This window comes from Pantoea sp. EKM101V (assembly GCF_011800325.1).
GTDB classification, from domain to species: Bacteria; Pseudomonadota; Gammaproteobacteria; order Enterobacterales; family Enterobacteriaceae; genus Pantoea; species Pantoea anthophila.
The window spans coordinates 114,035-169,034 of record NZ_JAALFP010000002.1; the positions used below are offsets into that span (position 1 = coordinate 114,035).

Consider the following 55,000-nt stretch of genomic DNA (forward strand, 5'->3'; position numbering starts at 1 on the left):
GGTAGCGTTAGCCGGAATGGTAATACCGGGCTGCACCGGGAAACCGGAGTTGGTCACCAGCTGGCCGTTCTGATCCACCTGAAACGCGCCGTCACGGGTATAAGCAGAGGTGCCATCCGGCATCTGAATCTGAAAATAGCCCTGGCCATTAATGGCGATATCTTTTGAATTGCTGGTCTGTGACAGGTTGCCCTGGGTGTGCAGACGCTCGGTGGTGACCGGACGGACACCGGTGCCGATCTGCAGACCGGAGGGCAGCGTCGTCTGTTCGGACGACTGCGTGCCCGGCTGGCGCATGGTCTGGTACATCAGATCTTCGAACACGGCACGCGAACGCTTAAAGCCATTGGTGCTGACGTTAGCCAGGTTGTTGGCAATCACGTCCATGTTCATCTGCTGCGCATCAAGACCGGTCTTAGCGATCCATAAAGAACGAATCATGTTGTTATCCTCGCGCCTTAGCTCATGTTCAGGAGCTGATTGGCTTTTTGTTCATTTTCGTCGACGTTAGTGATGACTTTCATCTGCATCTCAAAACGTCGGGCGTTGGCGATCATATCGACCATGGTTTCCACCGGTTTGACGTTGCTGCCTTCCAGCACGCCAGGCATCACCTGCATGGTGGCGTCAGCCTGCAGCGCCGCACCGCGGGTTGCCTGTGTCGCAGCCGTGGGACGGAACATCCCGTCATCACTGCGCTGCAGCTCCTGGCCGGTGGCCCTGACCAGCTTCAGCTTACCCAGCTGAACCGTGGCGTTAGGCGAGTCACCGGCATTCAGGCCGGTAATGGAGCCGTCAGCCGCAATGGTGATTTCGGTGCCCTGCGGGATCACAATCGGACCGCCGTCGCCCATCACAGGATTGCCCTGAACCGTCAGTGTGCCGTTCGGGCTGATCTGCATATTGCCGTTGCGGGTATAAGCTTCGCTGCCGTCAGCGGTACGCACCGCCAGCCAGCCATCCTGCTGCACCGCCACATCAAGTGGACGCTCGGTGTAATCCATCGCGCCCTGGCTCATGTCGGCGCCGGGTGTAGAGGCGGCGACCAGCGTACGGGTTGGCAGTGACCAGCCATTCACCGGCACCGCGCGCAGCGCATTGAGCTGCGCACGAAAGCCAGGTGTTGAGGCGTTGGCGAGGTTGCTGGCGGTGACCGCCTGCTGATCCAGCGTCTGGCTGGCCGCGCCCATCGCGGTATATATCGCGTGATCCATATGGCAATCCTGTTAGCGAATTAACGTAAGTTAACCAGCGTGTTGAGAATCTGGTCCTGAGTTTTGATGGTCTGCGCATTCGCCTGATAGTTACGCTGCGCCACGATCATGTTCACCAGCTCTTTACTCATATCGACGTTTGAGGACTCCAGGGCGCCCGCCGTCAGAGAACCAAAGGTTCCGGTATTAGCCAGACCGACAGCTGCCTGACCGGATGCGCTGGATGCCGCCCAGACGTTGTCGCCCTGTGACTGCAGACCTTCCGGGTTAGAGAAGCTCGCCAGCACAATCTGACCCAGCAGCTGGGTTTTCTTGTTGGAGTAGGTGCCAGTGATGGTGCCGTCATCATTGATGGCGTAGCTGGTCAGATCGCCAGGTGCATAACCATCCTGCGTCGGGCTGCCAAAGGTGGTGGCGCCGGTGTTCTGCTGCAGACTGCCCAGCATGCTCAGGGTGATCGGCTGGTTCGCGACCGCGCCATTGGCGCCGCCCACGTTCAGCGTCAGGCCAACGGTACCGTCGTTGGTGGTGCTCACTACCGCACCGTTTGCATCCAGCTTAGAGACGCCTGTCAGCTTACCGCTGGTATCAAACGTCATGCGGAAGTCGCCCGCCGAGCTGCCGGTGTTACCGTCGATGGTATGAACGGTCCAGCTGTTGCTGGTGGTGTCTTTCACGAAGTACATGTCGAGCGCATGGTCATTACCCTGCGAGTCGAACACGGTTGCCGTGGTTTTCTTGTTGTAGCTGTCTGCGTTCGCCGTCGAGAAGGTGGTCACAGATGGCGTGGTGTCCGTTGAGTTCAGGTTGGCAATCAGTCCGGCCGTGGTGGTGGCGCGGGCTGGCATCTGCTCGGTCGGAATACGGATCGCCACCGGGTTTGCACCCGACTGGATGGTGGCCGGTGAACCGCTGGCCGGATAGCCGGTCACGTTCAGGCCCTGGGTGTTAACCAGGTTACGGTTGGCATCAAGGGTGAACTGACCATTACGTGAGTAGAACACGCCGCCGCTGTTGTCGGTCATGCGGAAGAAACCGTTACCGCTCAGCGCCACATCCAGGCCACGGCTGGTGGTGGTAGTCGCACCGTCGTTGAAGTTCTGGATCACGGCCGCCACTTTCGTGCCGAGGCCGACGTTAGAACCGGCAAACATATCGGCAAACGCGATGGTGCTGGATTTAAAGCCCGCGGTGGCGGAGTTGGCGATGTTGTTACCGATGACATCAAGGTTACTAGAGGCAGCGCCAAGGCCGCTGACCGCTTGGGAAAATGACATGTGTGTGTCTCCTGTCTACAGGTTAATCAGAGAATCTGACGTACGTCGTCAAGGGTGGCGGAGCCCATGGTGCCGAGATCCAGTTTGGTGGTGTCGTTCGCGGTACTCACCCCATTGACGTAGGCGTAGTTCAGCGGTTGTGCCACCAGTTGTGTGTTGCCATTGCTTGCAGCAATCGCAACGCTGTATTTACCATCCGGGGCCACTGAACCATCCGTCAGCTTGCCGTCCCACGAGAAGGTGTGCACGCCAGCGCTCAGCGCGCCCAGATCGACGGTGTCGATCACCGCGCCACTGGCATCTTTAATGGTGGCAGTGGCGCCGGTCGAGGCGGAGCCGAGCTCAACACCAAAAGGCGTTGTGGTGCCGTTGCCGACCAGAATCTGGCTGCCGTTGACCATCACGCCATGCCCGATCAGCGTGGAGCTCTGCAGCGACTGGCTGGTGCTGATCTGGCCGGAGATCGATCCCAGCGTGGTGTTCAGTTTTTCAATCCCGCTCAGGGTATTGATCTGTGCCAGCTGCGTGGTGAGCTGGCTGTTATCCATCGGATTGGTGGGATCCTGGTTCTGTAACTGGGTGACCAGCATGGTCAGGAACTGATTCTGCAGATCCTGCGCATTGTTGCCGGTGCCGGTGCTGGAGGAGCTGAGAACCGACGGATCCAGTTTTTCATTAACGCCTACCGCGATAGCCATGGTTTTTCTCCGTTATTGCCCAATCGTCAGGGTTTTCATCATCATCGACTTCACGGTGTTCAGCACTTCCACGTTGGCCTGGTAGCTGCGTGACGCCGACATGGTGTTGACGCTTTCGGAGACCACATCCACGTTCGGCATCTTCACGTAGCCTTTGGCATCGGCCATCGGGTTGCCCGGGTCGTAAACCAGTTTCGCTGGCGTCGGATCCTCGACAACCCGGGCGACTTTCACCCCGCCGGTCGCTGAGCCCGGCGCAGCATCGGTCTGGAAGACCACCTGCTTTGCCACGTAAGGCTTGCCATCGGGACCGGTGACGCTGTCGGCGTTCGCCAGGTTACTGGCACTGACGTTTAATCGCTGTGATTGCGCGGTCATCGCTGAACCGGCAATGTCAAAAATATTCAGCAAGGCCATAATTATTGCCCTTGTAACACGCTCATCATGCCTTTGATCTGGCTGCTGATGAGGGTGAGGTCGGTTTGATATTTCAGGCTGTTATCCGCGAACTGCGTACGCTCACGGTCCATATCTACGGTGTTGCCGTCGGCAGAAGGCTGATCGGGAATGCGATAAAGCATGTCCATCGAGGGTACGCCGTTTGTCTGTGCTTCAATGTGGCGAGCTGAAGTGACCTTCAACGCCATGCTGCTGCCTTCCGCACGGCCATTGGACATCACCCGACTCAGCTCGCTGGCAAAGTCGATATCCCGGGCCTGATAACCAGGGGTATCGGCGTTGGCAATATTTGACGCCAGGATCTCCTGACGTTGAGCACGCAGGTTGAGGGCCTCCGTACCAAATTTCAGCGCCGCATCCAGTTTGTCGAGCATGTTTCCTCCGCGAATGAGAATTTCGAGCTCGCAGCTTAATTTGAAAAAGCAAGGGGTCATCGTCTGAATAAGGCCTCAAATGACCGCTATTTTGACAATTGAGGATTTTTCTTAACGGTTACACTCGTTGCCATCATCAGTGAGGAATTGCACCATGCGTCGATATCTGACCCTGCTGACCAGCCTGCTGGTCGCGATCGCCCTGCCGGCTTCTGCGGGAGATCTCAATGCACAACTGAACCAGTTTTTTAAAGCGCGTGACGCCCAGCATGCTCAGGGCATGACGGTGGTGATTCGCACGCCGCAGGCGCAGTGGCCCACCTGTGAGGCGCCCCAGTTCACCCTGCCCGGCAACAGCCGGTTGTGGGGCAACATGAGCGTGGCGGCCAACTGCGGTGAAAACCGCCGTTATCTCCAGGTCCAGGTCCAGGTGACCGGGACCTATCTGGTGGCGAACCGGCTGCTGAGCCGGGGCAGCAGCGTCAGCGAAAGCGACTTCACGCTGCAGACGGGGCGTCTGGATACCCTGCCCGCACGCGCCCTGCTGAACAGCGACTCGGTGGCCGATGCGGTCGTCCTGCGTGATATCCCACCGGGACAGCCGATCAACCCCGCCATGCTGCGTCAGCCGTGGCGGGTTAAGGCGGGTCAGAGTGTGATGGTGATAGCCAGCGGCGACGGCTTTGACGCCAGTGGTGAGGGCAAGGCGCTGAACAACGCCACCCGTTCACAGTGGGTTCGCGTCAGGATGGGGAATGGTCAGATTGTCAGCGGTAAGGTGCGCGAGGATGGGAATATTCTTATAACGCTGTAAAGTGTTAAAGAAGCCCATCATGCTGCCGATAGAAGAATCAACAAAGCGATAACGCTATTATGATTCAGGTGGCAGACTTCCCCTGACCGTACAGGAGCCCGAATATGAGCATTGACAGAACGCAACCTCTGAAACCCGCCAGCACCGTACAGAGCCGCGATACCAGCGAGCCAGGCAGCAGCAAAGTGCGTCAGAGTGCCAGCCCGGCGGCAGCGCCGGCGGCGGCCGCTCAGGTCAATCTGAGCAGCGCGCAGTCTCAGCTGATGCAGCCGAGCAGCAAAGACATCAACGTCGAGCGCGTTGAACAACTGAAAACCGCCATTCGTAATGGCGAACTGAAGATGGATACCGGCAAAATCGCCGATGCGCTGATTGCCGATACTAAGGCGTATTTAGAGGGTAATTAGTTACCATGAGTAATTTGCAGACCACATTAGATAAGATGCAGGACGTGCTGGCATCGCTTTCTGCGGTGCTGGAAGAAGAGCAGCAGCAGCTGGCAAGCGGCAACATTAACAGCAACCTGCTGCAGCGCATCACTGAAGATAAAAGCGCGCTGCTCAGCACGCTGAACTATCTGGATGAGATGCGACGCACCGCTGAAAAGAGTCAGTCCGTGTCGGCACCTTATCGTGGTCAGAACGACATGGCACGCCGCTGGGACGTCATCCAGCAGCATAGCCGTCGTCTGCAGGATGCCAATGTGCATAACGGCATGCTGCTGCAGCATCAGATTCGCTACACCCAGGATGCCCTGGAGGTGCTGAAGCCGCATCAGACCCAGGCGTTCTATGGACCGGATGGGATGGGTAAAGGCCAGGCCACGCTAAGCCGTAAAGCCTGAGCAGAAAAGTAGCAAAAAAAATCCCGCCTGATGCGGGATTTTTTTATGGCAGAAGAGGAACCGCGTCAGGCAGCGGTGCGGCGCGCATAGTCGCGCAGCCGGAATCCCAGCAGCGCCAGCGCCAGGAAGTAACTTCCCCCCCCCACTGCACAGACCAGCGCCAGACGCAGCAGTCGCCACAGCATCGAGCCCTGCTCCCAGGCGGGCATCCATTGCAGCATGGCAAACAGCGCCCCGGCCATCACCGCCACGGCGATCAGCAGACGCACCAGAAAGCTGCTCCAGCCCGGCTGAGGCATAAAGATCTGCTTCTTGCGCAGCTGCCAGTAGAGCAGCGAGGCATTCAGACAGGCCGCCAGCCCAATCGACAGAGAGAGACCGGCATGTTTCAGCGGGCCGATGAAGGCCAGGTTCATCACCTGCGTCATGATCAGCGTGATAATCGCGATTTTAACCGGGGTTTTGATGTCCTGCCGTGAATAGAAGCCGGGTGCCAGCACCTTGACCACAATCAGGCCCATCAGGCCTACAGAGTAGGCGATCAGCGCACGCTGCGTCATCAGCGCATCGAAGGCCGTGAATTTGCCGTACTGGAACAGCGCCACGGTGAGCGGGCCGGAGAGCATCCCCAGCGCCACAGCGCAGGGCAGCGCCAGCAGGAAGCAGAGGCGCAGTCCCCAGTCCATCAGCCGGGAATACTCATCGTGATTGCCGCTGGAAAAACTTTTGGCCAGCGACGGCAGCAGAATGGTACCCAGCGCCACGCCCAGTACGCCGGAGGGGAACTCCATCAGGCGATCGGCGTAGTACATCCAGGAGACGGAACCCGACACCAGGAACGAGGCGAAGATGGTATTGATGATCAGCGAGATCTGACTGACCGAAACGCCAAGAATTGCCGGACCCATCTGACGCATCACGCGCCAGACGCCTGCGTCACGCAGATTGATGCGTGGCAGCACCAGCATTCCCAGCTTCTTCAGGTGTGGCAGCTGATAGCCGAGCTGCAGCACCCCGCCCACAACGACCGCCCAGGCGAGCGCCATCACCGGCGGATGGAAATGCGGCGCGGCGAACAGGGCGAAGCTGATCATGCTGACGTTCAGCAGGGTCGGCGCAAAAGCTGGCACCGAGAAGCGGTTCCAGGTGTTCAGCACCGCACCCGCCAGCGACGCCAGCGAGATCAGCATAATGTAGGGAAAGGTCACCCGCAGCAGGGAACTGGTCAGGGCAAATTTATCCGCATGGTCGCTGAAGCCCGGTGCGGTAATCATGATCACCCAGGGCGCAGCGAGCATCCCCGCGAAGGTCACCAGCGCCAGCGCCAGTGTCAGCAGGCCTGAGACATAGGAGAGGAACAGACGTGTCGCCTCCTCACCCTGCTTGCTTTTATATTCCGCGAGAATGGGTACAAATGCCTGGGAAAACGCGCCTTCGGCAAAAATACGCCTCAGCAGATTCGGCAGTTTAAACGCAACAAAAAACGCATCGGTCGCCATTCCGGCGCCAAACACCCGCGCCACGATGGCATCACGGGCAAAGCCCAGAACGCGGGAAAACAGGGTCATGGAACTGACCGCTGCCAGCGATTTCAAAAGATTCATAATTGACGGCGCATCCTGAAAAAATCAGTAAAAAGGAGAAGTCGCGCGGGCACCTGAAAGATGCCCGGCGACAGTCTACTGCCACGGAGGGAAATGACCAGCACGGAGTGTTACAAGGCGTTATTCCAGAATGGCACTACGCCAGAGGTTTTCCACCACACGCTGCGCCATCAGCGCCTGTTCACCGCTGGTTTCAGGCGTCGTATGATTCTGCACGCAGTCGATAAAATGGCGTGCGGCCCCGCTGAACCCGCGCTGGGTCAGATGGCTCTGCCAGGCGGCAGGCGGAGCGATCAGCACGCCGTCGTGCCGCTCTTCCTGCCAGTCGCGCATCTCACTGATGTCGATACATTTACCGTCGCCTGTCGCACTGACCCGCTCACGCTGACTGCCTGCGCGCCGATGCATGCTGGTGGTGATCGACAGGCCCTCCAGGGCGAAGTGGTGCTCAGCGTAGAGCATCTGTCCCTGTTCGTTGGTGTCGATGCGCCCCTGAACATGCTGAACAGGCTTGCCGCCGAGCCAGAGTGCGGTGTCGACGACGTGCAGGTAGTCATCAAGCAGGGTAAAGCGGAGATCCTGAGGCCCGACGCTGTCACTGCGGTGCTTTTCAATCCGCAGGGAAGCGACGTGTCCCATCTCCGCCCGCAGCTGCTGATAGCGCGGGGCGAAGCGGCGATTAAAGGCGACCATCAGCTTACGCTGCTGTTTCTCCGCCAGCGCCACCAGCGCCTCAGCCTGATCCAGGGTTTCCGCCAGCGGCTTATCGACGCAGACATCTTTTCCGGCCAGCAGCAGCGCCTTCACCACCTCATAGTGCGTGGCGGTGCTGCTGTGGACAAAAACGGCATCGCAGGCCGCGGCCAGCGCATTCAGGGAACTGAAACAGTTCATACGGTAACTGTCGCAGAGTGGCCGGGCTTTGGCCTGATTCGGCGAAAATGCCCCCACCAGCGTCCAGTCCGTCGCCGCCGACAACACCGGCAGCCAGGCTTTCTGTGCGATACCGCCGAGTCCCACCACACCAATACGTAAAGTCATCTTAATGCTCCGGCTGCAGCAGTTGAGTGAGCTGCGCCTGAAGCCGGGCGACCTGCTGTTCCAGGGTGGCCACACGCCTCGCCAGATCGCCCTGCTCTTCCGGCTCTTCGGCGGCCAGTGGCGTGTCGCTCTCCCCGGCCAGCAGATGCATAAAGCGGCTTTCGCGCTTGCCCGGCTCGCGCGCCAGGCGGATCACCCGGGCGCTGTCGTCACGCTGCATCAGGCCTTCCAGCGTCTGTTCTGTTTCGCTGACGTCACTGAACTCATGAAGACGGCCGCTGCGGGTGCGCAGTTCGCCTGGCGTCTGCGGACCGCGCAGCATCAGTAACGTCAGCACGGCAACTTCGGCGCTGTTCAGCTTCAGCGTGCCAAAGGCGGAGTTACAGAAACGCTGCTCATATTTCACGACCCGCTGACCGGACGCGCTGCTGGCGGTAACCAGATGCCGCTTCACCAGCTGATCGAGTTCATCCTGCACCGCACTTTCACTCAGCTCCATCACCGGCTCGCGGTTTGATTTCTGGTTACAGGCCACCACGACCCCATTCAGTGACAGCGGATACTGTTCCGGCGTGGTAACCTGCTTCTCCAGCAGGCAGCCCAGCACGCGCAGCGCCTGCGCCGATAAAGCCATCTTCATGCTTGCGTCCTCATTATTGTCCACGCCGGTCAGGCGTCCATTCCCGCTGGGTTAATGCTGTCAGCACGTGATCCTGCCAGCGTCCGTCAATCAGCAGATAGTCTTTCGCATATCCCTCTTTTTCAAAACCGAGGCGCGCCAGCAGGTCGCCGCTGCGCTGGTTGTGCGGCATGTAGTTCGCCATGATGCGGTGAATATGCTGCTGACGCTGCATGTAGCGGATAGCAGACTGTAACGCTTCAAACATCAGCCCCTGTCCCTGCCACTTTTCGCCCAGCGAATAGCCGAGATAACAGGCGTGAAAGGAACCGCGCAGTACGTTGCTGAAGTTGGCTACGCCGCGCACTTCGGTTTCTTCGCTGTCCATCAGAATAAAATAGAAGGCCGAGCCCTGCTTATGCATGTCGGCGATCAGCCCCAGCCGCGCCTGCCAGCCGGAGGGATAGCAGTGACTGTCATCGCGCACCGGCTCCCACGGTTTTAAAAACAGGCGGTTTTCCGCGTAGTAATCTGCCATTCGCCAGGCATCACGTTCGTGAACCAGACGGACCACCAGCCGATCGGTGGTTAAGCGCACCCTGGGCGCGGCAGAACGATAGCCAAACATCCTGACTCCTGAAATCAATGGCTGAGAGTGAAAGCCGTCATTATCTGGCTTTCACTATAACCGCCGCCTGGGCTGCGGTAAAACATTACGGATTTTTTGCCGTAAAGAGGTTGATTTTGTTCCATTATCACCGCGCAGACGCCCCTGCTCAGGCGTCATCAACGCTCGTTCAGCCCGGCCCATCTGTCGGGCTGGTTTGCCGTGAGGGGGAATCTCTTCCATACTTTTCAGGCGCCCGAAACAGGATGAAATGATTCACTCTGTTAAACATTAACCTGTAAACGAGGGAGATCAGGATGAAGCTCTATATCTACGACCACTGCCCCTTCTGTGTGAAAGCGCGCATGATTTTTGGTCTGAAGAATTTGCCGGTTGAGCTGGTGGTCATGCTCAATGACGATGAAGAGACGCCTCAGCGACTGATTGGCCAGAAAATGGCGCCTGTCCTGCAGAAAAAGGATGGCAGCGCGATGCCGGAAAGCATGGAGATTGTGCATTATGTCGACCAGCAGGATGGCAAACCGCTGATTACCGGTGCGCTCAATCCGGCCATTGGCGACTGGCTGCGTCACATGAACAGCTACGTGAATAAGCTGCTGCTGCCGCGCATTGCCGAGGCCCCTTTTGCGGAGTTTGCCACCCCGGCGGCACGTGACTATTTCCGCGCGAAAAAGCAGGCCAGCATCGGTGATTTTGAGGAGCTGAAAACGCACTCGGCCGGACTGATTAAAAAAGTCAGCGGCGATCTGCGCAAACTGGACGGCCTGATCGTCCAGCCTAATGCGGTTAACGGCGAGCTGTCGGAAGATGATTTCAGCCTCTTCCCGCTGCTGCGCTCCCTGACGCTGGTTCCGGGCATCGACTGGCCAGCACGGGTCGCTGACTATCGTGACAATATGGCCAAACAGACCCAGGTCAATCTGCTCTCTTCTATTGCGCAGTAATCCCGCCCGGATGAGAGACGCCGCGGCGTTTCTCATCCCTTTTCTGATGACACCTCTCACGCATTCAGGCAGGCTATATCCTGTTAACTGACTTTGTTATCCAGGATATAGAACGATGAAAAAGGTATTTTTCGGGCTGACTGCCCTGATGTTTGTGCTGCTGGTGAGCGGCTGCAATAAACTGACCCAGTACACTATCAGCGAACAGGAAGTGAATCAGGCGCTGCAAAAGCATAACAACTACGAGAAAGACATTGGCGTGTCCGGTCTGGTCAATGCGCATATTGTCCTGAATAATCTCACCAGCCAGATCGGCCGCGCAGAACCTGGCAAAGTGTCGCTCTCCGGCAATGCAAAAATTAACGTCACCTCTCTGTTCGGCCCGCAGCAGGCTGACATGCAGCTGACGATGCGCGCACAGCCCGTCTATGACCCACAGCAGGGGGCGATCTTTCTGCGCGATCTGGAGATAACCGACGCACAGGTGGCGCCGGAGAAAATGGCTGCCATCATGAAAACCCTGACGCCTTATCTGAATCAGTCGCTGAAGAGCTATTTCGATCAAAACCCGGCTTACCGTCTCAGCGCTGACCGCAGTAAAGGTGAGTCACTGGCGAAAAAATTTGCCAAAGGACTGGAAGTCAGACCGGGCGAACTGGTTATCCCCTTCACGCAGTAATCCCGATTGCCGCGCCATCCGGCGCGGATTTTTGCTGTCAGCAGAAAAAGCAGGTGCAAACGGTTGCCTGAATCCTTATGCTTAGACCCCGGCCAAAACATGCCTTCTGTTTCCTTTCTGCCGGAGCTTCACTGATGACAGCACAACCTCAGCAACTTACCCTGCGTCGCCCTGACGACTGGCACATTCATCTGCGTGACGATGAGATGCTTAAAACGGTCCTGCCCTACACCAGCGCGGTTAATGGTCGTGCCATCGTGATGCCTAACCTGGTGCCACCGGTGACCAGCGTGGCGGCAGGAGAAGCGTACCGCGACCGCATCCTGGCCGCGCTGCCCGCCGATCACGCCTTTACGCCGCTGATGACCTGTTATCTCACTGACTCACTGGATCCGGATGAGCTTGAGCGTGGCTTCACATCCGGTCTGTTTACCGCCGCCAAGCTCTATCCGGCTCATGCCACCACCAACTCCAGCCACGGCGTCACCAATATCGCCTCCATCGCCCGCGTGCTGGAGCGGATGCAGCAACTGGGTATGCCGCTGCTGGTTCATGGCGAAGTCACCGATGCCCATATCGACATTTTTGATCGCGAAGCCCGCTTCATTGACACCGTGATGGTGCCGCTGCGCAGTCAGTTTCCGGGGCTGAAAGTGGTGATGGAGCACATCACCACCCAGGATGCCGCGGATTATGTCGCTGCTGCCGATGAGACACTGGGCGCGACCATTACGCCGCAGCACCTGATGTTTAACCGCAACCACATGCTGGTGGGCGGGATTCGCCCGCATCTTTACTGCCTGCCGATTCTTAAGCGCAATGTGCATCAGGACGCGCTGCGCAGGGTCGTGGCCAGTGGTCATCCGCGTTTCTTCCTCGGCACCGACACCGCTCCGCATCTGCAGCATCTTAAAGAGTCTGCCTGTGGCTGCGCGGGCGTATTTAATGCGCCGACCTCGCTGGCGGCCTACGCGACCGTGTTTGAAGAGCTGAATGCGCTGGAGCATTTCGAAGCGTTCTGTTCTGAAAACGGCCCGCGTTTCTATGGCCTGCCGCTGAATGAAGGCACAATTACCCTGGTGCGTGAGCCCTGGCAGGTGCCGGCGTCCATCTCGCTGGGCAGTGACGCTCTGATTCCTTTCCTCGCGGGTGAAACGCTCAACTGGCGCGTTGCATAATTTTGCTTGCCTCCGGCGGATGGATACTGTAAATATATACAGTATCTTATCCGGAGGCTGCTATGCGTGTTGAAATTACCGTATCAAATACCCGACCTCTTCCTGCTGGCGCGATAGAGGCGTTAAGCGATGAACTGTCGCGCCGCATTGACGAACAGTTCCCTGACTCGACCAATCACGTCAAGGTACGTTATGCCAGTGCCAACAATCTCAGCGTGCTGGGCGGTGGAAAAGAGACGCGCGACCAGATCAGCGAAATCCTGCAACAGACGTGGGAGAGTGCTGACGACTGGTTCATTACTGATTAACCGCCACTGTGCTTTTTTTCCGGGTGTCGCCACCCGGTTTTTTTATCTTTTCTCCCCTCTCGCACTTCCCTCTTCCTGCATCTAGACTCTTACTGATCAATGCCCTATCCTTGCGCTCGTCACGCATAACAGGAGGTGCGACACCATGACTACTGATAAACCGGAAGAGGCGATGACCTTTGGTGAGTTGTTAGCACTGATTGGTGATCAGCAGCGTCGTTTAACGGTGCTGGAAAATGCCTTTTCCAGTCTGATTTTCTGTCTTGACGATCGTGCCAGCCAGCTGCTGGTGCACAATCTGTCACTGGAAGCCCAGAATCAAAACCATGATGAACAGCTTCAGCAACATTTTGCCCGTCTGGCAGAATCCCTGCAGAAACGCGTCGGCGGCATCGTGCCAGACAGCCCGGCGCTCTGAACCGGCGGCCTGTCCCGCTTTTCGCCTGCCCACTGAATCGTAAAAAAATGCCTGCCTGCCAGGCATTTTATTTTTTGACTCCTGCCTGTTAAAAGCGAATATTCTGTGAGAAGCTGACTCACGGCATTTTTTAAACAGTGACACCCGGGTTTACTGTTATAATTGTTTCGCTATCGGAATAAAAAAGCCGCATTGAACCTCATCATGCACTTCGTTTAACGAGTAATAAGGAGGTTATAATGGACAGAAGAAAAGACGTTATTCAGACTCACCCGCTGGTGGGCTGGGATATCAGTACCGTTGATAGCTATGACGCCATGATGATCCGCCTGCACTCGCTGTCGTCGCAGGATCAAAAAGAAGAAGAAGCGGATGTTGGCCCCACCTACTGGCTGACAACGGATGTGGCAAGGCAGTTCATCTCGATCCTCGAAGCAGGCATCGCCAAGATTGAATCCGCCGAGCAGATGGAACGACTCCTCAGTAAGCATTAGTTTCTGCCACATCAAAGGGGCACCCTCAGGGGTGCCTTTTTCGTTTCTGTTTCGGTATGCTGTTGATTATCTGACTCTTAGAGCGTAGTTACCATGATTTATGATCTTATCGTCGTTGGCAGCGGCTCAGTAGGTGCGGCGGCTGGCTACTATGCCACCCAGGCAGGCCTCTCGGTATTAATGATCGACAGTGCCCACCCTCCTCACAATCAGGGCACGCATCATGGCGAGAGCCGTCTGATTCGTCACGCCTACGGCGAAGGTGAACGTTATGTGCCGCTGGTGCTGCGGGCGCAGACGCTGTGGGATGAACTGGAACAGCGAGCCGGTGAGCGCATTATGCATCGCAGCGGCGTACTTAACCTCGCCCCTCACGACTCCCCTTTTATCCGCAACGTTATCGACAGCGCAAGCCGCTGGGAGCTTAACATTGAGGTGATGCAGCCCGGGGAAGTGCGTCAGCGCTGGCCACAGATTAACGTACCGGAGGGCTATCTGGGCGTATTTGAGCCGCAGTCGGGCTTCCTGAAATGTGAACAGGCGGTGCGCAGCTGGGTTCAGCTGGCGGAACAGGCAGGCTGTGCCCAGCTGTTCAACTGCCCGGTCTCAGAACTGGGACGGGATGGCGACCTTCAGCAGGTTACAACGCTGGATGGTGTCTATCGCGGCCGTAAAATGGTGGTCAGCGCCGGTACCTGGGTCGGAAAACTCATCCCGAATCTGCCGGTTGCCCCTACCCGTAAGGTGTTTGCCTGGTATCAGGCTGATGGTCGCTACAGCGAGAACAACAGGTTCCCGGGCTTTACCGTCGAGATGCGTGATGGCAGCCAGTTCTATGGCTTCCCGGCCGACAATAACGCTCTGAAAGTGGGTCGTCACGATGGCGGACAGCTGATGCAGCAGCCTGAAGATCGTAAACCCTTCGGTGCCGTGGCGGCAGATGGCAGTGAAGCTTTTGGCTTCCTGCGCCAGTTCTTACCGGGCGTCGGTGTCTGTCTGCATGGTGAAGCGTGCAGCTACGACTTCAGCCCGGATGAAGATTTTATTATTGATACGCTGCCGGGCGAACCCAATCGCCTGCTGATAACCGGACTCAGCGGACACGGCTTTAAATTTGCCAGCGTGCTGGGCGAACTGGCCGCGGAATTTGCGCAGCAGAAACCTTTTTCCTTTGATCTCTCTCCGTTCCGCCTTTCGCGTTTCTGACTCTGCAAACGGATGGCATCACAGGGTGCCATCCTGCTGACAAAGATTGACGCAACCTGAATTTCCCTGACAAAAGTTCGCCCTTATTTCGCCCCGATTGTTCATTTGCGCGGAATGAGGTTGACCGTTTTCCCCTCATCAAAATTATTATTCAGTAATATTGCCCATTTCCCTGCCTTTTTATTCAACCTTTTCCGATGATTTTTTTGAATTTATAGAAGCGTAAGGGTGATTGCTTTTATATTTCATAATGTGGATGCTTATTTCATATTATTTCTACGTGACGCTCAGATTATGTTATTACGTAATACACCGCATCAGTTTGGCCGGATTGCTGTGCTACTGCACTGGTCGATGGCGCTGGCCATTTATGGCATGTTTGCGCTGGGATTATGGATGGTCGGTCTGGGCTATTACGACAGCTGGTATCACGACGCCCCGGAAATTCATAAAAGTATTGGCGTGCTGCTGTTACTGACGCTGATTATCCGCCTGGTGTGGCGCGTTATTTCGCCGCCGCCCAGGCCGCTGAGCAGCCATTCCCCTCTGGTGCGCATCAGTTCTGTCGTGGCACACCTGTTACTTTATACCCTGCTGCTGGCCATTCTGATCAGCGGCTATCTCATCTCCACCGCCGACGGTAAACCCATCGCCGTGTTCAGCTGGTTTACGCTGCCTGCCCTGTTCAGCGGTGCAGGCGAGCAGGCCGACCTCGCAGGCGATATTCACCTCTGGCTGGCCTGGAGTGTGGTGATCCTGTCGATCCTGCACGGTCTGGCTGCGATAAAACACCATGTTATCGATCGCGATAACACCTTAAAACGAATGTCAGGTTTACGCCTCCCCTTACCCTCTGAAAAGGACAGATAATATGTTGAAGAAAAGTCTGCTGACGATGACCGCGGCCAGCCTGCTGCTCGGTTCCCTGAGTGCCAGTGCCGCTGACTACAAAATTGATAAAGAGGGGCAGCACGCCTTTATTCAGTTTCGCATCCAGCATCTGGGTTACAGCTGGCTCTACGGAACCTTTAAGGATTTCGATGGCCGCTTCACCTTTGATGAGAAGAACCCTGCCGCCGATAAAGTCGAGGTGACGATTAATACCAGCAGCGTGGATACCAACCATGCTGAACGTGACAAACATCTGCGCAGCGCGGATTTCCTGAACAGCAGTAAAAATCCGCAGGCGACTTTTAAATCCACGTCGGTGAAGAAAGAGGGCGATGAATTAGAGATTACCGGCGATCTGACGCTGAACGGCGTCACAAAGCCGGTGACGCTGGAGGCGAAGAAGCTGGGTGAAGGCAAAGATCCGTGGGGCGGTTATCGTGCAGGCTTTGAAGCGGAAGGTGAAATTGCGCTGAAAGATTTCAATATAACGAAAGATCTTGGGCCAGCCTCGCAGAAGGTTCAGCTGATGATCTCGGTGGAAGGTGTGCGTCAGTAAAGCCGCAGGCCGCCTGAATCAGCGTTCAGGCGGCCACGTTTACCGCTTTATGACTTCTTCGGCGCGGGAATGGTCATGTTTAACAGGCCACGCGACTTGTTAAAGATTTTATTGCCATTCTCTCGTCCGGCACGACGGGCGCGCTGCTCTTCCGGAGAGAGCTTCGCCTCTTCCTGACAGATCGGACTGCAGCAGTTCTCAAACTTCTCTGCGCAGCTCTTGCACTGAATAAACAGCAGATGACAGCCGTCATTCACGCAGTTGACGTGGGTATCGCAGGGCTCACCACACTGATGGCAGTTTGCCAGCACATCGTCAGAAATCCGCTCCCCCATCCGCTCATCAAAGACAAAGTTTTTGCCTTTGAATCTGACCGGCAAGCCCTGTTCACGGGCGCGGCGGGCGTACTCGATGATGCCACCTTCGATATGGTAGACATCTTCAAAACCGTTATGCCGCATCCAGGCACTGGCCTTTTCGCAGCGGATGCCGCCGGTGCAGTACATGACGATCTTTTTATCTTTCTGCTCCCTGAGCATATCCACGGCCATCGGCAGCTGGTCACGGAAGGTGTCTGCCGGCACTTCCAGCGCGTTGTCAAAACGGCCCACTTCATATTCGTAGTGGTTTCGCATATCGACAAACAGCGCGTCCGGATCGTCCAGCATGGCGTTGACTTCCGCCGCTTTCAGGTAGTGACCGACATTGCTTGCGTCGAAGCTGCTGTCCTCAATACCGTCCGCCACGATGCGATCGCGCACTTTCAGGCGCAGTACCCAGAACGACTTTCCATCATCATCCAGTGCGACGTTCATACGCAGGTTGTTCAGCGCCGGATCGAACGCATACAGCCAGGCCTTCATCTTTTCATACTGGCTGGCAGGCACGCTGATCTGCGCGTTGATGCCTTCGTGGGCAACATAGACGCGACCAAACACCTTGAGGGCGGTCAGGCCAACATAGAGCGCATCACGGAAGGCTTTAGGATCGGCAATCTGAAAATACTTATAAAAAGAGACAGTGGTGCGCGGCTCAGTTTCAGCCAGCATGCGCGCCTTCAGCTCTTTATTGGAAACGAGGTTATGTAACACTGGCATGGTGTTCTTTCCTGTTATCAATAGGAGAAAATTAGCGGGCACATGATACCTGATTTCAGGTGTATGCAAAGCGTTGCGTCAGGACCCATCATCAGTTGCTGTTTTTTCCGGCACTCGCGGCGGCTTTCTCCCCGCTCATTGAGGCGTGGTTCCATCAGCGATATTTAAGCGAACGTTAAAAACTGGCACAATAGTGTAAATCAATGAGATATCAGCACCGCAGGGTGCATGACGCAGGAAAATTAACCTTCACATGACTCAGTTGCCTCAGTTTTCACGAGAACTGCTTCACCCGCGCTATTGGCTGACCTGGCTGGGTATCGCTTTTCTTTATCTTTTGGTGCTCCTTCCTTATCCCCTGCTCTATGTGCTCGGCTGCAATATTGGCCGTATCGCCATGCGCTTTATGAATCGTCGCGTCAGCATCGCCCGGCGTAATCTGGAATTAAGTTTTCCGGAGATGCCGGTCAATGAGCGCGAGGCGATGGTGAAACATAATTTCGAATCCGTCGGCATGGGCCTGATTGAAACCGGCATGGCGTGGTTCTGGCCCGACTGGCGTATTAACAAATGGCACAAGCCCTCCGGGCTGGAGCATATTCAGGCCGCGCGCGACAACCAGCGCGGTGTGCTGCTCATCGGCATGCACTTTCTGACGCTGGAGATCGGCGCGCGCATGTTTGGCATCCACAATCCTGGCATTGGCGTCTATCGCCCCAATGACAACAAGCTGATTGACTGGCTGCAGGTCAAAGGTCGCATGCGGTCAAACAAAAGCATGCTCGACCGTAAGGATCTTAAAGGAATGATCCGCGCCCTGAAGCAGGGGGACATTATCTGGTATGCCCCCGATCACGACTATGGCCCGCGCAGCAGCGTCTTTGTGCCCTTCTTTGGCGTGGAAAAGGCGGCAACGACGGTGGGGACCCATCTGCTGATCCGCGCCGGCAACCCCGCTGTCATCCCGTTTGTGCCGCGTCGTCTGCCTGGTGGCCGGGGCTATGAACTGATGATTCTGCCCGACATCCGCAGCGAATTTACGCTGGAAAACGATGAAGTCACCGCGGCCAGGATGAACAAAGTGGTTGAGGAGGGTGTACTGCTGGCACCTGAGCAATATATGTGGCTGCATCGCCGCTTTAAAACCCGTCCGCAAGGCGAACCCTCCCGCTATTAATCTGCCACGCTAAACGGTCTCGCGGCCGTTTAGCGCCTTTCCTGCTACAATGCTCTGTCCCGATAAATCAATCGCGCGGCTGACCGATATTGCGGCTTCCCGGTTTAACGATCCAGTTATTATCAGATACGCTCGCAGGAGACGCTGATTTCCACCGCATTCAATCAGCCCGGCTTATTTATTACAACTACAGTAAGCCGCCTGCTGCATATTCTGACAGACATTCATCAGATTTTAATTTTTCTGCTTTAATTTCCGCTGGCGCTAATTATTTTTATCACCAGGCCTATTCCTATTTAGCCAGGCTTAATGATTTCTGGTCGCTTATCAATCCACTAAAATTAACTTAATTAACAAGGGATTGTCATTCAAGCCGCCGACATATTCATTTTTACAAAAATTTAACAGCCCGATATGCCGTTATTGCATTTGAACCTGTTCCGACTTAACGGTAATTTCAGCAGTGACATTCAGGCTTTTAACGACTTCAGCTCAATTATAAAAAAACGATCACACACAGCGAACCTCAGGGGATCCCTAATATGAGTAAAGGTCTCTACTATTACGTCACAATTACGACCGATCAGGAAAACTACCACTTTCTTCATCGTCAGGGATGCAGGCGGATGCCCGGCAAGGAGCAGATGATTTTTATCGGCACCCTGTATAATCTCAGCCAGGCCTTATCCATCGCCAGAATCAATTTTAAGAAAGTTAAACCCTGCATCAAATGCTGTATTCGCTACGCGGCACCGGTTATTCATGAGTCGGTACAGCCGGTTCTGCACTTCCCGCAAAAAATGCGTTAATCCCGCTGCTGGCGGGAAATGGTTTATTTCCCGCCAGTTACACGCCTCCGCCCTTTCCCTCCGGCAAATTTCGTCTATTCTTCACTGAAATCAAGTGAACCCGGTAAGGAGAAGATCGATGAGCATGTACAGTACCTTAGAGGAAGCGATTGATGCTGCACGTGAGGAGTTTCTCGCAAACAACCCTGAAGTGGATGAAGAAGAGGCGTCGGTCAGCCAGTTCGGCCTGCAAAAGTATGTGATGCAGGATGGCGATATCATGTGGCAGGCTGAGTTCCTGGTCGACGAAGGTGACGCAGGCGAATGCCTTCCTTACCGCACCGGTGAAGCTGCTCAGGCTATTTTTGACGCTGATTTTGACGAAGTGGAACTGCGTCAGGAGTGGTTAGCGGAAAACACCCTGCACGAGTGGGACGATGGCGAGTTCCAGCTGGAGCCGCCGCTCGACACCGAAGAGGGTGAAGCCGCGGCTCAGGAGTGGGAAGATGATAACAGCGACTCCGATCGCGGTTATTCGTAAGGACCATGGCTGGCATCCACTGGCAACAGCAGGGTGTCCAGCACCAGCGACAGGGGCAGATCAAGGATGGTCAGCACCCGCCATCCGCTGTCGCGTACATCCCACTGTACGCCCGGATAGTACTGATTACCGTGTCCCTGTCCGGGCACGGTTCGGCTGATAATACTGCCGCATCCGCTTAAGCAGAGCACCGCGAGAGCGATAACACCTGCCTTTAAAACTCGTTTCACCACAAAACCCGCCTTTACCTGCCCCAGAGAGTGTCACGCGCGGCATGCGGTGACGGCCTGCGAGTAAATTATCATCCCCGCCCTGTTTTAATCCCATAAAAAAAGCGGCATCGCTGCCGCTTTTTCAGATTACGCGTTTTTTGCCAGCGCGTTAGGGTTGAGCGTCAGTTTCTGATAACTCTCTACCCACTGGTGATACTTCTCCGCATTTTCCCACAGTCGGGTATGGACGCGGGCCAGCACCACCGGATCGCTGATCAGCTGCAGACGCTGGTCGCGGCTGAGTTTTTCCGGTGCATCGCTCAGCGCCTGATCGACACGACGGTCGCGGGCATAGTCGAGTAACTGGCTCTGCCGGTGACGTGAAGTCGCCAGCGCTGTCGCCAGCGCGTTAAACGCCGGATGGAACAGCGCGTGCATAAAGCCGTTCTCCAGTACACGCTCGCGGTTGAGCTGCAGATAGCGGTCGGTGTCCACCAGCTCCTGCGGCGGTGAAGACTCTTCCGGGATCAGGAACAGCTTCGCGCGCTTGCTCTTCAGGCCCAGCGTTGCACGGCTCGACATCACCGACACAAACGGTGACAGGATCAGGGAGAAGACGATCGGTGCCAGCCACCACAGGAAGTTGAGATCCAGCAGTCCCATACCAATCGCCCACACCAGACCCAGTGCCATCTGTGAACCGTGACGTTTGAACGCCTCGCCCCATGGCGTCGCATCGTCATCACGCTGCGGGGAGTTCCAGACGACTTCCCAGCCAAGGAAGGCGCTAACCACAAACACGGTGTGGAACAGCATGCGCACCGGGGCCAGCAGCACCGAGAACAGCGTTTCCAGCACCAGTGACAACAGCACGCGCAGTGCGCCACCGTAAGGCTTCGCCCCCTTAAACCAGATTAGCACCACGCTCAGCAGCTTCGGCAGGAACAGAAGCACCATCGTGGTCGAGAAAAGCGCTATCGCCAGCTCCGGACGCCACTGCGGCCAGACCGGGAAGAGCTGTCGCGGCTGCAGGAAGTAGGTCGGCTCCATAAGCGTATGCACGACCTGCAGGGCCGTGGAAAGCGCCAGGAACAGGAACCACAGCGGAGCTGACAGGTAGGACATCACGCCGGTCAGGAACACCGCGCGGTGAACCGGGTGCATCCCTTTTACCAGGAACAGACGGAAGTTCATCAGGTTACCGTGGCACCAGCGGCGGTCGCGCTTCAGCTCATCCAGCAGGTTCGGCGGCAGTTCTTCATAAGAGCCCGGCAGGTCATAGGCGATCCAGACGCCCCAGCCGGCACGACGCATCAGTGCCGCCTCGACGAAGTCATGCGACATGATCGAGCCCGCAAACGACCCCTCGCCCGGTAATGGCGCCAGCGCACAGTGCTCGATGAATGGTTTCACGCGGATAATGGCGTTATGACCCCAGTAGTGCGACTCGCCCAGCTGCCAGAAGTGCAGACCGGCGGTAAACAGCGGACCATAGACGCGGGTCGCAAACTGCTGACAGCGCGCATAGAGCGTATCCATTCCTGAGGCTTTCGGCGACGACTGGATGATCCCGGCGTTCGGGTTAGCCTCCATCATACGCACCAGGCCGGTCAGGCACTCGCCACTCATGACGCTATCGGCATCCAGCACCACCATGTAGCTGTAGTTGCTGCCCCAGCGGCGACAGAAGTCATCGATGTTGCCGCTTTTGCGCTTCACACGACGACGGCGACGGCGATAGAAGATCTTGCCTGCCCCGCCGACGTCACGAACCAGTTCCATCCAGGCTTTCTGTTCGGCAACGGCGATATCCGCATCGTAGCTGTCACTGAGGATGTAGACGTCAAAGTGCTCTGCGTTACCGGTGCGAACCACAGACTCCCAGGTCGCACGCAGACCGGCGTAAACACGCTCAACGTCTTCATTACAGATCGGCATAATCAGCGCGGTGCGATGCGCCGGATTCAGCGGCTCATCCCCGACCGTGGAGTAGGAGATGCTGTATTTATCGCGCCCAATCAGCAGCTGCAGGAAGCCCATCAGTGCGGTCCAGAAACCGGCTGACACCCAGCAGAACAGAATGGCAAACAGGAACAGGATGCCGGTCTGCAGCACATACGGCAGAATCTGCATCACTGACTGCTGCCAGTTCTGGTTGATCATCTCCATCGGGTCCAGCAGCGTCCAGCCCTGATAGGGCAGAATGCTCTTCATGTACCAGGTGGCGACCACGGTCTGGAAAATCGTCAGGATCAGCAGAATGTAGCGACGAATCGAACCGACATGACGCCACTTCTCTTCGGCCCGCTGCTCTTCCGCACTGGCGTAGCGCGGCACAGATTTGCGTCCACGCAGAGAGTCCCAGGCGCGGGCAACCGGGTTGGTGCGCCACGCTTCCGGGAACATCAGTGAACGTTTGACTTTGGGCATCGCCTTCAGCGTGGTGCGGTCGAGGTAATCTTTACCTAGCTGCTGACCGCCCGCCAGTGCATCGGGCCAGGCCATTTCCACCCGCGATGAGACCGATTTTAACGGCGCATCGTCGGGACGGTCACTGGCTGCGACATCCCTGCCCAGCACATCATGAATGAAGTGGAACGCACTGGCATTCTGCAATGAGACGCTCAGGCGAGACTTCCCTGCCGCATCCAGCGGCAGAGATTCCACATAACGTTGAGGTGTAAAAGTCGATTTATTCATTGGCAGGTAACTGATAGCTCCAGGTTTCCGTCAATGTCTTGTCGCCGCTAACCAGCGCCGCACGCATTTCGGTGGACTGCTTGGCATCTTTCACACGCAGACGCAACACCAGACGCCAGCCTTTAGTGACCGGGTTATAACGTACGCTCTGCTCAACCACTTCAGCGTTTTTACCGACGCTGACCTGCGGGGTCACCTGACTGTTTTCAGCCATCTTGCTCATGTCTTTCCCCACGAAGTCGATGGTGAAAGCCACGGTGCCATCCGGCTGACGCACCAGGTTCGACTGCTTCACGTCACCCGCTGAGCGCAGGGTGTTTTTGACCCAGGCAATGTCATCCGAGTGCAGCTGCTTCTCGTCGCGTGAGAAGTGCAGGCGATATTTGAAGTTCATCTCTTTGCCGGGCTCTGGCAGCGTCTCCGGCGTCCAGAACGCAACGATGTTATCGTTGGTTTCATCGGCCGTCGGGATCTCAACCAGTTCAACCCGGCCTTTACCCCAGTCGCCTAATGGCTCCACCCAGCCGCTTGGGCGCAGGTCATAGCGGTCATCCAGATCCTGATAGTTGCTGAAGTCACGCCCGCGCTGCAGCAGACCAAAGCCTTTCGGATTCTCGATGGTGTAGGTGCTCACCGCCAGATGGCGCGGGTTGTTCAGCGGACGCCAGATCCACTCTCCGTTGCCATTGTGGATAGAGAGGCCGTCAGAGTCATGCAGCGCCGGACGGAAGTTATTCACTGTCGATGGCTGGTTCTGGCCAAACAGGAACATACTGGTCAGCGGAGCAATACCCAGTTTGCCGACGTTATCACGCAGGTAAACTTTGGACTGCACATCCACGGTAGAGGCTTCACCCGGACGCAGCACGAAGCGATACGCACCCGTCGCACGAGGCGAATCGAGCAGCGCATAGATCACCAGCTGTTTGTCCTGAGGTTTCGGACGCTCAATCCAAAACTCTTTGAAACGCGGGAACTCTTCACCGGACGGCAATGCCGTGTCGATGGCGAGTCCACGCGCCGACAGGCCATAGACCTGACCGGCACCGATTACACGGAAATAGCTGGCGCCCAGGAAGCTGGCGATCTCATCGTTTTTACCCTTGTTATTAAGCGGGTAAAGCACTTTGAAACCGGCAAAACCGAGGTTTTTAACGGCGTCAGCGTCATGTTTTACGTTACCGAAATTGAAATAATCGGGGCTGTATTTGATCTCACGCACCGCGCTGGCGGTCACTTCGTTGATCTGCACCGGGGTATCGAAATACATCCCCTGGTGATAGAACTCCAGCTTGAACGGCGTGCGCAGTTTGCCCCAGTACGCTTTATCGTGGTTAAACTGGATCTGCTGATAGTCAGCAAATTTCATTTCACGAAATTGAGAGGGTAAATTGCTTTTAGGCGCTTCGAAGCTTTTCCCTGCCAACGCTTTGGCTTGTGTGGCAACATCATCAATGTTAAACGCCCAACTGTTATTGGCATATAACGCCAGCAGAACCGCAGTACCAATCCAGCGTACCTTCATCAGTCCGGCTTTATTTTTTTCTTTAGTCAGCACATCCCCCCCTTTCGTGTGCTTAAATCAAACCCGTTTATCTTAAAGGATTATTCGGTTTTCCGACAGCTTATGCGCAACATTGTTCCCGCATTTCGTCAGGCTTAACGCTACTTTTAGGACAATTAGACACTACGGATTCCACTGATAGTATACCCGGTTTATGGCAGGTAGAATTTTACCCGGACATAATCCGGTTTCAGGGTGAAACTGGCTAACCGTACTAACGAACTGGAACTTTATGAGTACTGTAAAACCTGAACGTGAATATTTCCTCGACTCTATCCGCGCTTACCTGATGTTGCTGGGGGTACCGTTTCACGTTTCCCTCATCTACTCCGCGCAGAAATGGGCAGTGAACAGCCAGGAAGCCTCGTTATGGCTGACGCTGCTGAATGATTTTATTCATGCATTTCGCATGCAGGTGTTCTTTGTTATCTCGGGTTACTTCTCCTACATGCTCTACCTGCGCTATCAGCCACGGCGTTTCCTGAAGGTGCGTCTGGAACGCGTCGGGATTCCCATGCTCACTGCGGTGCCGCTGATTACACTGCCACAATTTTTCATGCTGAAAGCCTGGACAGATAAGCTGGCCGACTGGCCCCGCTTCACCCCCTATCAGAAGTTCAATAACCTGATGTGGGAGCTGATTTCACACCTGTGGTTTCTGGTGGTGCTGGTGATGCTGACCACGCTGGGTATGGTGACGTTTCGCTGGCTGCGCGACCAGCACCGCGCCATCGACTACACGCGGGTCGGCTGGGGTACGCTGACGGTGGGTGTACTGGCCTGGGCCCTGCTCTGGTGTGTGTTCCGCCGTCTGGTATTTATCTTCCAGCCCGCCTGGCTGATGGATGGTCTGTTCAATATCATCGTGATGCAGACGCTCTTCTACCTGCCCTTCTTTATGCTGGGCGCACTGGCGTGGAAACACCCGCCGCTGAAAGCGCTGTTTGTGCGGTTTAATCCGGTGATGTGGATTGGCGCGCTGCTGCTGTTTATCGCCTACTGCACCAATCAGCGTCTGAGCAGTGGCGATGGCTGGCTGTATGAGCTGGATGCGCTGATTACCACGCTGATGGGGCTCTGCATGCTGAATGTCTGCTTCTGCTTTGGTCATAAGCTGCTTAATGCGCATTCGCCGCGCATTATGTATCTGGTTAATGCGTCGCTGTTTATCTATCTGGTACACCATCCGCTGACGCTGCTGTATGGCATTTATGTCACGCCACGGATTGAAAACAACACGCTGGGGTTCTTTGTCGGCTTACTGATGGTGTTTGGCATCGCGTTTCTGCTGTATGAGATCCACCTGCGCATTCCACTGTTGCGGTTCCTGTTTTCGGGGAAGTTTGAGCGTAAAGAGGTCTGACGAAGCATGTGAGACAGGGCGCACCGGCTTTCATCGTCGGGCGCCTGGTGAGCAGGCTCAGGGAGGCTGTACCTTACGCAAAGACGCAAAACCGCCATCCCTGACAGGCTCAGCGCGGGCCATCCCTGGCCCGCTATGCTTTGCTACAGGTACAGCCTCCCATCGCTTTACGTCGGGCAGTCGCCTGTAAGAGTCCCGCCCTGAAGTAATGGTCGCCATGAAGCAACGCCTCCGGGATGAGCCTGCGCATGTGCCTGTACAGGTGCGCACGCAGGCGCAGGCTTACAGCAGCCACTCAATCGGCAGTCGCCACACCAGCCGCACCTGCAATCGTTGCCACCAGGAGCAGTCCGGTTCGTGCTTATGCACAATCTGCTGCGGCTCATCCGGATACTCCAGCCAGTTCACCCGCCCCCACTTATCCAGCCGCAGTGTCCAGGCCCGATCACGCATCGACTGACTGAAGCGCTGGTGCGTTTCTCCGGCCAGTGCCGCACTCTCAATCACCAGCCCCATTTCAGTATTCAGCACCGCTGAGCGCGGATCGAAGTTAAAGGAGCCGATAAACAACGTCTTTTGATCCACCGAGAACGTTTTTGCGTGCAGGCTGGAGCCCGAGTTACCGGTTAACCCCCGGTCGTGCGGCGCATCCTGCATGGCCGCCTGCGGTTTCAGCTCATAAAGCGCAATGCCGTGACGCAGCAGCTTTTTGCGCCACCGGGCGTAACCGGCATGAACAATCGACACGTCATTGGCCGCCAGCGAATTGGTCAGAATGGCAATCTTCACTCCTTTGCGTTTCAGCGCCAGCAGCTGAGCGACGCCCGCGCGGGTCGGCACAAAGTAAGCTGAGATAATATCGAACTGCTCTTGTGGCGTGCCAATCACCTCCAGCATACGCTGCGGCAGCAGGCTTTTCGCGCGCGCTTTACCCAGCCCCTTGCGCGGGTCATCACTCAGCAGACGCGCTTTTGCCCAGGTCAGATCCAGCGTGCCCTGCGCCATCTCCTGCAGCAGCGACGCATTTTCCAGCCGCTGAAGATAGCGCTGCACCGGCTCACTGTGACGCCATTCGGCGGGCAGGCTCACGCTATCCTCGTCCGGTTCATCATCATCCAGCACCTGCTGCAGCGGCGCGACCGGCTTACTGTGCCAGTAGCGTTCAAAATCCCCGGCCACCTCGCTGACTACCGGCCCAATCGCCATGACGTCGAGATCGGCAAACAGCGGCTCATTACCGGTGCCAAAATATTCATCGCCAATGTTGCGCCCGCCCACAATGGTGGTAACACCATCCACGGTGAAGCTTTTGTTGTGCATCCGCCGGTTCAGACGGGCGAAGTCAGTGAGATAGCCCAGTGCGCGCAGGGTGCGAAAAGAGAAAGGATTGAAGAGCCGCACCTCAATATTGGGGTGGCGGTTGAGCTGAGCAAGGGTGTCATCCAGGCCAGGCGTATTGTTATCATCCAGCAGCAGTCGTACCTTGACGCCGCGGCGCGCCGCCTCCAGCATGGCGCTGAACAGCAGGCGGCCAGAGAGATCGTTTTGCCAGATGTAGTACTGAATATCGAGTGACCGCGCCGCCTTTTGCATCAGCAGATAGCGTGCAGCGAACGCATCCAGCCCGTCGCTGAGGGGATGGATGCCGCTCAGCCCCGGATGGCGCTGACACTGAGGGGCCAGCTTAGTTTCCAGCCAGCTGGCAGGCTCCGGTGAGTGGGCGAGTTCAAACGCTTCGGTCATGACAATTCCCTGTATATGGCAGTTATTTTTATTATTCCCCGGTCCCACCGCTGAGGCTATACCTCAGTTCCGACTTAGCAAAAAGTCGCGGGCGTTTTTTAGTCTAGACTTAACCGGACGATCTGTGACCGGCATTGCTCCGGCAGGAGAGGAATATGTCTCATCACCCCCTTTTTGATGCCAGCCAGCGCCACCATCCCCGTCTGTTTCGCAGTTTTTTCCAGGGCAGCTTCCCCTGCTCCACGGCCTGCCGCACGCCCGGAAAACGGCTCGATATGGTCATCAGCAGCGGGCATGACATGCTGCTGGAAAAGGATTATGCGGCCCTGGCTGAGCAGCATCTGCTGACCGCCCGCGACGGCGCACGCTGGCACCTGATTGAGAAGGTGCCGGGTCACTATGACTGGCAGAGCTTTCTGCCGATGGTTGAGGCGGCGCGGCGTCAGCAGGTAGAGATCATCTGGGAGCTGGCTCACTTTGGCTATCCGGATCATCTTAATATCTGGAAAGCGGAATTTGTTGACCATTTTAGCCGTTTCGCCCGCGCAATGGCGCAGCTGATGCGCGATGAAGGCATTGAAAATCCCTTCTTTACGCCGGTTAACCAAATCTCATTCTGGTCATGGGCCGGGGCGGAGGTGGCCTGGTTCAATCCGCATGCCGCAGGGCGCGGCAAAGAGCTGAAGCGCCAGCTGGTGCGTGCGTCTCTGGCGGCGATCCATGCCATCCGGGAGGTCTATCCGGGGGCGCGGTTTGTGCTGACCGACCCGCTGGTGCAGATCGCCCATCATCCCACTAATCCGGACAGCAAACCCTACGCCGATGCCCAGCATCAGGCGCAGTTCGAAGCCTGGGATATGCTGGCCGGTCGCGTGGATAAAGAGCTGGGCGGCAGCGAAGATTGCCTGGATATTCTCGGCCTCAACTACTATCCCGATAACCACTGGTTTTTCCCCGATCAGCCGATGTCGCTGGAGGAGCCGGAGCGGGTGCCGCTGCACATTCTGCTGGCGCAGTGCTGGCAGCGCTTCCAGCGCCCGATGCTGATTGCCGAAACCGGCGCGGAGGGCGAGGCCCGTGCCCCCTGGCTGCAGGAGGTCAGTGAGAACGTGGCGGTGGCGCTGGATCAGGGGATTGCCGTAGAGGGCATTTCGCTCTATCCCGTGGTGGAGTATCCCGCGTGGGCGGATGACCGCCGTTCGCCTGGCCCGCTGCTGGGATTAGCGGACCCCAATGGCAACCGTAATCTGCATGAAGCCCTGGCGCTGATACTGCGCAGCCAGCAGATCAGGTTCACGGCACGCGATCAGACATGCTGAGCGGGTGGCTTTTTGGGGTGGCAGGACTGAACGTCGAGTGAAGGATCGGCAGGATGCCGGACATCGGTCAGCCAGACCATGGTAAACAGGAAGGTAACGCCGATCAGGCAGGCCGCCAGCAGACCGATAATGGCGATCAATTTGTCATCTCTGGATTCCATTGCCCTCTCCTTATTCCCTGCGCTGACGCAGCGGTCTCTGTCAGCTCATCCAGAGCGTAATCATCAGGACGAAGATTATAAGCGTTACCGAGGTCACCGCAAGCACCACTATCGCAAAGTGCGCATCGTCCATGGAGTGGCGAATCGGCTCATCGTGATCATCGGGCGGCAAAGGTAACGACATAACTATCCTGTGAAAAAGCATGGGCCGCCGGGAGTAATGCGGTGCGTGACAGTGTAGATGAAAGGCGGAGTGACGTCTGTTTCTTTCGTCCGGGAAATAAACCCGCCCGTGCCAGGACGGCACGGGCCGGTCATCAGGCGCCGCGCCAGCGTCTGAAGATCAGTGAGGTGTTGATGCCCCCAAAGGCAAAGTTGTTGCTCTGAATGTAGTCGGTCTCAATCTCACGAGGCGCGCCCATGATGTAATCCAGCTGCCCGGCGTCAGCGGCAGGCTGCGTCAGGTTCAGCGTCGGCGCAAACCACCCTTCCCGCATCATCTCAATGCTCATCCAGGCTTCCAGCGCGCCACAGGCTCCCAGCGTATGGCCGAAATAGGATTTCAGCGATGAGACGGGTGTCGTGTCGCCATAGACCGCCGCCGTGGCGAGACTTTCAGCCATGTCGCCCCGCTCAGTGGCGGTACCGTGCGCATTCACATACCCAATCTCAGCGGCGGTAATCCCGGCGCTTTGCAACGCCCGCTCGATACAGATCTGCATGGTTTCCCGCTGTGGCTGGGTGATGTGCGCCGCGTCGCAGTTGGTATGAAAGCCGGTAAGTTCCGCGTAAATGGTTGCGCCACGCGCCTGCGCATGTTCCAGCGACTCCAGAATGAGCGTTCCGGCGCCTTCACCAATCACCAGGCCATCACGCTGCTGGTCAAAAGGTGCCGGCGTGGTGTGGGGCGCATCGTTGCGCTGACTGGTGGCAAACAGGGTGTCGAACACCGCTGCTTCTGACGGGCAGAGCTCCTCTGCCCCGCCAGCGACCATCACCGTCTGATAGCCGTGACGAATCGCCTCCCAGGCGTAGCCAATCGCCTGGCTGCCGGAGGTGCAGGCGCTGGACGTCGGGATCACCCGGCCGCGCAGGCCGAAAAAGAGTCCGGCATTGACAGCGGTGGTGTGTGGCATCATCTGGACGTAGGTGGTGCCGGTAATATTGTTGGTGTGCTTTTCCGTCAGCATGGTGGCGAACTCGCTGACCGGCCCGGTGCTGCCGGTCGACGAGCCGTAGGCGATACCGGTTTCGCCGCTGGTCAGCACCGGATGGTCAATCAGGCCCGCCTGGGTCAGCGCCAGCTCGGTAGCGCGCGTGGCCAGCAGCGACACGCGACCCATCGCGCGGATGCGCTTGCGGGTGTAGTGCGCCGGCAGCGTAAAGTCATCAATCGGTGCACCCAGCAGCGTATGCAGCCCGTCATAGACCTGCCACTCCGGCATAAAGCGCACGGCATTACGACCCGCCCGGATCCGCGCCGAGACTTCAGCCCAGGACTCCCCGAAGGCGGTGACGCCGCCCATGCCCGTCACGACGACACGATGGATCACAGCATGCCTCCATTGATCGAAATGACCTGACGCGTCACGTAACCCGCGATATCGGACATCAGATAGCTCGCCAGCCCGGCGACCTCTTCCGCCGCCCCCATGCGCTTCATCGGCACGATCTTCATCGCCTCATCGATGACCTGCGGGGCCAGCCCCTCCATCCCGGTGTCGATCAGACCCGGTGCAATGCAGTTAACGGTGATTTTGCGCTTAGCCAGTTCAATCGCCAGCGCTTTGGTGGCACCGATAATGCCCGCTTTCGCCGCGCTGTAGTTGACCTGACCGCGGTTGCCCATCATTCCCGATACCGAGGAGAGCGTGATGATACGCCCCCCGCGTCGCAGCGCGATCATCGGCATCACGCAGGGCTGGATCACGTTGTAAAAACTGTCGAGGTTAGTGTGGATCACGCTGTCCCACTCCTCATCTGTCAGCGCCGGGAAAGCGGCATCACGGGTGATGCCCGCGTTGCTGACCACACCGTAGTAGGCACCATGCTGCTCAATGTCAGCCTCCAGCGCGGCGCGGGTGGCGGCGCGATCGGCCACATCAAATCCCAGAACGCGACCGCTGCCGCCTGCGGCGACGATCGCCTCAAGGCACTGCTCAGCGCCAGCCCGATCGCGGTTGAAATGGACGATAACCTGAAAGCCATCCTGGGCGAGACGCAGCGCAATTGCGCGGCCGATGCCTTTACTGGCACCCGTCACCAATACCGAATCTGTCATGGTTGATTTCCTTGTGACATTAATTGCTGTAACTCTGCTTCATTGGGTTGATAAGTATTCAGACGACCGCTGGCCAGCAGCTGCGAGCCGTGGCGAATGTCGCCCTCAAAACTGCCCATGCGGTCGTCGCGCATCAGCAGCGTCATTCTGATATCCAGCGTGGCGCGGGCGGGAAAATGGGGCTGATGCGCCCGCCAGCCGCGTCCGCCGAGCAGCATACCGGGGGGGATCAGGGTGGCACCGCCCTGCTTTGCATGCCAGCCTGACCAGACGCCCACGGTCTGCGCCATCATCTCAACGCCAAACCAGGCCGGCAGTTCGCCCTGCGGCGTCAGAAAGGGCGTCAGGACGCCACCGGTGCAGGTCGAGACCTGACAGTGAACCTGATCATCGTCAACGCTAATCAGCTGATCGAGCAGCAGCATGGGTGCGGCGTGGGGCAGCCAGTGCGCGGCGGGAGAATTAAAAGTCATCGGGGCGTCCCAGTATCAGACAGGTGTTATTGCCGCCAAAGGCGAATGAATTTGAGGCGATGATCGGCCGCTCCAGCGCCTGCGGCTGTAACAGCAGGCCACAATCCGGCAGCGTCTCATCCTGTGCCGCCGCCCGGAAATCCTGGGCAGGCAGGGCTAGATTCTCCTGCAGGATCAGGGCGCTGAGCGCCGCTTCACAGATACCTGCCGCGCCGAGCGTATGGCCGGTCAGGTGCTTGGTCGAGCTGCACGGCACACGGTTACCAAACAGACGCGCGATAACACCGGCTTCCATCTGGTCGTTGAGCGGCGTCGCCGTGCCATGCAGATTGATATAGCCGACCTGCTGCGGCGACAGCGCCGCCTGCTGCAGCGCCATACGCATCGCCCGTTCAGCGCCTTCGCCCTGCGGATGCGGCGCGGACATGTGCCAGGCGTCAGACGATTCGCCCGCGCCCAGCAGCGCCAGCGGCTGCGGTTCACGCGTCAGCAGCATCAGCGCCGCCCCTTCACCGATAGAGATGCCGTCACGATCGCGGCTGAAAGGCGCGCAGCGACGTTCAGAGAGCGAGGCCAGGCTGTCGAATCCGTTAATCGGCATCCGGCTCATCGAGTCCGCTCCGCCCACCAGCGCCACATCCACCAGACCGGCTGCGATGAGTCGCTCACCGCTGATCACGGCGCGGGCACTGGAGGAGCAGGCGGTCGAAATGGTATAAGCCGGGCCATTCAGTTGCAGGTAGTGCGCCAGAAATCGGGAAGGATCGCCCAGCTCCTGCATCTGATAATGATAGTCAGGCTGAGGCGCACCAATCTGGCGATCGCCCTCATCCACACCCGAGGTACTGGTGCCGAGCACGATCGCGACCCGGTCAGCCCCATAGCGCGCCACGGCGGCGTCGAGTGCCGGGCGGATCTGCGCCAGCGCCGCCAGCAGCAGCTGATTATTGCGGGTGTTGTGCGCGCGTAAGACAGCCGGAACCGGCGGCAGCTCGCCCACAACGCGGCCAAGCCAGCAGCTGCGCTCGCCGCTCAGCCAGCCGTCACAGCGCTGCATGCCGGGCGCGATGCCCTGTTGCAGATGGGTGGCAATTTCCCGGTTGTTATTGCCCAGCGCATTCAGCATGCCGAAGGCGGAGAGGTAAATCATGAGGCGTCCAGATGTTGAATGCGGATCTGATAGCCAAACGCATGCTGGCGGATGCTGATCGGCTGGCGCAGAGAGCCGCGTTGCAGGTAATCAATTTCGGTCACCAGCTGGTTATCGGCATCGAACAGCTGGCGCTTTAGCCCCCGATCCTCCAGCCGCCAGCCGGACGGCAGCTGTTTCAGCCACACGTCCCGCGGCCAGTAGCTGAGCATGATGTCAGCCAGCACCTGGCTGGCTGGCGGCATCTGCGGCAGCGGCATCAGCTGCTGGGTGTGAATGCCACCGGCATCATAGCGCAGGCTGAACAGGCGAATGCCGACCGAGGAGAGTCCGGCCAGATCGATCTGCTGCTCATCGGCGCTGAGCAGCACCAGCAGCGACTGACTCTGACCTTTGACCTGTCCGGTCAGTAATTGCTGCTGCTGAAAAGCGGGATGGATACCCGGCGGCGGCAGCGTAACCTTTACGCCCGGTTTCAGCCAGGCGGTGGGACGGCTGCTGTCAGGTGCCGGTCCGGCGCAGGCGCTGAGCAGCAGCGCCGTCAGCAGAAGAGAGGCGGCGCGGATCATCGTTTACTCCTTGATCGGGTGGGTCGCATCGCCAGCGGCGACAGCAGGAAAGCGCTGAAAATGCCGCTGCATAAAACAGTGCCAAAACTGGCAATCGCACTGGTGCTGCTGAAGACCAGCATGCCCAGCGTCAGTAACGTCGTGATCATCGCCAGCGACACCGCCAGCAACGACGTCAGGGGCGTCCCCTGCGGATTGCTGAAAAAGAGCGTGTAGTTAATGCCGATGCCCAGCACCAGAATCAGCGCCAGCAGCGCAAAGAGATTCAGTGACGCGCCGATCCAGCCCAGCGTGGCCAGCGCCACCGCAAGCGACAGCGCCGACGGCAGCGCGCTGCGTAAGCCCGCGCGCAGGCCCAGACGCAGCACAAATGTCAGCGTGATGAACAGCAGCGCCAGCGCCAGCAGGCCGGTCAGCAGGGTGCGCCAGAAACTGAACAGCCTGTCGTAACCCGCCTTGCGGTCAATCCAGCTGACGCCGCTATGCTGCGCCGCGAGCGCCGCAAGGGCAGCGCTGTTTCTGACACCGCTGGTGGGGATCAGTACGCCGCTGCGGCCATCCGGCAGCGTCAGCCACAGCAGTCGCCACCCCTCACTCAGCGGACTGGCCAGCCACGCCGCGGGCGTCACCGGCATCGGGGAGAGATCCGGCGCAGCCAGGGCAACCCCCGCCTGCTGCAGGCGGCTCGTCACGGTGGGCACAGCCTGTTGCAACAGCTGGCGATCCTGCTGCTGCTGCGCCAGCGATCGCAGCGGCAGCAGACGATAGCCCTGCAGCCAGCCCTGCTGCTCTGCCCTGCGGAGATCCGGTGCCAGTTTTTCCAGCCGCTGCAGGGTTTGCTGCGCGTCATCGCCCCAGACCACAAACCAGGTCTGATCGGCTCGCTGCCCCGTCAGGGCAGCCAGCTGGCGATCCTGTGCCAGCAGCGAGGCCGGCGCACTTTGCAGATGGGCGATATCATCATCCACATTCAGCCGGGCGATACCGGTGGCGGCGAACATCGCCAGCGCCAGCGGTAAGCCGACGCGCAGCCCGCGCTGCCGTCGCCAGGCGGCGAGCCAGCGAGCCAGCGGCACCATCAGCGGCACCGGACGCACCGGCAGACCGCGCACCAGCCATGGATAGATCAGAATCACCGTCAGGCAGGAGGCCGTTAAGCCGCTGGCGGCAAATACCGCCAGCTGACGCAGTCCGGGGAACGGGGCCAGCAGCATCAGCAGCCAGGCGATCGCCGTGGTGCCCAGCGCCAGCAGCAGCGTGCCGCGCACTTTACGCAGACTCTCCCACGGCGTCTGCTGATCGCCGTGAACCATCCGCTCAGTGAGATAATAGAGGGTGTAGTCGGCGGAGATGCCGACAATGCTCAGGCTCATCACCAGCGTCATCAGATGCAGTTCCCCGAAGCAGAGCAGCGTCACCACCGTGCCGGTCATGGCTCCCACCGCTACGGAGGTCACCGCGAGCAGCAGTGGTCGCAGTGAGCGGAAGACCAGCAGCACCAGCAGGATAACGCCCCCCAGCGTTACGCTGCCCAGCGTTCTGACATCATGCTGCGCCCGCTGGCTGGCGTTGTCGCTGAACAGCACCGTGCCGCGCGTCAGCAGTTTCGCCTGCGGCCAGCGGGCTTTCAGCTGCTGCTCCAGCGCGCTGAGCCGTGTCACCAGCGCATGACTTTGCTGCATACTGAAAGCGTTATTCGCCAGTTCAGCGTGCAGGAAATACCACTGCCGCCCCTGCGCATCGCGCACCGTCAGCCAGCCGTTGTGCAGCGTCAGACGTCCGGCATTCTGCGCCAGCGCCAGCTGCGCCCCCCGCACCAGCATCAGCGGATCCCCCTGCAGCTCTTTGCTGCTGACACCCGAAAATGCCGAGAAGAGCTGCGCCAGCAGCCACTCCGCCTGCGCCCCGCCGCCGTTCTGCAAGCGGCTGCGCGTCGCCTCGTCGATCAGGCCATTGCGGTGTTGCCAGGCAAACCGGCCCCACGCCTCCTGCTGCCCGGCATCAAGGTCGCCCTGCACCTGCCTGAGGTCAGGCAGCGCGCGCAGCTGCGCCTGCCACCAGGCCGCGATGCCGGGATCGCCCTCTTCACCGGGTGAAACCAGCCACACCAGCTGGCGATCCAGCCGCTGCATAAAGGCCTGCTGCAGCGCGGGCGGCGCAGCCCCCAGATTCTGCTGCGGCAGCAGTGCCAGCACGCTGCTGTTGAGCTGGCTGCGCGGCAGCAGAAAAGAGAGCGCCGCCGCCAGCAGCAGGCAGATGGCGAGCCAGAGGATGGCAAGCCGTCGATCGTTACGGCCCGGCAAAACGCGCCTGCTCCTCGTCGCTCAGCTGCGGCGGTTCAGTACGGGTATTGCTGAGCTGAATCAGCGTTTTATCACCCTGCTTATCGTCCAGCCGGATGCTGTCCAGAAACGCATTGCCCGCCAGCGAGATACGGTTAAAAATTCTGTTAAGCGGCGCCGCTTTCGGGGTCAGCTCCAGCGCCCAGGCACCGTTGCCGCGATCGCTGAAGGCCACCGTGAAGTTCTGATTCAGCACCTTCTGATCGGCCTGGAACAGCGCCCGCAGCAGATGGTTGAACTGGAACATCTGCGGGTTACTGTCGGCAGTGATCACCTGCGGCTTCTGCCCGCTCAGGCTCTGCACCATGCGCTTATCATCCAGCAGCAGCGTCATCACAAAGGGGGTCTGCTGGTGCCACCACAGTCCCTGCTGACGCGCGATCAGCATCTGCCCGTGTGACACCAGCGGCTGACGCATCCCGGCAATGGTGCGCGTCTGGGTAAAGTCTGCCCGGATCACCGGCTGGCTGGCAAAACGCTGCTGCAGCTGATCCAGCGTGACCGCGCTGGCGGCACTGGCCCACAGCAGCAGGCCGGTTAGCATGATTTTCAGCATCCTTTCACTCCTAAACGTTCCAGTAAGATATCGGGTGAAACAAAGCACATGGCCTGACTCTCCTGCTCCACCGCCACCTGCAGGGTGTGTGCCTTAGTGGTGATCTGACCGGCGGCGTTTCGCACCTCATAGTCGATGCGCAGGCGGTTCTCAAACTCCGTAATCCGGGCGCTGACGCGAATCGTCTCTTCACAGCGCAGCGGATGACGGTATTTGACCCGGGTGTCGACCACCGGCCAGACGTAGCCGCTGGCCGCCATTTCGGCATAGCTGTAGTTGATGCTGCGCAGCAGGGCTTCGCGCGCGACTTCAAAGAAGCGGAAGTAGTTGCCGTGCCAGACCACCCCCATGGGATCGCAGTCGTGAAACGAGACGGTCAGGACGACGTCAGCCTGATGTTCAGTCATGGTCAGACTCCTTGTGGTGCGCCTGCGGATCAGGCAGCGTCCAGAAATCGAAAAAGTTAAACCAGTCGAGCGGTGCCAGCAGCGCGTAATGGGCCAGCCGCGCCGCATAGCGATCCACCGCCTCCTGCAGCGCCTGCTGACGTTGCGCACGCGGCAACAGCAGCGGATCGGCAAAGCGCTCACAGTGAATGCGCAGTTTACCCTGTTGCTGCAGGGCAAACATCAGCAGCACCGGACAGCGCAGCGCGGCCGCCAGCACAAAGGGCCCCTGCGGAAAGGGGGCGGGACGGCCGAGAAAGTCGCTCCAGATCACCCGTCGCTCGCCGCCACGCTGCGGATTGACCGCTGTGCGATCCCCGACGATCGCGACCCATTCGCCCGCATCCAGTTTCTGTTGCAGCAGGATCGCCGTCTCCGGCCCGATGTCGCTGACCGGCATCAGATTCACCCCGGCCTGCGGGGCAATGGTCTCCAGCACCGCGCGGAAACGTCGGGCGTTGTCGGTAAAGACCAGCGCGTTAATCACCAGACCGCTGACCTGCTGCGCCATGGCGCGGCAGGCTTCGATATCCCCCAGGTGGGAGGCCAGAATCAGCTTCCCCTGCGGTGCGGGCGTGCGGATCACCGCTTCCGCACCCGGTGCAAAATCGATATCACGCCCCCAGCGCAGATCGCCACGCCAGCTGGCCACTTTATCCATCATCGCGCCGCCAAACCGCAGGAAATGGCGATAGCTGTTAAGCCGGGCCGGCAGCGCAATCTGCCGCTGCTGCGCGGCGCGGCTGACCTGCGCCAGCCACTGCCGGGAGGCGCTGCGCGCACGCTGGCCACTCAGCCAGTAAACCGCCACCACCGGCCAGAGCAGCAGGGTAAAAGGCAGGCGTCCACCGTAGCGATAGACGGCCAGCATAAAGCGCAATCCCCACTGTCCGCGCCGTTCCGTTTCCACAGACCAGTGCGTCTGCGGTCTGCGCATCGCCAGCAGGCGGGGGATGCGCGGCAGCATGCCGAAAAAGAGCCGGGTGTGCATCCAGGAGATACGCAGGTTGTCATAGAGGGCATCGAAGTGCGACAGTCCGCTGACCGGATAGGTGACGCGGGTCGGGATAAAGCGACTGCGGGTGCCCTGCCAGTAGAGCCGCACCATGATTTCAGTGTCGAAATCCATGCGCTGTCCGACAGGCCGGCGGTCGCACAGTGCCAGCGTGGCGGCCAGCGGATAGACGCGGAAGCCGCACATGCTGTCGCGGATCGACAGCGACAGCGTCTCAATCCAGACCCAGAAATGGGTAATGTAGCGGCCATACAGGCGTGATTTTGGGATGGAGTCATCGTAGAGCGGCTGACCGGAGATCAGCGCATCGGGATAACGCGCCGCTTCCGCCAGCATTAACGGTAGATCTTCCGCCTGATGCTGACCGTCCGCGTCGAGCTGAACCGCGTGGGTGAAACCGCGCGCCGCCGCGGCCCGCAGGCCGTGGATCACCGCCGCCCCTTTGCCCTGATTGGTGTCGAGCCGCAGCAGGCTGAGATGCGGGGCGTGCAGCGTCGCCAGCTGCAGCTGGGTCGCCGCATCGCTGCCATCATCCACCACGATGATCGGCAGGTTAAAGGGAGCCAGCCGCGCCAGCACCGACGCCATCATCGCGCCGTGGTTGTAGCAGGGGATCACGACGCAGGGTGAGAACGCAGTCGTTAACACAGCGCGATCTTCCCGCTGCTGGCACTCTGCTCGCCCGCTTCACTCAGCAGGCTGTAGCGAAAACTCAGGCGCGATTTTTCGGCGTGCCACTCAAGGTGCAGTTGCAGCAGCGCGCCGGGGGGCACCGGCTGCTGGAATTTGATGTTATCGATGGCCGCAAACTGCCTGCCGGGAGCAAGCAGCAGCAGACCATAGTGCATCACCCAATCCAGCTGTGCCACGCCGGGCAGAATGGGCAGGGTCGGGAAGTGACCCTGAAACCAGAACAGTTCCGGCTCAACCTCTAACGTCAGCGTGACGCTGTTCGGCTGTAACGTTCGGCTGCGTTCAATCGGCAACATGAAAAAGTTCCTCTATTTGCGGCCAGGCGCGTTTGCTCTGGGTGGTGACCGGAATGGTGGCCACAACCCGCCAGTAGCGTGGCATGGCCAGCGGCTCCAGCCAGCGTTGCAGCTGCTGTTTCCACTGCTGACGGCGCTGATGCAGCGCCGCCTCATCCAGCGGTCGGGTGGGCGAAAGCACGACGCCTATCGCCTGCCGTTCATGGCGGGTCACCACCAGTGCCACGGCATCCTCTATCTCCGGCAGATCCCGCAGACGGCGCTCAATCTCACTGAGAGAGATGCGCTTGTCCGCGATTTTGACAATGCGGTCATGGCGGCCTGCCAGCTGAAAACCGCCGTCCGGCTGTTTGTGCAGGCGATCGTCCAGCGGGATGCCGTCCGCTGCGGCAATCAGCGGCGACCAGACCTGCCAGCGATCGGGACTCACCTCCTCCAGCCGGACGCCGGGGAAACAGCGCCACGCCTCCCCGGGCCGCGCCCACTGACGCCAGGCCAGGGTGCCGGTTTCGGTGCTGCCATAGATCTCACTGACCCGACAGCCAAAGCGCTGCCAGACCTGCTCAGCATCCGATGCGCGCAGCGCGCCACCGGCGGAGACAATCAGTTCACAGGCGGGCGTCTGCAGCGACCTGTCCAGTCGCGACAAAAAAGCGGGACTGCTGATAAAGGCATAGCGCCAGTGACGCGGAAGCTGAGCCAGCTGTTCGCCGTAAAACAGCGGCTGGGCGGCGAACGGGCGCGCCAGCGTCATCGGCAGGAAGATCCGGAACGATAAACCGTACAGGTGCTGATGGCTGACCGAAGCAATCACCCGGCACGCCCGGAGCTGTTCACCCCACAGGGCGCAGAGCCAGCGGCTCTCCTGCTCCATCACCGCCAGGGACTTTACCACCTGACGTGGCGTGCCGGTTGAACCCGATGTGAACAGCACCAGCTCAGCCCTCTCCGGCAGCGGCGGCAGCGCGCCCTGCGCTTCGGCCTCATCCCACGCCAGCCGTGGCAGGCTGACCGCCAGCGGCATGTCGCACAGCACGCCATCCAGCCGATCCTGCATCTCATCGAGCAGTGCGGCGCGGGCATGACCCGGCATCACCGGCGTTTTACCGGCATACCAGCTCGCCAGCAGCGCCACGCAGAAGCGGTAGCTGTCGTCAAAACAGAGCGCCCAGTGTGTGCCCGCCTCTGCCGCTAAGCGCTGGCTGAGCGCCAGCACCTGACGGCGCATGGTGCTGAGCATCAGCGTCTGATCGCCCCGCCAGGCGACTTCCCGGTCGGCGCCCGTCAGCCAGTCGGCCACCCTCATGCTTTGCGCCTCACGCGCTGACGGACGCACCACTCCGCGCCCATCAGCGCGGCGATAAGCAGATAGCTGATCGCGCCGTTCCACAATGTCCAGAGTCGCAGATTCCCCAGCAGGCAGGTGAAGAGCGCCATGCTGCCATTGCCGATAAAGAACAGGCACCAGATTTGGGTGACGCGGCGGGTGTAGCGCACCGCAGCAGGCGGAAGCGCGGGCTCACGCAGTCGGGCGATACGTTCCACCAGCGGCATCGCGCTCCAGAGCGAGGCGCCAAACAGCAGCAGCATCGCCAGATTGACCGCCACCGGATACCACAGCAGCAGATGCTGCGAGCGCAGCAGCTGGCTGCTGATACAGAGCAGCGCGCCGAGCAGGGCCAGCCAGCCCATCACGGCCCCCATGGCCGTATGCTGACGACGCAGCTGCAGCCAGCGCAGCCCAAACAGCAGCGCCAGCAGCCAGAAAAGTCCCTGCCAGCGCGGCTGGGTGAGCGCCAGCCAGACCAGCAACGGCCAGGCCAGCAGCGTCAGCAGATTGAGCAGGCGAAGAGTGGCAGCAGGCACGGCGGGATCAGGCGTCTTCGCGCATCAGTTGTTCGACCGCATCGACCACGTCCTGCACGGTTCGCACCGCGCGGAAGGTTTCCGGTTTGATTTTACGACCGGTGCGTTTCTGCAGGTGAACCACCATATCGACGGCATCGATGCTGTCGAGTTCGAGATCTTCATACAGGCGGGCCTCAGGATGGATATCCTCCGGCGCAATTTCAAACAGGCTGGTCAGCAGGGCCGACACTTCCTGATAAATCTCTTCTTTGTTCATCATAAAATGGTCTCCGCGTTCAGCTGCGCTGTTGGTTGACGAACGCTGCCAGCGTCGCAACAGAGAAGAAGTGGGCACGCAGGGTTTCACTCTCCGCAGAGAGCGTTACGCCGTAGCGATTTTTCACCGCCAGGCCAAGCTCCAGCGCATCAATTGAGTCCAGGCCGAGGCCGTCGCCAAACAGCGCATCTTCGGTCTCAATATCCTCGGGGCTGAGATCTTCAAGGTTCAGCGTGTCGATAATCATCTGTTTGATATCGTTGATTAATACATCCATACCGGTTTTCGTCTTACCTGTTCTGGGGGACCAGCGCCTGTTGTAAATGGCGGGTCAGGCGACGCGCGGCCAGCGGCTGCGCATCGGGATTGCTTTCACAAAACGACTGACTGTCGATTCGCGGTTGTACACGCACAGTAAACAGCGGTTTAACTGGCGGAATCTGATACCAGCGGCTCTGCTTATCGAGCATGCGCTGGCTGCAGGTGATGTGGACGACGCGCAGATCGCAGCCGGCGCGCACGGCGATATTGGCGGCGCCCCGCTGCAGGGAGAGCGGCTGACCGTAGCGGGTGCGGGTGCCTTCCGGAAAGATCAGAATATTGTCGCCGCGCGCCAGGCGCTGCTGACTGTCGGGCAGCAGCGTCTCCGCTTCACTGTTGATCAGATAGTCGGCCGCGCGGATCACCCCACGCATAAAAGGATTCTTCTGCAGATCGGCCTTCACCAGACAATCCATCTCCGGCAGCACCGAGGCGATCATCACGTAATCGATCAGCGAGGGATGGTTGGCCACGATCAGGCAGCCGCGATCCTGCTGCAGCAGCTCAGCGCCTTCGATGCGGTAGTCGTAGACCCCGGTCAGCCGGCAGAACCGCAGAAAGCAGCGGAAGCTGAACGCGATAGCGCGTCGGGCCAGCAGACGGCGGCGCAGCGAATCACGCTGCACCAGCAGCAGCAGATTGAAGCCCACCAGCGACAGCAGCAGTCCACCCAGGCCAAACAGCGTGAAACTCAGCGCGGTCATCACCAGACGCCAGCAGTAGTTCAGGCGGCTGCCCGCGCAGAGTGCCGGTTGTGAACAGTCAGCCATGTTCTCTCTCCCAGTGCCATGTCAGGCGTTCACCCGGCAGGCTGAACGCGGGCGACGCCGCCAGCCACTGCTGCAGAAAACGCAGGCTCTGCGGCCACAGCGGCGCGTGGGCCTGCGCCGGTTCAGGGCGACCGCTGCAGCGCAATGCCTCGCCTTTACCCAGCAGCAGCGCCACCGCATAAGGCACATTCATGCCCTGTTCCGGCAGCCAGTGTTGATAATAATCGGGCACGCAGCCGTCGAAATCGACCAGCAGCACCTGCTGATAACCCGCCTGATGCAGGGCGCTGACTTCAATCAATCCCTGCTGGAAAGAGTCGATGCCGGCGGCGATGGAGGTGGAGACCAGCGGCGCTTTGGCCGCAATAGTCAGGCTGCCCACCGCCGAGTTGTGAACCGACATGGCAAAATCAGTGGGTGACATCATCTGCTGATCGGCCAGCGTGGTGAGGATGCGCAGATTACGCTCCAGTTCGCCGTGACGGCTGGTGAAGACGATCGCGTCCACCCGCTGTCGGGCCAGCAGTGCCAGCCCGCACTCAACCGCCGCACGACTGCCGCCGCTCAGACGACGCGCGGTCATCATCGGTAAAAACTGCGGTTTCGCCATTTCTCCTGCGGGATCGATAGCGGTGCCCTGTCGCGCCCAGTCCTGCCAGGCCTCGTGCCCCTGTAATCCTGGAGCCAGGGCCTGCCAGTCGAGCAGTGAGTAAGCGAGTCTCATCTCAACATTCTTTCGTCAAACGTGTGGTGTCAGCAATTATCAGGACGTTACGCCTGCCCGGTGCAGAAAAGTGCATTGCTGAACGCCTCTGCCGATCGCGCCACCGGCGTTCACGGTAGAGGTTTATGCTGAGGTTCAGCAATAGCAGCTCATCTGATTTGTCGGCCGGGTGGAGCCAATCTTTATACTCAGGTCCTCTGACGGGACGTTATTGCGACGGGAGACGCCTTATTGCGCCGCCAGCGCCGACAGGCGCAACTGAATGTCCTGATCCAGATTGGCGATCCAGCGGTTGTAGTTACTGTGGATCTGCCCCTGCCCTGCTTTCAGGTTTTCACTGCTGACATAGTCGATGCGGTAGTTCTGGCTGGTGTAGGTGATGCGAATGGTCGCCGCGAAACCACGCTGGGCCAGGCGGCCAGTGATCACGCCTGGCGATACGGGGGTCATCACCCATTTACGGCCAATGCCGGCTTCAATGATCGCCGTTTTCATCTGGTTATCGCTGTAGCGCTGCGTCAGGCTCTGATTCACATTGTGAATCGGTGCGGTGCGGGCACAACCGGTCAATAACGCAGCAACCACGGCCAGCGTGAAAATCGTCTTCTTATTCATCAGGAATCCCTTCTTTTATGATATTTATCAGTAATATAAACGGATAATTCGCCGTGCGCAGCCTGCGCTTTTCGTGCGCTTTTCCGTCTGGCTGGTGTAAAACCCGCGCATGATACCATCGAATGTAAAGACAGGTAAGCAGAAGTATGCATCGCTTTATAGCGGATATTCGGGGGATTGCGGCGGAGGAAACAGGCTCTCCTGCTGTCGTCAGGGGGCCGATCCGCGCCGTAAAACTCTGGCGACGGCTGGATCGGCCTGGAAGATTATGGCGTTGCGGCGGGCGTCCAGCCTCCCCCCAGCGCACGATAGAGATCGATCTGCGCCAGCAGGAGGTTATTTTTGACGGTGACCCGATTAAGCTGGGTGGAAAACAGGGTGCGCTGCGCATCCAGCTCATCCAGATAAGAGGCATAACCGTTCTGATAGCGGTTGCGGGCAATGCGCAGCGCCTCGGTCACGTAGGCCTCCTGCTTTTGCAGCTCCTGAAGCTGGGCTTCTCGCTGCCTGATGGCGTCAACCGCATCGTTGACTTCCGAGAAGGCGTTGCGCACCACTTTTTCATAGCTGTAAAGCGCCTGGTTCCGCGTGGCCATTGATACATCGACCTGCGCCGTCAGCGCTTCACGGTTCAGCAAGGGCGCCAGAATGCTGCCGCCCACGCTCCAGAGCCGGAACGGATTATCCGCTAACTGATGCAGCACCGAACTCTGCAGGGTGCCGCTGGCGGTGAGGTTAAGCGACGGCAGCAGCTTCGCCTGTGACGACGCCAGGCTGGCATCGGCCGCCAGCAGCTGACGCTGCGCCTGCACGATGTCGGGACGGCGGTTGAGTAGCGCAGAAGGCAGCAGCGACGGCATCTGCTGCGGCAGAATCTGGTCAAACTGCTGACGCCGGGCAAGGGTACGCGGGTTCATTCCCACCAGAATGCTCAGCGCATTCTCCTGCTGGGCGATCTGATGCTGCAGCTGCGGTATCTGCGCTTTGGCCGACTGATATTCTGAGGCCGCCTGCATCCACTCCAGCCGGGAGGTGTAGCCGGTTTCAAACTGACGCCGGGCCAGCTTCAGCGAATTATTTCGGGTGGCGAGCGTCGCCTCGGTGACCCGCAGCTGCTCATCCAGCGCACACAGGTTGAGGTAACCCGACGCGACCGAGCTGGCGATGGTCAGCTCAGCAGCGGAAGCCGCCGCCTGCTGCGCTGCTAAGGTCGCCTGCGCCGCCGTGATGCTGCTGCTGCGCGCGCCCCACAGATCAACCTCGTAGCTGGCCTGTAACAGTCCCTGAAACACATCGGTCTCATAAGGCTGCCCCGTCACTGACGAGAGCGTGCGTTCACGGGTCGCGGCCACACCGGCGCTGATGGTGGGAAAGTTATCACCCTGCGTGGCGCGCAGCTGGGCGCGATACTGATCGACCCGGGATCGCGCCGTAAGAATATCGGGATTGTTGCGCAGCGCCTGGCTGACCAGCCGGTTGAGATACTCATCATGAAAGGCACGCCACCACTCTGCCTCCGGCGCGGCGCCCGGGCCGACACTCTCCCGCCAGGCCGCCGGGATCGGCAGCGAGGCCGGTGCCTTTTCAACCTGTGTGGCGCAGCCTGACAGCAGCAGTGACAGGGCAGCGATCGCTACGCGGCCCCTCATGGCGCAGCCTCACCGGCGGGCCGGGCGGCCGTATCGATGCTGACCTCCACGGACATGCCGGGACGCAGCTGTGCCATATCCTGCTCCTTCAGGCGGATGCGAACCGGAATGCGCTGTGCGATTTTGACAAAGTTGCCGGTGGCGTTGTCGGGTGAAATGGCACTGAACTCTGAGCCTGCAGCCGGGGAGATAAACTCCACCTCGCCGTTAAAGCGCTTGCCATCCAGCGCATCGACCCGAATCGTCACCGGCAGGCCGGGACGAATATGGGCCAGCTGGGTCTCTTTCAGATTGGCGATAATCCATTTGTGATTGGGCACCACCGACGTCAGGCGGGTTCCGGCAGTGACATAGGCGCCGGTGCGGACCGACAGCTGACCGAGCTGGCCGTCATCCGGGGCGGTAATCCGGGTATTCGCCAGGTCGATCTCCGCCAGTTCCAGAGCGGCACGCGCGCTGGCGACATCCCCCTCCAGCGCATCACGGTTTACAATGACCGTTTGCAGATTCTGCTGTGCCACGGCGATCTGCGCCGCCGCCTGACGCACCTGCGCCTGCGCCTGGGCGCTGGCGGCGCGGGCGGCATCACGCTCACGCACCGAGAGCGATCCATCCGCCGCAAGGTTCTCAACCCGCTTCAGATCGAAGCCGCTTTTTAACGCCTGGGCTTTGGCATTCTCCAGTGCCGCTTTGTTGCTCTGAATCGTCGCTTCTGCGCTGCGACGCTGCTGCAGGTTATTGTTCAGCGCCGCCTGCTTCATCGCCAGCTGCGCCTGCGCCTGATGCACCCGCTGACGATAGATCCGATCGTCAATCGTCATCAGTAACTGCCCTTTTTTCACCGGCTGCAGATCAATCACCTCCACCGAGGTGAGATAGCCACTGACCTGCGGGCTGATAAAGGTCACCTGACCGCGCACATAGGCATTTTCGGTGCTCTGCACCGCGCTGGTAAAGGGCCAGAGTTGCCAGGCGTAGAGAATAACCAGCACGCCCAGCACCACAATGCCGCTACCCACGGCGACAGAAAGAATACGGCGGCGATTAACACGTTCGCGTTCTGCAGCCTGAAGCTCATCCTGCTGACTCATTATTTCTCCCTTAAATCCTGTAATGCGGCCAGCTGTTGCTGCTCACGCAGGTTAAATCGCGCCTGACGCCACTCCAGATAACGGCGACGGGTTAAACGCCAGATTACCCACATCAGCGTCGCCAGCGCCAGCGCGGCGGTGAGCAGATAGGTGTCGTTATAGGCGAGCACGTTCGCCTGCAGTGTGGCGACCGTCTGAAGCTGGCTGGTGCTCTGCGCACCGCGCAGCACGCTGTCACCCACCAGCGGGTTAAACAGCGCATTATACTGGCTGAGCCGCTCGGTAACATTGGGATCGAGCAGGGAAAGCTGATCGCCCAGCAGGCTGGAGTGATATTTTTCCCGCCAGACCTGAAAGGTGCCCAGAATGGCGGAACCGATCAGACCGCCAAGGTTCTGGCTCATGCCAAACAGCACCACAAAACTGACCAGATTCTTTGGCTGGGTCACGACGCTGCCAATCCCCATCAGCATGGCGGGCGCCATAAAAAAAGCGCTGCTGAAACCCAGCAGGAACTGGCTGAAATACATTTCGGGCCCCCGGGTCAGCGGGCTGGATTGCGAATCCATCAGTGAAGCGATAATCATCACCACCAGCGAGGCGACAATCGGCCAGTTCAGATGATTGGGTTTAATGGTCAGCGCGCTGGCAGCAATGCCGACAATGACCCCGGCGATAATAGCCAGCGCCAGACCGCGCATCTGATCGTTCTGCAGGCCGAGCTGCTGTAAGAAGCCGACCGCGCCGGTGTTCTGTTCGGCCAGGACGATACGGATCATGATCATCACGATGCCCAGCCGCACCATGTTTCCGCTGCTGAGCCAGCGGGTATTGATCAGCGGATTGCGCCGGTTATGTTCGATCACCATCGCCGCGACAATCAGCGTCAGCGCTATCGCGGTACAGATACCGAGCCAGGGCGTGGTGAACCACCACTCAATCCGCCCCAGCGACAGCACGCCGCACAGCAGCGCCATGCCGGGTGCCAGCAGAATGAAAGTAACGAAATCCATTTTCTCAAAAGTTTTGATGCGGTCACCCGGCGGCAGTTTCACCATCAGCACCCCGCCCAGCGCAATCATCGCCAGACCGAGTTCAAACAGATAGAGACCGCGCCACTCGTTGAGCTGCAGCAGTTCAGAGGAGAAGAGTCGGGCCAGCGGAATGGCGAGCTGCGACACCGTCAGGCCGATAACCAGCGCTTTCAGGCGATGTTTTGCGGGCCAGGCCTGCACCTGATAGTAGATGCCGAGTGAGCTGAGTGCGGCCGCCACCATGCCGTGCGCGGTGCGCACAATAATTGCGGAACTGAGGTCGTTGGCAAACAGATGAAAGAACGCCACCAGCACATAGAGCACCAGGAACGCCTCGGTAAAGACCCGCAGTCCAAACTGCTGGCGGAACTTCACCAGCAGCAGGTTGATCGAGATATTGCCCATCACATAGACCGCAGGCAGCCAGGCAATTTCATTCGACCAGGCACCAAAGGTGCCCTGCAGATTGACCAGATTTGCTGTGACCAGCGCGTTACTCAGCGCACCGGTCAGGGAAATCAGCAGACCGATCAGGCCAAACGCCAGGCGTTTGGGCATCGGGTGCAGCGGGGTCGAGGGCGAGCCCGGCAGCATGGGTTTTTCGTGCGGTAACCACTCGCGTGCAGCGTAGGGATTTCGCTTTGCCACTGCTACATACTTCCCATACGACTCAGCAGTTGTTGCAGCACACGTTCGGTGACGGCCAGATCCTGCGGGTCGATGTCAGCCAGCATCTCCGTACGCAGCGCATCGGCCTCGGTTTTCACGCGGGCAAACGCCTCGTTGCCTTTTTCGGTCAGCACCAGGTGGCGCTTGCGGCGATCTTCCGGCGGCTGCACCCGCGTCAGCAGCGACTGTTTGACCAGCCGATCCACCAGCGGAACCATGCTGGCATCTTCCAGCCCCAGCAATTGCGCCAGTTCGGTTTGCGTCATGCGTTCCGGTTCGCTGGCGATCAGGCCAATAGCCATCCAGCTGCTCATACTTAAGCCGCTGTCTCTGAGATGACGATCTACCGCCAGGCGCCAGGCATGTGCGGTCAGGTGCAGTAAATGGGTGAAGGTACGGGTATGCTGAGACAAATGTTAGCAGCCTAATGGTTAGGATTCTGATTAAATAGAAAGGTTATTATACGCAAAGCAAAACGGGATTGAAAAGCGCCCGTTCTGTTAAAAACTAGTGGATCACGGCAGAATGTCCAGAGTCCGCTATCGGGAGCCCGATAATATGAAACAGCCAGCAGCAAACTGGGTGGATCTCCGCCGTGACGCCATCAGCGGTATTGAGGCGCTGCGCGCTCATTTTACCGGTCACGCCTATGATCCGCACTGGCATGACAGCTATCTGATCGGTGTGACTGAGCAGGGAGTACAGCAGTTTCACTCGCGGCGCAGACAGCACCGGAGCCGACCCGGCACGGTGTTTATGCTGGAACCGGAAGAGCTGCATGATGGGGATGCCATTAACGAACAGGGTTTCACCTACCGTATGCTCTACCTTTCTCCACAGCAGATTGCACAGCACCTCAACCCGGCCGGGCGTGACGCGCCGCCCTCCCCCGCATTACAGTTTGCTGCAACGCTGCGCGACGATCGGTCGCTGGCCTATGCCGTCTGGCATGCCTTCGAGGCGCTGTGGCACAACCATCCCGCCCTGATCAAAGAGGCGGTTCTGGATCGGTTATTCTCTCAGCTCACGCCGCACCAGCAGATCTTCCTGCCCGATCGCCAGCCGGACAAAGATACGGTGCTGGCATTACAGGCGCGTGACTGGCTGATCGCCCATCATGCGGAAAATCCCGGCCTGGCGCAGATGGCACAGCAGCTGCAGGTGGACCGCTTCCGGTTATCACGCCTGTTTCAGGCGCACTGGGGCCTGCCGCCTCACGCCTGGCTGGTGCAGTGGCGGCTGAGCCAGGCGCGCCGGCAGCTGGCGCAGGGCCAGCCGGTTGCCGACGTGGCCGCTGCGCTGGGTTTTGCCGACCAGAGCCATCTGGGGCGCTGGTTTAAACGCGCCTGCCAGCTCACGCCGTCACGCTATCAGCACGCCTGCACAAATCTTCCAGACCCGAACTGACACCGTTGCCACAATGCGTTTTTTGAGTGAGGAGAAACGCAATGCAGGACTTACGATGTGTGATGATACTGAATGCCGCGCTGCCAGCCGGTAAAGCCACCAACGCCGCTGCCGTGCTGGCATTAACGCTGGGGCAGCGTCATCCGGAGCTGGTTGGCGATGCACTGGAAGATGCGGAGCGCCATCCCTCCCCCGGTCTGATCAGCACCGGTATTCCCGTGCTGGCGGCCACCGATGAGCAGCTGCGGGCACTGCTGCTGGAGGCTGAAGAGGCCGGGTACGACCGGGTGCTGTTTCCCGAAGAGGGACAGGCCACCACCGATTATCAGGCGCTCAGCATCGCCCTGCGCCAGCAATCGCGGCGGCAGTGGCGGCTGCTGGGTCTCGCGATCGTGGGTGATAAAAAAGCGCTGCGTAAGCTGACGGCAAAGCTGGCGTTATTTGCCTGATCACCCTGCGGGGTGCCTGACTGTTTTTATCTGTCCGGTCGGATCTGCGGGTTGTATAGGTTCTCTGTACAGATTTTTTCTCGGAATAATCCTTATAAGCTGCTGAAAAGCGGCAAATAGCACATTTTGCAAAAGGATTCGATTGTACAGATTGGCTTTCATTGTATAACTTTACTGCCACGAGTTGTCATGCGACTCTGTAACGAATGATGCACTTGCGTCGCCTCTGAAGGTGTCAGTGGATTTCCACCTTCAGAGGTTATTTTTTATCTGCGTTATGTTAACGCTGGCACCATCGCATCTGTCCATGCGATGGCTTTTTTGATCGATTTTGTCCTGACATCCGAACCGGAATCGGGCTGTTATGAAGGGCTTACACATGCAAAATACACTTCCCCGGACTGACCAGGAAATTGCCGACTATTTCAATCCCGCAGCGAATAAACCCGCCAGCGAGATGGAAATGCTGGGTGTCCTGATCGCAGAAATCCTGCAATCGGGTATGCCTGTCAGTAATAAGGCCATTATTTCAAAGCTGATCCACCGACTGGAACTGGAAAGCGACAGGGATTCGCTGGATATCTACCGTCAGCTGCTTGACCTGGTGGTCCACAAAACCCCGGATGACTTTTAGCTGTAGTCGCGATTCCAGGGAGGGAATCCACCGCCTTTTTCTGGTATCTTCGTCGATCCCCCGGTAGTATCTGCCTCTCACTGTTTATCCCATTCTTTCCGCCTTCCGCGCGGGAGCAAAATAACTAAAGAGCCTGCAATCCTTTATGACCCAGACTAATGATGTTACCGCAACTGACGTTGTGGCGGGCGATATCAGCACGGGGCGCGTACTGCGTTCGCCTGCGCTGCTGACCCGCGAATGCCTGGCCGGTGTGATTACCGCGCTGGCCCTGATCCCCGAAGTGATCTCCTTTTCCGTGATAGCCGGTGTCGACCCGAAAGTCAGCCTGGTCGCTTCGGTGGTACTCTGTCTGACCCTGTCGATTCTGGGCGGTCGCCCGGCAATGGTCACAGCTGCCGCCGGTTCCGTGGCGCTGGTCATCGGGCCGATGGTGCATCTGCATGGCGTGGAATATATTCTGCCCGCCGTTGTGCTGGGCGGCATCATCCAGATTCTGTTTGGCCTGGCCGGTCTGGCGCGCATGATGCGTTACATTCCCCGCTCGGTAATGCTGGGGTTCGTGAATGCGCTTGGGGTCCTGATTTTCTTTGCACAGGTGCCGCACGTCTGGGGTCAGTCACCCCTGGTGTGGATCTTCTTTGCCGTCACCCTGGCCATTGTGCTGCTGCTGCCGCGCCTGATAAAAAGTGTGCCCTCCCCGCTGGTCGCCATTGTGGTGGTGACGGCGGTGGCACTGCTGATGGGCTATCGCATGCCGAACGTGGGTGACGAGGGGCCGATGAGCCCTGGCCTGCCCGGGTTGAATACGCTGCTGGTGCCCCTGAACCTGCAGACGCTGCAGATTATCTGGCCCACGGCACTGAGTATCGCGTTTGTCGGGCTGATGGAGTCGCTGCTGACCGCCAAACTGGTCGATGATCTGACGGATACCCCCTCCAGTAAGCGCCGTGAATCCTGGGGCCTGGGCGTGGCGAACATTCTGGCGGGCTTCTATGGCGGTATTGCGGGCTGCGCGATGATCGGACAGACCATCGTCAACGTGGAACTGGGTCGGGCACGCAGCCGGGTCTCTACCGTCGCGGCCGGCCTGGTGCTGCTGTTACTGGTGACCGGACTGAGCCAGATTATGGCGCAGATCCCGATGGTGGTTCTGGCGGGCATCATGATGGTCGTCGCGGTGAAAACCGTTAACTGGCATAGCCTGCAGCCCGCCACCCTGAAGCGTATGCCGTGGTCAGAAACGCTGATTATGGTGCTGACGGTGGCGGTCACGGTCTGGACGGGCAATCTGGCGCTGGGTGTGCTTGCGGGGGTGATCCTTGCCATGCTGCTCTTTGCCCGCCGCATTGCGCATGTTATCCATGCAGAGCGTCAGCTGAGCGATGATGGTCAGTCGGTGCGCTATGTCGTGCGCGGCCCGCTCTTCTTCGCCAGCAGCAACGACCTGTTTGAGCATTTCGATTACGCTCACGATCCCAAAAAGGTCACGATCGATTTAACCCACGCGCAGATCTGGGATGCGTCCAGCGTCGCGGCGCTGGATGGCATTGAGTATCGCTATCAAAGATATGGTGTCGAAGTGACGATTGAGGGGCTGGATTCACGCAGTACCGATTTCCATCAACGTCTGACCGGTAACTTCGGTTAACGTGCGCGGTTCTGCTGCCTCTGCGGCAGCAGAACCTGTTATGCCTGCTGACGCCGCGTCCGGTAGCGGCCAACCATCGTCATCAGAGCCTGATAGATTAATCCCGCATAGAGACTCATCAGAATTGCCAGACCCGGCGCTTTGCCCTGCTCCTGCCATGACATAAACCACATGAACACGCCCCACAAGAGAGAAAAGACCAGCCAGCCGCGGACGAACTTCATTATGCCATTCATAACCACTCCTCTTAATTGATGCGCTACCTTAGCGATCTCTGATCTGAAACGCATGGTTACCGTGCACAAGTTGCGAAGCATCTCAAATAATCGACAATAACATTGCCGTCTGCTTCACGTCAGGCGTTTTGACGGCGCTTATCTATACTTAACGCTCCGCTTAACCGATCAGGGAATTACGATGAAACGTACTGCTTATCTGTTATCGACGCTGACCATCCTTGCTACGCTGACCGCCTGCGCACCGACCCCACCGCCCCGACATGCCCCGCCGCCGCCGCCACCAGGCAAAGATGCCCCACCGCCGCCGCCGGGTGGACAGGCACCGGTGGGCGCACCCGGTGGCGTCGGTCCGGCAGGCCAGCCTCAGGCCTGATATTAATCAGTCAGCCTGCCCTGCAGGCTGGCTGATGCCGCCCCCCGCATGGGACGTTACCCATTCTGCCGGCAGGCAGCGACGCTATTCCCCCATTCTGCTCCTGTCCCTTCTCATTACCCGGCGGCTGACCCGGCAGCGAAAGCGTTACCTGCTGTCCGCCAGGGTCGCAGAGAGCAAAAACCGGCAAGCCCGACTTTCGGGACAGAGTTATTCAGCTACCCTTAAGTTTCAGGCAGCCTGTTCCGGCGGCACGTAATGGTCAGATTATGCAGAGGTCAACACTATGCCTTCAGGACAATTCTACGTGATTGATCAACCCGAGCTGAGTTTTACGGCGAATTATCATCTTGATACGGTCAATGATAAACCCTTTCCCTCGCGGCTGGTGCTGGAGATCCAGAAGTCAGTTCAGCCCACCGACGCCTTTGCGGCTTTCAGCATCGGACATGAAGTGACGTTTGTGTCATCCAGTGGTGAGGCACAGCGGATGGTGCTGATCAGTGACACGCCGGATGAACTGGTGTTCAGCTCGCGTGGCTGAGGGGATGCAGGCAGAAAACAGAATCTGTGCGGTATAACAGGCACAAAAAAACCGCCCTTATGAGGCGGTCATACGACACTGCTTATCATTGATTTTATTGGTAAATCGATATGGTGCCCGGGGCGGGACTTGAACCCGCACGACCTTACGATCGAGGGATTTTAAATCCCTTGTGTCTACCGATTTCACCACCCGGGCAGGGTGTAACTGGAGGCGCGTCCCGGAGTCGAACCGAGGTACACGGATTTGCAATCCGCTGCATAGCCACTCTGCCAACGCGCCTTAAACTGATGTGCCGCCAGGTTAACCTGACCTGCGAATCTGGAGCGGGAAACGAGACTCGAACTCGCGACCCCGACCTTGGCAAGGTCGTGCTCTACCAACTGAGCTATTCCCGCAATTTTCAGCAATTTCGTCGAACCTGCTGATTTTACTTATCTTCTGACAGACACGCTGCCTTTCGATGCGTTGCATTCTACTGACCTGACGCGATGAGTCAATAAAATTATCCTCACCGCCTGTCCGTTTGCTGCTTTTTAAATCGTATCGATCACGGTTCGAGCAGATCGCCGCGCGCCGCGCTTAAATACTGGAACATTGACCAGAAAGTCAGCACCGCAGCCACATACAACGCGACGACGCCCACCGCCACAATGGTGGAATCCGGACGCCACAGCAAGGCAAACAGTGAGAACATCTGAGCCGTGGTTTTGACTTTACCAATCCAGGACACCGATACGCTGCTGCGTTTGCCAATCTCCGCCATCCACTCACGCAGCGCAGAGATAATGATCTCGCGCGCAATCATGGTTGCGGCAGGAAGAGTAATCCACCAGGCGTGGAAATATTCTGCGACCAGCACCAGCGCAATCGCGACCATGACTTTGTCCGCCACCGGATCGAGAAAAGCCCCGAAACGCGTCGTCTGCTTCCAGCGGCGCGCCAGGAAGCCATCAAACCAGTCGGTGATGGCTGCAAAGACAAAAATCAATGCGGTAGCAAGCGGTGCCCAGGTGAACGGCAGATAGAAAGCCAGCACAAAGAACGGGATGAGCACGACTCGAAACAGGGTGAGACACGTCGGAATGTTTAATTGCATATGCCGGTAACTGTCTGGATATAGGTAGAATTTAGCCTATGTTCCTACATTGCCCCCCCCGTTTCAATGCTAGTGTTTCAGTGAGTAGTATATTTTTTCTGCCAGCGCATGAGAGATACCCGGCACATTGGCGATCTCCTCCACCGACGCATTCATCAGCGGTTGCAGGCCCCCCATGTACTTGAGCAGTTGCTGACGTCGTTTTGGCCCCACCCCTTCGATGCTCTCAAGTGCACTGGTGTTCTTTACTTTCGCCCGTTTTTTACGGTGGCCCGAAATCGCATGATTGTGAGCGTCGTCACGAATGTGCTGGATCACATGCAGCGCGGGCGAATCAGGCGGCAGCGAAACGCCCTCACCTTCGGCTTCAAAGAAGAGCGTCTCCAGTCCGGCTTTGCGATCGCTGCCTTTAGCCACGCCGAGCAGAATCGGCCGCGTCTTATCCCAGGGCACGTCCAGTTCCGCAAAGACCTGTATCGCCTGCGCCAGCTGCCCCTTGCCGCCATCAATCAGAATGACATCCGGGATCTTCTCTTCCTCAATGGCTTTGCCATAGCGGCGACGCAGCACCTGGTTCATGGCGGCGTAGTCATCGCCCGGCGTAATGCCACTGATGTTGTAGCGGCGATAATCGGCCCGAAGCGGACCGTTCTGGTCAAAGACCACGCAGGAGGCGATGGTCTGCTCACCCATGGTGTGACTGATATCGAAACACTCCATGCGCGTGATCCGGTCAAGCTCAAGGAACTCCGCCAGCGCCATCAGGCGTTGATGAATGGTGGAATGCTGAGAGAGACGCGTGGTTAACGCGGTCGCGGCATTGGTGCGCGCCAGCTTCAGGTAACGGGCGCGATCGCCGCGCGGCTTGCTCTGA

64 protein-coding genes and 3 tRNA genes (2 of these 67 cut by a window edge) are annotated in these 55,000 nt (G+C 58.6%); 23 read left to right on the plus strand and 44 right to left on the minus strand.

The annotated features are described in order from the left end of the window. The 6 genes in view from flgG to flgB are tightly spaced (at most 26 nt apart) and all read right to left on the minus strand, a layout consistent with a single transcriptional unit that may run on beyond the window. Positions 1–441 carry the 5' portion of a flagellar basal-body rod protein FlgG gene (gene flgG / locus HFD92_RS04380; protein ID WP_009090877.1) on the minus strand. Its footprint begins 342 nt before the window's first position, so the window shows 441 of its 783 coding nt (coding positions 1–441); the start codon lies at positions 439–441; its stop codon lies off the left edge, out of view. A gap of 17 nt (positions 442–458) precedes the next feature. Continuing rightward, the gene (locus HFD92_RS04385; protein WP_009090878.1) at positions 459–1,214 is read right to left on the minus strand and encodes a flagellar basal body rod protein FlgF; all 756 of its coding nucleotides are present in this window, start codon (positions 1,212–1,214) and stop codon (positions 459–461) included. Between the two features lie 20 nt (positions 1,215–1,234). After that, complete coding sequence (gene flgE, locus HFD92_RS04390; RefSeq protein ID WP_167428395.1) at positions 1,235–2,491, minus strand: flagellar hook protein FlgE; 1,257 nt, start codon at positions 2,489–2,491, stop codon at positions 1,235–1,237. 26 nt (positions 2,492–2,517) lie between these two features. Continuing rightward, on the minus strand, positions 2,518–3,189 hold the full coding sequence (flgD, locus tag HFD92_RS04395) for a flagellar hook assembly protein FlgD (RefSeq protein ID WP_009090880.1): 672 nt from the start codon (positions 3,187–3,189) through the stop codon (positions 2,518–2,520). Between the two features lie 12 nt (positions 3,190–3,201). Next, the gene (flgC, locus tag HFD92_RS04400; protein WP_009090881.1) at positions 3,202–3,606 is read right to left on the minus strand and encodes a flagellar basal body rod protein FlgC; all 405 of its coding nucleotides are present in this window, start codon (positions 3,604–3,606) and stop codon (positions 3,202–3,204) included. Between the two features lie 2 nt (positions 3,607–3,608). Beyond that, positions 3,609–4,022: a flagellar basal body rod protein FlgB gene (gene flgB, locus HFD92_RS04405; RefSeq protein ID WP_009090882.1), complete on the minus strand. Its 414-nt coding sequence runs from the start codon at positions 4,020–4,022 to the stop codon at positions 3,609–3,611. 154 nt (positions 4,023–4,176) lie between these two features. On the opposite strand from flgB, the gene flgA reads away from it, so the two are divergent. From flgA to flgN, 3 genes are all read left to right on the plus strand, one after another. Further along, positions 4,177–4,836, plus strand: a complete 660-nt coding sequence (gene flgA, locus HFD92_RS04410) for a flagellar basal body P-ring formation chaperone FlgA (RefSeq protein WP_009090884.1) — start codon at positions 4,177–4,179, stop codon at positions 4,834–4,836. A gap of 104 nt (positions 4,837–4,940) precedes the next feature. Beyond that, a complete protein-coding gene (gene flgM / locus HFD92_RS04415) occupies positions 4,941–5,243 on the plus strand; it encodes a flagellar biosynthesis anti-sigma factor FlgM (RefSeq protein ID WP_009090886.1) in 303 nt (100 codons plus the stop codon). 5 nt (positions 5,244–5,248) lie between these two features. Continuing rightward, positions 5,249–5,680: a flagellar export chaperone FlgN gene (gene flgN / locus HFD92_RS04420; protein ID WP_009090889.1), complete on the plus strand. Its 432-nt coding sequence runs from the start codon at positions 5,249–5,251 to the stop codon at positions 5,678–5,680. 65 nt (positions 5,681–5,745) lie between these two features. Here flgN and murJ read toward each other — a convergent pair whose 3' ends face one another. The 4 genes from murJ to rimJ form a co-directional block, all read right to left on the minus strand. Further along, complete coding sequence (gene murJ / locus HFD92_RS04425) at positions 5,746–7,284, minus strand: murein biosynthesis integral membrane protein MurJ (RefSeq protein ID WP_009090890.1); 1,539 nt, start codon at positions 7,282–7,284, stop codon at positions 5,746–5,748. Between the two features lie 120 nt (positions 7,285–7,404). Further along, positions 7,405–8,325 (minus strand): Gfo/Idh/MocA family protein, encoded by a 921-nt coding sequence (locus HFD92_RS04430; RefSeq protein ID WP_167428396.1) that lies wholly within the window; start codon positions 8,323–8,325, stop codon positions 7,405–7,407. Position 8,326: 1 nt separating this feature from the next. Next, the gene (locus tag HFD92_RS04435) at positions 8,327–8,965 is read right to left on the minus strand and encodes a DUF480 domain-containing protein (protein WP_150029682.1); all 639 of its coding nucleotides are present in this window, start codon (positions 8,963–8,965) and stop codon (positions 8,327–8,329) included. Positions 8,966–8,978: 13 nt separating this feature from the next. Beyond that, complete coding sequence (gene rimJ / locus HFD92_RS04440; protein WP_009090895.1) at positions 8,979–9,572, minus strand: ribosomal protein S5-alanine N-acetyltransferase; 594 nt, start codon at positions 9,570–9,572, stop codon at positions 8,979–8,981. A gap of 296 nt (positions 9,573–9,868) precedes the next feature. Between rimJ and grxB the strand changes: the two genes are divergently transcribed. The 9 genes from grxB to HFD92_RS04485 all read left to right on the plus strand — a co-directional run bounded on the left by grxB (position 9,869) and on the right by HFD92_RS04485 (position 16,246). Next, entirely contained in the window at positions 9,869–10,516 is a 648-nt protein-coding gene (grxB, locus tag HFD92_RS04445) for a glutaredoxin 2 (RefSeq protein ID WP_009090897.1), read from the plus strand. Between the two features lie 115 nt (positions 10,517–10,631). Then, entirely contained in the window at positions 10,632–11,195 is a 564-nt protein-coding gene (locus tag HFD92_RS04450) for a lipoprotein (protein WP_009090899.1), read from the plus strand. 134 nt (positions 11,196–11,329) lie between these two features. Beyond that, on the plus strand, positions 11,330–12,373 hold the full coding sequence (gene pyrC, locus HFD92_RS04455) for a dihydroorotase (protein ID WP_009090901.1): 1,044 nt from the start codon (positions 11,330–11,332) through the stop codon (positions 12,371–12,373). A 62-nt stretch (positions 12,374–12,435) separates the two neighbouring features. Further along, positions 12,436–12,681, plus strand: coding sequence for a DNA damage-inducible protein I (gene dinI / locus HFD92_RS04460; RefSeq protein WP_003849907.1), 246 nt, complete (start codon positions 12,436–12,438; stop codon positions 12,679–12,681). 145 nt (positions 12,682–12,826) lie between these two features. After that, positions 12,827–13,099 carry a hypothetical protein gene (locus tag HFD92_RS04465; protein ID WP_009090903.1) on the plus strand — a complete coding sequence of 91 codons (273 nt, stop codon included), beginning with the start codon at positions 12,827–12,829 and terminating at the stop codon, positions 13,097–13,099. Between the two features lie 239 nt (positions 13,100–13,338). Next, positions 13,339–13,593, plus strand: coding sequence for a biofilm formation regulator BssS (gene bssS, locus HFD92_RS04470; RefSeq protein WP_009090905.1), 255 nt, complete (start codon positions 13,339–13,341; stop codon positions 13,591–13,593). Positions 13,594–13,686: 93 nt separating this feature from the next. Then, positions 13,687–14,799 carry an N-methyl-L-tryptophan oxidase gene (solA, locus tag HFD92_RS04475; RefSeq protein ID WP_167428397.1) on the plus strand — a complete coding sequence of 371 codons (1,113 nt, stop codon included), beginning with the start codon at positions 13,687–13,689 and terminating at the stop codon, positions 14,797–14,799. Between the two features lie 294 nt (positions 14,800–15,093). Then, complete coding sequence (locus tag HFD92_RS04480; protein WP_167428398.1) at positions 15,094–15,669, plus strand: cytochrome b; 576 nt, start codon at positions 15,094–15,096, stop codon at positions 15,667–15,669. A 4-nt stretch (positions 15,670–15,673) separates the two neighbouring features. After that, positions 15,674–16,246, plus strand: a complete 573-nt coding sequence (locus HFD92_RS04485) for a YceI family protein (RefSeq protein ID WP_009090908.1) — start codon at positions 15,674–15,676, stop codon at positions 16,244–16,246. Between the two features lie 47 nt (positions 16,247–16,293). On the opposite strand, the gene HFD92_RS04490 is transcribed toward HFD92_RS04485, so the two are convergent. Next, positions 16,294–17,343: a rhodanese-related sulfurtransferase gene (locus HFD92_RS04490; protein WP_009090909.1), complete on the minus strand. Its 1,050-nt coding sequence runs from the start codon at positions 17,341–17,343 to the stop codon at positions 16,294–16,296. 253 nt (positions 17,344–17,596) lie between these two features. Between HFD92_RS04490 and HFD92_RS04495 the strand changes: the two genes are divergently transcribed. From HFD92_RS04495 to HFD92_RS04505, 3 genes are all read left to right on the plus strand, one after another. Continuing rightward, positions 17,597–18,520, plus strand: a complete 924-nt coding sequence (locus tag HFD92_RS04495) for a Kdo(2)-lipid IV(A) acyltransferase (protein WP_009090910.1) — start codon at positions 17,597–17,599, stop codon at positions 18,518–18,520. Positions 18,521–19,062: 542 nt separating this feature from the next. Next, complete coding sequence (locus HFD92_RS04500) at positions 19,063–19,329, plus strand: hypothetical protein (RefSeq protein WP_009090911.1); 267 nt, start codon at positions 19,063–19,065, stop codon at positions 19,327–19,329. A gap of 118 nt (positions 19,330–19,447) precedes the next feature. Further along, positions 19,448–19,849 carry a MysB family protein gene (locus HFD92_RS04505; RefSeq protein ID WP_009090912.1) on the plus strand — a complete coding sequence of 134 codons (402 nt, stop codon included), beginning with the start codon at positions 19,448–19,450 and terminating at the stop codon, positions 19,847–19,849. Here HFD92_RS04505 and HFD92_RS04510 read toward each other — a convergent pair. From HFD92_RS04510 to HFD92_RS04520, 3 genes are all read right to left on the minus strand, one after another. Continuing rightward, on the minus strand, positions 19,840–20,079 hold the full coding sequence (locus HFD92_RS04510) for a YceK/YidQ family lipoprotein (RefSeq protein WP_033736571.1): 240 nt from the start codon (positions 20,077–20,079) through the stop codon (positions 19,840–19,842). The genes HFD92_RS04505 and HFD92_RS04510 overlap by 10 nt on opposite strands. Before the next feature lie 129 nt (positions 20,080–20,208). Beyond that, on the minus strand, positions 20,209–22,761 hold the full coding sequence (gene mdoH, locus HFD92_RS04515; protein ID WP_009090914.1) for a glucans biosynthesis glucosyltransferase MdoH: 2,553 nt from the start codon (positions 22,759–22,761) through the stop codon (positions 20,209–20,211). Beyond that, positions 22,754–24,289, minus strand: a complete 1,536-nt coding sequence (locus HFD92_RS04520; protein ID WP_181161904.1) for a glucan biosynthesis protein G — start codon at positions 24,287–24,289, stop codon at positions 22,754–22,756. Before HFD92_RS04520 ends, mdoH begins: the two co-directional genes overlap by 8 nt. Positions 24,290–24,557: 268 nt before the next feature. On the opposite strand from HFD92_RS04520, the gene mdoC reads away from it, so the two are divergent. Then, positions 24,558–25,688, plus strand: a complete 1,131-nt coding sequence (gene mdoC / locus HFD92_RS04525) for a glucans biosynthesis protein MdoC (RefSeq protein ID WP_111208047.1) — start codon at positions 24,558–24,560, stop codon at positions 25,686–25,688. A 282-nt stretch (positions 25,689–25,970) separates the two neighbouring features. Here the strand turns inward: mdoC and HFD92_RS04530 are convergent, their stop codons facing one another. Further along, positions 25,971–27,431, minus strand: coding sequence for a phospholipase D family protein (locus HFD92_RS04530; protein WP_009090917.1), 1,461 nt, complete (start codon positions 27,429–27,431; stop codon positions 25,971–25,973). A 155-nt stretch (positions 27,432–27,586) separates the two neighbouring features. On the opposite strand from HFD92_RS04530, the gene HFD92_RS04535 reads away from it, so the two are divergent. Then, positions 27,587–28,750 carry a hypothetical protein gene (locus tag HFD92_RS04535; protein WP_046101584.1) on the plus strand — a complete coding sequence of 388 codons (1,164 nt, stop codon included), beginning with the start codon at positions 27,587–27,589 and terminating at the stop codon, positions 28,748–28,750. On the opposite strand, the gene HFD92_RS04540 is transcribed toward HFD92_RS04535, so the two are convergent. The 23 genes from HFD92_RS04540 to HFD92_RS04650 form a co-directional block, all read right to left on the minus strand. After that, positions 28,738–28,911 carry a hypothetical protein gene (locus HFD92_RS04540; protein ID WP_009090919.1) on the minus strand — a complete coding sequence of 58 codons (174 nt, stop codon included), beginning with the start codon at positions 28,909–28,911 and terminating at the stop codon, positions 28,738–28,740. The genes HFD92_RS04535 and HFD92_RS04540 overlap by 13 nt on opposite strands. Positions 28,912–28,951: 40 nt before the next feature. After that, positions 28,952–29,095, minus strand: coding sequence for a hypothetical protein (locus HFD92_RS04545; RefSeq protein WP_009090920.1), 144 nt, complete (start codon positions 29,093–29,095; stop codon positions 28,952–28,954). Positions 29,096–29,228: 133 nt separating this feature from the next. Continuing rightward, positions 29,229–30,464, minus strand: a complete 1,236-nt coding sequence (locus tag HFD92_RS04550) for a beta-ketoacyl-ACP synthase (protein ID WP_185185187.1) — start codon at positions 30,462–30,464, stop codon at positions 29,229–29,231. After that, entirely contained in the window at positions 30,461–31,192 is a 732-nt protein-coding gene (locus HFD92_RS04555) for a 3-ketoacyl-ACP reductase FabG2 (RefSeq protein WP_111208049.1), read from the minus strand. Before HFD92_RS04555 ends, HFD92_RS04550 begins: the two co-directional genes overlap by 4 nt. Beyond that, positions 31,189–31,665 carry a hotdog family protein gene (locus tag HFD92_RS04560; protein WP_009090925.1) on the minus strand — a complete coding sequence of 159 codons (477 nt, stop codon included), beginning with the start codon at positions 31,663–31,665 and terminating at the stop codon, positions 31,189–31,191. The genes HFD92_RS04555 and HFD92_RS04560 overlap by 4 nt, the downstream gene beginning before the upstream one ends. After that, positions 31,655–32,815, minus strand: a complete 1,161-nt coding sequence (locus HFD92_RS04565) for a beta-ketoacyl-[acyl-carrier-protein] synthase family protein (RefSeq protein ID WP_167428399.1) — start codon at positions 32,813–32,815, stop codon at positions 31,655–31,657. Before HFD92_RS04565 ends, HFD92_RS04560 begins: the two co-directional genes overlap by 11 nt. Continuing rightward, on the minus strand, positions 32,812–33,384 hold the full coding sequence (locus tag HFD92_RS04570; protein ID WP_167428400.1) for a DUF3261 domain-containing protein: 573 nt from the start codon (positions 33,382–33,384) through the stop codon (positions 32,812–32,814). Before HFD92_RS04570 ends, HFD92_RS04565 begins: the two co-directional genes overlap by 4 nt. Next, positions 33,381–35,687: an MMPL family transporter gene (locus HFD92_RS04575; RefSeq protein WP_167428401.1), complete on the minus strand. Its 2,307-nt coding sequence runs from the start codon at positions 35,685–35,687 to the stop codon at positions 33,381–33,383. The genes HFD92_RS04570 and HFD92_RS04575 overlap by 4 nt, the downstream gene beginning before the upstream one ends. Further along, complete coding sequence (locus HFD92_RS04580; RefSeq protein ID WP_058957989.1) at positions 35,674–36,282, minus strand: outer membrane lipoprotein carrier protein LolA; 609 nt, start codon at positions 36,280–36,282, stop codon at positions 35,674–35,676. Before HFD92_RS04580 ends, HFD92_RS04575 begins: the two co-directional genes overlap by 14 nt. Continuing rightward, positions 36,276–36,689, minus strand: coding sequence for a thioesterase family protein (locus tag HFD92_RS04585; protein WP_009090934.1), 414 nt, complete (start codon positions 36,687–36,689; stop codon positions 36,276–36,278). Before HFD92_RS04585 ends, HFD92_RS04580 begins: the two co-directional genes overlap by 7 nt. Beyond that, positions 36,682–38,391 (minus strand): glycosyltransferase, encoded by a 1,710-nt coding sequence (locus tag HFD92_RS04590; protein WP_167428402.1) that lies wholly within the window; start codon positions 38,389–38,391, stop codon positions 36,682–36,684. Before HFD92_RS04590 ends, HFD92_RS04585 begins: the two co-directional genes overlap by 8 nt. Beyond that, positions 38,385–38,732, minus strand: a complete 348-nt coding sequence (locus HFD92_RS04595) for a 3-hydroxyacyl-ACP dehydratase FabZ family protein (protein WP_140924354.1) — start codon at positions 38,730–38,732, stop codon at positions 38,385–38,387. The genes HFD92_RS04590 and HFD92_RS04595 overlap by 7 nt, the downstream gene beginning before the upstream one ends. Further along, positions 38,719–40,038, minus strand: coding sequence for an AMP-binding protein (locus tag HFD92_RS04600; protein ID WP_167428403.1), 1,320 nt, complete (start codon positions 40,036–40,038; stop codon positions 38,719–38,721). The genes HFD92_RS04595 and HFD92_RS04600 overlap by 14 nt, the downstream gene beginning before the upstream one ends. Then, positions 40,035–40,598 (minus strand): hypothetical protein, encoded by a 564-nt coding sequence (locus HFD92_RS04605; RefSeq protein ID WP_167428404.1) that lies wholly within the window; start codon positions 40,596–40,598, stop codon positions 40,035–40,037. Before HFD92_RS04605 ends, HFD92_RS04600 begins: the two co-directional genes overlap by 4 nt. A gap of 7 nt (positions 40,599–40,605) precedes the next feature. Then, positions 40,606–40,860, minus strand: coding sequence for an acyl carrier protein (locus tag HFD92_RS04610; RefSeq protein ID WP_009090944.1), 255 nt, complete (start codon positions 40,858–40,860; stop codon positions 40,606–40,608). 16 nt (positions 40,861–40,876) lie between these two features. Next, a complete protein-coding gene (locus HFD92_RS04615; RefSeq protein WP_009090946.1) occupies positions 40,877–41,134 on the minus strand; it encodes a phosphopantetheine-binding protein in 258 nt (85 codons plus the stop codon). Positions 41,135–41,147: 13 nt separating this feature from the next. Further along, positions 41,148–41,948, minus strand: coding sequence for a 1-acyl-sn-glycerol-3-phosphate acyltransferase (locus HFD92_RS04620; RefSeq protein WP_009090948.1), 801 nt, complete (start codon positions 41,946–41,948; stop codon positions 41,148–41,150). Further along, entirely contained in the window at positions 41,941–42,672 is a 732-nt protein-coding gene (locus HFD92_RS04625) for a beta-ketoacyl synthase chain length factor (RefSeq protein WP_167428405.1), read from the minus strand. Before HFD92_RS04625 ends, HFD92_RS04620 begins: the two co-directional genes overlap by 8 nt. Before the next feature lie 228 nt (positions 42,673–42,900). Further along, positions 42,901–43,287 (minus strand): hypothetical protein, encoded by a 387-nt coding sequence (locus tag HFD92_RS04630; protein WP_009090952.1) that lies wholly within the window; start codon positions 43,285–43,287, stop codon positions 42,901–42,903. Positions 43,288–43,553: 266 nt separating this feature from the next. Then, entirely contained in the window at positions 43,554–44,936 is a 1,383-nt protein-coding gene (locus HFD92_RS04635) for an efflux transporter outer membrane subunit (RefSeq protein WP_167428406.1), read from the minus strand. Then, entirely contained in the window at positions 44,933–46,027 is a 1,095-nt protein-coding gene (locus tag HFD92_RS04640; RefSeq protein ID WP_154927874.1) for an HlyD family secretion protein, read from the minus strand. The genes HFD92_RS04635 and HFD92_RS04640 overlap by 4 nt, the downstream gene beginning before the upstream one ends. Next, entirely contained in the window at positions 46,027–47,709 is a 1,683-nt protein-coding gene (locus HFD92_RS04645) for an MFS transporter (protein WP_167428407.1), read from the minus strand. The genes HFD92_RS04640 and HFD92_RS04645 overlap by 1 nt, the downstream gene beginning before the upstream one ends. Positions 47,710–47,711: 2 nt before the next feature. After that, positions 47,712–48,143, minus strand: a complete 432-nt coding sequence (locus HFD92_RS04650) for a MarR family winged helix-turn-helix transcriptional regulator (protein ID WP_009090959.1) — start codon at positions 48,141–48,143, stop codon at positions 47,712–47,714. A 145-nt stretch (positions 48,144–48,288) separates the two neighbouring features. On the opposite strand from HFD92_RS04650, the gene HFD92_RS04655 reads away from it, so the two are divergent. From HFD92_RS04655 to HFD92_RS04670, 4 genes are all read left to right on the plus strand, one after another. Next, the gene (locus HFD92_RS04655; protein ID WP_111208060.1) at positions 48,289–49,137 is read left to right on the plus strand and encodes an AraC family transcriptional regulator; all 849 of its coding nucleotides are present in this window, start codon (positions 48,289–48,291) and stop codon (positions 49,135–49,137) included. Between the two features lie 41 nt (positions 49,138–49,178). After that, entirely contained in the window at positions 49,179–49,586 is a 408-nt protein-coding gene (locus HFD92_RS04660; protein WP_111208061.1) for a DUF2000 domain-containing protein, read from the plus strand. Positions 49,587–49,965: 379 nt separating this feature from the next. Next, positions 49,966–50,220 carry a biofilm/acid-resistance regulator YmgB/AriR gene (locus HFD92_RS04665; protein ID WP_033736573.1) on the plus strand — a complete coding sequence of 85 codons (255 nt, stop codon included), beginning with the start codon at positions 49,966–49,968 and terminating at the stop codon, positions 50,218–50,220. A 145-nt stretch (positions 50,221–50,365) separates the two neighbouring features. Then, positions 50,366–51,871 carry a SulP family inorganic anion transporter gene (locus tag HFD92_RS04670; protein WP_167428408.1) on the plus strand — a complete coding sequence of 502 codons (1,506 nt, stop codon included), beginning with the start codon at positions 50,366–50,368 and terminating at the stop codon, positions 51,869–51,871. Positions 51,872–51,909: 38 nt separating this feature from the next. On the opposite strand, the gene HFD92_RS04675 is transcribed toward HFD92_RS04670, so the two are convergent. Next, entirely contained in the window at positions 51,910–52,107 is a 198-nt protein-coding gene (locus HFD92_RS04675; RefSeq protein WP_009090969.1) for a DUF6404 family protein, read from the minus strand. A gap of 181 nt (positions 52,108–52,288) precedes the next feature. On the opposite strand from HFD92_RS04675, the gene HFD92_RS04680 reads away from it, so the two are divergent. Next, on the plus strand, positions 52,289–52,483 hold the full coding sequence (locus HFD92_RS04680) for a hypothetical protein (protein ID WP_167428409.1): 195 nt from the start codon (positions 52,289–52,291) through the stop codon (positions 52,481–52,483). 307 nt (positions 52,484–52,790) lie between these two features. Continuing rightward, positions 52,791–53,027 (plus strand): hypothetical protein, encoded by a 237-nt coding sequence (locus tag HFD92_RS04685; protein WP_255461695.1) that lies wholly within the window; start codon positions 52,791–52,793, stop codon positions 53,025–53,027. A 111-nt stretch (positions 53,028–53,138) separates the two neighbouring features. On the opposite strand, the gene HFD92_RS04690 is transcribed toward HFD92_RS04685, so the two are convergent. From HFD92_RS04690 to uvrC, 5 genes are all read right to left on the minus strand, one after another. Next, positions 53,139–53,225: transfer RNA gene (locus HFD92_RS04690), tRNA-Leu, on the minus strand. Positions 53,226–53,235: 10 nt separating this feature from the next. Continuing rightward, positions 53,236–53,309 (minus strand) — tRNA-Cys (locus HFD92_RS04695). Between the two features lie 40 nt (positions 53,310–53,349). Then, positions 53,350–53,425: transfer RNA gene (locus HFD92_RS04700), tRNA-Gly, on the minus strand. A gap of 152 nt (positions 53,426–53,577) precedes the next feature. After that, positions 53,578–54,126, minus strand: coding sequence for a CDP-diacylglycerol--glycerol-3-phosphate 3-phosphatidyltransferase (gene pgsA, locus HFD92_RS04705; RefSeq protein ID WP_140924373.1), 549 nt, complete (start codon positions 54,124–54,126; stop codon positions 53,578–53,580). A gap of 69 nt (positions 54,127–54,195) precedes the next feature. Continuing rightward, positions 54,196–55,000, minus strand: the end of a protein-coding gene (gene uvrC, locus HFD92_RS04710; RefSeq protein WP_111208065.1) for an excinuclease ABC subunit UvrC. The gene runs 1,028 nt beyond the window's last position; only the last 805 of its 1,833 coding nucleotides appear in the window; its start codon lies off the right edge, out of view; it ends in the stop codon at positions 54,196–54,198.

Coding starts and splice junctions, on each gene's coding strand:
- HFD92_RS04385 (WP_009090878.1), bottom strand. CDS start 1,214: ATGGATCACGCGATATATACCGCGATGGGCGCGGCCAGCCAGACGCTG.
- flgE (WP_167428395.1), bottom strand. CDS start 2,491: ATGTCATTTTCCCAAGCGGTCAGCGGCCTTGGCGCTGCCTCTAGTAAC.
- flgD (WP_009090880.1), bottom strand. CDS start 3,189: ATGGCTATCGCGGTAGGCGTTAATGAAAAACTGGATCCGTCGGTTCTC.
- flgC (WP_009090881.1), bottom strand. CDS start 3,606: ATGGCCTTGCTGAATATTTTTGACATTGCCGGTTCAGCGATGACCGCG.
- flgB (WP_009090882.1), bottom strand. CDS start 4,022: ATGCTCGACAAACTGGATGCGGCGCTGAAATTTGGTACGGAGGCCCTC.
- flgA (WP_009090884.1), top strand. CDS start 4,177: ATGCGTCGATATCTGACCCTGCTGACCAGCCTGCTGGTCGCGATCGCC.
- flgM (WP_009090886.1), top strand. CDS start 4,941: ATGAGCATTGACAGAACGCAACCTCTGAAACCCGCCAGCACCGTACAG.
- flgN (WP_009090889.1), top strand. CDS start 5,249: ATGAGTAATTTGCAGACCACATTAGATAAGATGCAGGACGTGCTGGCA.
- murJ (WP_009090890.1), bottom strand. CDS start 7,284: ATGAATCTTTTGAAATCGCTGGCAGCGGTCAGTTCCATGACCCTGTTT.
- HFD92_RS04430 (WP_167428396.1), bottom strand. CDS start 8,325: ATGACTTTACGTATTGGTGTGGTGGGACTCGGCGGTATCGCACAGAAA.
- HFD92_RS04435 (WP_150029682.1), bottom strand. CDS start 8,965: ATGAAGATGGCTTTATCGGCGCAGGCGCTGCGCGTGCTGGGCTGCCTG.
- rimJ (WP_009090895.1), bottom strand. CDS start 9,572: ATGTTTGGCTATCGTTCTGCCGCGCCCAGGGTGCGCTTAACCACCGAT.
- grxB (WP_009090897.1), top strand. CDS start 9,869: ATGAAGCTCTATATCTACGACCACTGCCCCTTCTGTGTGAAAGCGCGC.
- HFD92_RS04450 (WP_009090899.1), top strand. CDS start 10,632: ATGAAAAAGGTATTTTTCGGGCTGACTGCCCTGATGTTTGTGCTGCTG.
- pyrC (WP_009090901.1), top strand. CDS start 11,330: ATGACAGCACAACCTCAGCAACTTACCCTGCGTCGCCCTGACGACTGG.
- dinI (WP_003849907.1), top strand. CDS start 12,436: ATGCGTGTTGAAATTACCGTATCAAATACCCGACCTCTTCCTGCTGGC.
- HFD92_RS04465 (WP_009090903.1), top strand. CDS start 12,827: ATGACTACTGATAAACCGGAAGAGGCGATGACCTTTGGTGAGTTGTTA.
- bssS (WP_009090905.1), top strand. CDS start 13,339: ATGGACAGAAGAAAAGACGTTATTCAGACTCACCCGCTGGTGGGCTGG.
- solA (WP_167428397.1), top strand. CDS start 13,687: ATGATTTATGATCTTATCGTCGTTGGCAGCGGCTCAGTAGGTGCGGCG.
- HFD92_RS04480 (WP_167428398.1), top strand. CDS start 15,094: ATGTTATTACGTAATACACCGCATCAGTTTGGCCGGATTGCTGTGCTA.
- HFD92_RS04490 (WP_009090909.1), bottom strand. CDS start 17,343: ATGCCAGTGTTACATAACCTCGTTTCCAATAAAGAGCTGAAGGCGCGC.
- HFD92_RS04495 (WP_009090910.1), top strand. CDS start 17,597: ATGACTCAGTTGCCTCAGTTTTCACGAGAACTGCTTCACCCGCGCTAT.
- HFD92_RS04500 (WP_009090911.1), top strand. CDS start 19,063: ATGAGTAAAGGTCTCTACTATTACGTCACAATTACGACCGATCAGGAA.
- HFD92_RS04505 (WP_009090912.1), top strand. CDS start 19,448: ATGAGCATGTACAGTACCTTAGAGGAAGCGATTGATGCTGCACGTGAG.
- mdoH (WP_009090914.1), bottom strand. CDS start 22,761: ATGAATAAATCGACTTTTACACCTCAACGTTATGTGGAATCTCTGCCG.
- mdoC (WP_111208047.1), top strand. CDS start 24,558: ATGAGTACTGTAAAACCTGAACGTGAATATTTCCTCGACTCTATCCGC.
- HFD92_RS04530 (WP_009090917.1), bottom strand. CDS start 27,431: ATGACCGAAGCGTTTGAACTCGCCCACTCACCGGAGCCTGCCAGCTGG.
- HFD92_RS04535 (WP_046101584.1), top strand. CDS start 27,587: ATGTCTCATCACCCCCTTTTTGATGCCAGCCAGCGCCACCATCCCCGT.
- HFD92_RS04540 (WP_009090919.1), bottom strand. CDS start 28,911: ATGGAATCCAGAGATGACAAATTGATCGCCATTATCGGTCTGCTGGCG.
- HFD92_RS04545 (WP_009090920.1), bottom strand. CDS start 29,095: ATGTCGTTACCTTTGCCGCCCGATGATCACGATGAGCCGATTCGCCAC.
- HFD92_RS04555 (WP_111208049.1), bottom strand. CDS start 31,192: ATGACAGATTCGGTATTGGTGACGGGTGCCAGTAAAGGCATCGGCCGC.
- HFD92_RS04560 (WP_009090925.1), bottom strand. CDS start 31,665: ATGACTTTTAATTCTCCCGCCGCGCACTGGCTGCCCCACGCCGCACCC.
- HFD92_RS04565 (WP_167428399.1), bottom strand. CDS start 32,815: ATGATTTACCTCTCCGCCTTCGGCATGCTGAATGCGCTGGGCAATAAC.
- HFD92_RS04570 (WP_167428400.1), bottom strand. CDS start 33,384: ATGATCCGCGCCGCCTCTCTTCTGCTGACGGCGCTGCTGCTCAGCGCC.
- HFD92_RS04580 (WP_058957989.1), bottom strand. CDS start 36,282: ATGCTGAAAATCATGCTAACCGGCCTGCTGCTGTGGGCCAGTGCCGCC.
- HFD92_RS04585 (WP_009090934.1), bottom strand. CDS start 36,689: ATGACTGAACATCAGGCTGACGTCGTCCTGACCGTCTCGTTTCACGAC.
- HFD92_RS04595 (WP_140924354.1), bottom strand. CDS start 38,732: ATGTTGCCGATTGAACGCAGCCGAACGTTACAGCCGAACAGCGTCACG.
- HFD92_RS04600 (WP_167428403.1), bottom strand. CDS start 40,038: ATGAGGGTGGCCGACTGGCTGACGGGCGCCGACCGGGAAGTCGCCTGG.
- HFD92_RS04610 (WP_009090944.1), bottom strand. CDS start 40,860: ATGATGAACAAAGAAGAGATTTATCAGGAAGTGTCGGCCCTGCTGACC.
- HFD92_RS04615 (WP_009090946.1), bottom strand. CDS start 41,134: ATGGATGTATTAATCAACGATATCAAACAGATGATTATCGACACGCTG.
- HFD92_RS04620 (WP_009090948.1), bottom strand. CDS start 41,948: ATGGCTGACTGTTCACAACCGGCACTCTGCGCGGGCAGCCGCCTGAAC.
- HFD92_RS04625 (WP_167428405.1), bottom strand. CDS start 42,672: ATGAGACTCGCTTACTCACTGCTCGACTGGCAGGCCCTGGCTCCAGGA.
- HFD92_RS04630 (WP_009090952.1), bottom strand. CDS start 43,287: ATGAATAAGAAGACGATTTTCACGCTGGCCGTGGTTGCTGCGTTATTG.
- HFD92_RS04635 (WP_167428406.1), bottom strand. CDS start 44,936: ATGAGGGGCCGCGTAGCGATCGCTGCCCTGTCACTGCTGCTGTCAGGC.
- HFD92_RS04640 (WP_154927874.1), bottom strand. CDS start 46,027: ATGAGTCAGCAGGATGAGCTTCAGGCTGCAGAACGCGAACGTGTTAAT.
- HFD92_RS04655 (WP_111208060.1), top strand. CDS start 48,289: ATGAAACAGCCAGCAGCAAACTGGGTGGATCTCCGCCGTGACGCCATC.
- HFD92_RS04660 (WP_111208061.1), top strand. CDS start 49,179: ATGCAGGACTTACGATGTGTGATGATACTGAATGCCGCGCTGCCAGCC.
- HFD92_RS04665 (WP_033736573.1), top strand. CDS start 49,966: ATGCAAAATACACTTCCCCGGACTGACCAGGAAATTGCCGACTATTTC.
- HFD92_RS04670 (WP_167428408.1), top strand. CDS start 50,366: ATGACCCAGACTAATGATGTTACCGCAACTGACGTTGTGGCGGGCGAT.
- HFD92_RS04675 (WP_009090969.1), bottom strand. CDS start 52,107: ATGAATGGCATAATGAAGTTCGTCCGCGGCTGGCTGGTCTTTTCTCTC.
- HFD92_RS04680 (WP_167428409.1), top strand. CDS start 52,289: ATGAAACGTACTGCTTATCTGTTATCGACGCTGACCATCCTTGCTACG.
- pgsA (WP_140924373.1), bottom strand. CDS start 54,126: ATGCAATTAAACATTCCGACGTGTCTCACCCTGTTTCGAGTCGTGCTC.